Consider the following 57,671-nt stretch of genomic DNA (forward strand, 5'->3'; position numbering starts at 1 on the left):
CCCGCTGGTCGCCGAACTGCACACCGCGCTCGCCCAGTCGGGTGTGTTCCGCACGGTCGCCGTGCACCGGGCCCGGCCGGACGGCACGGTCGACGGCCACACCGCGCCCACGCCCGCCGACGGCCGTACGGTCGTCCTGCTGATCAGCGACTGCATGGGGCCGCAGTGGCGCGAGGGCCCGGCGGCCGTCCGCTGGTACGCCACCCTGCGCGGCTGGGCCCGCCGGATGCCGCTCGCCGTGGTCCAGCCCCTGCCCGAGCACCTGTGGCGGGACACCGCGCTTCCGACGGCACCGGGCCGTCTGACACCCCCGCACCCGGCGGCGCCCTCCGCCTCGCTGGTCTTCACCCCGTACGACACACCCGAGGACCCGTACGGGACGTCCGAGGACCCGTACGGGGCGCCCCGGGACCCGTACGAGGCGTCCGCTGCTCCGTACGCCTCGCCCGGAGCGGGCCTCGCGCACCACGGCATCCCGCTGCCGGTCCTGGAGCCCGAGCCGGGCTGGCTGGCGAACTGGGCGTCCCTGATCGCCTCGACGGGCGGCACCCGGTACCCGGCGGCGGTGGCCTTCCTCGGCGCCGCCCCGCCCGGTCCGGAGGGCCTCACGGACCTCGCCGGGCTGTCCCCCGAGGACCTGGTCCTGCGCTTTCGCGCGATGGCCTCCCCGGAGGCGTTCCGCCTCGCCGGCCATCTCGCGCTCGGCCGCCCCGACCTGCCGGTGATGCGCCTCGTCCACGCCGCCCTGGAGCCCGATCCGCGCCCCCAGCACCTGGCCGAGATCATCCTCAGCGGCCTGCTGACCTCCGCCGGGGACCCGGCGGGCTCGTACGCCTTCCGCCCCGGCGTCCGGGAGCTGCTGCTGCGGGCGGTGCCCCGTACGGACCGGCTGCGCACGACCGACCTCCTGGAACGCGTGGGCGCCCTGATCGACACCCGCGCGGGCCGCGCACCGGGCGAGTTCCTGGCGTCGGCCCCTGCGGAGGGCGGCACGGGGACCGCGCCGGACACGGAGGCGTTCGCTACGGTCAGCACGCAGAGCGTGCGGCAGCTGGCCGGCCGGGGACCCGTGGCGGTGCCGGCCGGACCCGGGGGCCGGTACCGGCTGCAACGGCGGCTGGCCCGGGCAGGGACGCTGTGGCAGGCCCTGGACCCGGATGGACGTCCGGTGGCGCTGCGGCTGCTCGAACCGGTCACCGACCCGGCCCGGCGGAAGGCGTTCCTGCGCGACGCGCGGCGGCTGCGGGAACTGGACCACCCGAACGTGACGGCCGTCCACGACGCGGGCTTCGACGGCGACACCCCCTACGTCGTCATGGAGCACCTGGACGGCATCCCGCTGAACAGCCTCGCCGCGCCGAACGGCTACCGGCTTCCGGCCCCGCTGCTGGTGTCGCTCGGCCCGCAGCTCGCCCGGGGGCTGCAGGCCCTGCACGAGACGGGCGTCACCCACGGCGCTCTCGGCATGGCCCGGGTGATGCTGCTGCCCGACGGCCGGGCGGTGCTCAGCCCCTTCGAGCCGGGAGGGTGGCCGGGACGGGAGCACAGGACGGAACTGCGATGGCTGGGCGAGATGCTCCAAAGCCTCGCGGCGCCGTCGGGCCTGCACACCGGCCCGGCGGGCGCCGGCCCGGCCGACGGCGACCGGGTCCCGCTTCTCCCGGACAGCGCGCGGACGGCGTACGCCCGCGCCCTGGACGCGCTGATCGCGGAGCGGCCGGAGGGCCAGGACCTCCTCACGGACCCGCTCCTGACCGCCGCCGCCCACGCGGCGTACGAGCCGCGCGCCTATCTGGCCCTCGGCCCGCTGCGGGTGGAGGGCGCCGCCGCCCGGGACCTCCCGGAGGGCGGGCCGGCCCTGCTCACCGCGCTGCTGACGCGGCACGGCCGGGTGGTCACCCACGACGAACTGCGCGCGGCGCTGTGGGACCCGGGAGAGGAACCGGGGAACGCCCTGGCCGCCCTCGGCGCGACGGCGTCGCGGCTGCGCACGTTCCTCGGCCCCGCCGCCGCCCTGGCCACCCGCCCCGACGGCTACGCCCTGCACATCAGCGCCGACCAGGTGGATGTCGTCCAGTGCGAGGCCGAGGCCCGGGACGCCGAGGAGGCGCGGCTGGCCGGCGACCTTCCGGCGGCCCGTGCGCACATCGCCCGGGCGCTGAAGGTGTGGCGGCCCGGCGAGCCGCTCGCCGACGTCCCCGGCCCCGGCGCCCGGACCGCCCGCGGCCGGCTCCTCCGGCTGCGCCTCGACCTCTGCCGCACCCGCGCCGAGCTCGACCTGGACCTGGGCGAGGTGGACCGCGCCGCCGCGGACCTCGCGGACCTGGTCGGCGCGCACCCGGCCCGGGAGGACTTCCGCCGGCTGTATCTGACCGCCCTGCGCCGCCAGGGCCGTACCGAGCGGGCGCTGGAGGTGGCCGAGGAGTACGAGCGGTCCGGCGGCCGCGACCCCGGGCTGCTGGAACTGGGCCGGGAACTGCGCGAGGGGACGGAGCACGGCACGGCGCCCCACGGCGCCGGGACTCCCGCCCTCACCTTCGTCACCGCGCCCCTCACCGGCCGCCCCGAAGCCCGGATCACCCTGGAGTACGCCGTGCACGAGACCCTCGCGCGCGGCGCGCTCTCCCCGCAGCAGTACGAGGTGGAGGTGCGTGAGGACGGGTACGCGGTGCGCATCGCGCCGGACGCCGGGCTGCTGCCCGTGCTGGTGGCCGCCCTGCGCACGCTCCCCGAGGCACTGGCCGAGCTGAGGGACGCGCCGCAGGTCCGGGTCGCCTTCCGGGACGCGCCCGTGCCGTCCGCGCGGCCGGCGCTCCTGGTCGCCGTGCCGCCCGCCCTGTACGAGGAGTTCGCCGCGAGCTCGGCCGCCCGGGGCCCGCAGCGGTTCCGGCCGCTGTACGGGGCCGTGGACTCCGGGCCGCTGTCCTGGTACTGCCCGCTGCCGGCCTCGAAGCCGCTGCCGGAGGAGGACCGGGACCTGGTGCGCGGGCCGCTCATCGCCCAGGATCCCCGTGAGACCGGCCTGCCGGACACGGGCCGCACGGCCGTCGTCCACGCGCCGCCGGACCGGCCCCTGACCCTGCTGACACCGGCCCGGCCGGACGGCGCCGGGGCACTGCGCGCGACGACGTACTACGAGGTCGACCTCACCCCGCACGAGGCGAGCCGGGAGCTGCGCCTGCCCAGTTCCGGCAAGGAGGGCTTCACGGCCGCGGTGGAGCTGTCGTGGCATGTCACCGACCCGGTCGCCTTCGTGCACGGCGGGCCGCCGCGCGTCCTCGCGGCCCTGCTGGAGCATCTGACGAAGACCGCCTCGCGCCTCACCCGCCGCCACTCCCTGCGGCACGCGGCGGGGGCCGGGCGCGCGGTCGGCGCGGCCCTGCGGGAGTGGCCGGTGCCGGGGCTCGCGGTGACCTGCGCGGTGCGGCTGGTGCCCGCGTGGGCGCCCGCCCCGCCGCGTGCCGCGGCCGCGCCGCGCGGGCTGCGCGAGCTGCTCCTCGGCGCACGGACCGTCCTCGTCGGCTTCGACGGCCCCCTGGCCCGGCTGTTCTCCGCACAGGGCGCCCGGGACGCGGCGCTGGACCTGCTGGCCCTGGTGGCCGAACACCGCGACCCTGAGGAGTCGTTGAGCGGGCGCCCGCTGCGGACCGGGGCACCGCAGGAGGCGTTCCCGCACCCCTTGGACGTGCTGCGCGCCTTCGCCCACGACCGGTACGGCCCCCTGCTCCGCTCCCGCCTGGACGTCCTCGAACTGGCCGCCGTCCCGGACGCCCCCCTCACCCACCGGTCGGCCCCGCTGGTGCGCGCGCTGCACGCGGCGGGCCGCCGGGTCGAGGTGGTCACGGACGTGTGCGAGGAGGCGGCCGAGCGTTTCCTGGAGCCCCACGCACTGCGTCTGCCCGGTGTCCACGGCCGCGCCGGTGATCTCGGCCTGCTCATGCCCGCCCCGGACTGTCTGCTGCGCGCGCTGGACGCCGCCGGCCGGCCGGCTTCCGCCGCCCTGCTGCTCACCTCCTCCCCGGCGGAGGTGACCGCCGCCCGCCGTATCGGCCTGCCGTGCGTCGGCCTCGGCCGCAGCCCCACCGTGGAGGGGCGTCTGCGTGAGGCGGGCTGCGATCTCACCGTGCCGTCGCTGGAGCCGGTCCTGGAGGCGGCCCGCGCCCTCTGACTCCCCCTCGTCCCGCTCACGCCCGGCACTCACCGGGGGCACGGCGGACGGATCAGCCGTTCGGCGGCGCCCCGCCCGGCGCATCCCGGAAGGCGCCGCACCCGCCGCCGTCGCACGATGCGAGCAGGGTCCGCCGGCCGGCGGCCCGCACAGCGAGGCCCGCCACCCGGGCGGCTTCACGCTCTGAGCTCTCGGGAGGACCTGCCGATGACCGCAAGTCTGGAGCAGCTGCGCCGCTGCCACTTCGCCGTCGACCTGGGCGCGGCGCGGACGCGGGTGTACGTCAAGGGCGCCGGGCTCGTCGTCGACCAGCCGTCCGCCGCCGCCGTCAACACCCGCACCGGCGCGCTGATCGCGGTCGGCGAGTTCGCGGAGAAGATGACCGGCCGCACCCCCAGCTACATCCGTGTCGTGCGGCCGGTCTCCGGCGGCACGGTCGTCGACATCGAGATGGCCCAGCGCATGCTCCGCCATCTGCTGGGCGACAAGGTCCGCCGCTCGCTGCGCCGCAGGCCCCGGCTGCGTGCCGCCGCCTGCACCCCGCACGACGCCGACCCGCTGGCCCGGCGCGCCACCATCGAGACCCTCGTCGGCCTCGGCGCCCGCCGCGTGGAACTCGTCGACACCCTCATCGCCACCGCCGTGGGCTGCGGCCTGCCGGTCGAGCAGCCCGAGGCGACCATGGTGCTGGACTGCGGCGCCGCGGCCACCCAGGTCGCCGTGCTCTCCCTCGGCTCGATCGTCACCGCCGAGCGCATCCCCGTCGGCGGCGAGGCCGTGGACCACGCGATCGTGCAGCATCTGCGCCACGAGCACGAGCTGATGCTGCCCAGCCAGTCGGTGCGGCCGCTGCAGATCGCCCTGTCCGGCAACGGGCTGACCTCGCAGGGCCCGGCCTCCACCGAGATCCACGGCCGGGACGTCGCCACCGGCCTCGCCCGCTCGGTGCAGGTCGACACGGCCGCCGTCCGCGACGCCGTCCAGACCCTGCTGACCGCCGTCCTCGACGGCATCGGCAAGGTGCTGCGCGGCTGCCCGCCCGATCTGGTGGCCGACCTCGCCGACCGCGGCATCATGATGGTCGGCGGCAGCGCCCTGCTCCCGGGCCTCGACCAGATGCTGCGCCAGGCCACCGGCATGCCGGTGCACATCGCCGAACAGCCCGACGTGTGCGCGGTCCAGGGCCTCGGCGCCATGCTGGAGGCCAGGATCCGGCCGCTGGAACTGGCCCCGCTGGGCAACTGAGCACCCGGTGCCGGCGGCCGAGACCTGCAACCGGCTCCGGCACCGGCACCGGCGCCGAGGGCGGCCCCGTCCCCGGCCGCACCGTCGCCGGGCCCGCCCCGGCCCGCCCGGCACCTCATCCGCATCCCTGCGGCGCACCCCGGCCCAGATCTCGCGCGAGCTGCCCGGCCGCCCCGGCCGCCGCCTCCATGTCCTCACGGTCCGCCGCGTCCCGGGCCTCCGCCAGCCCTGCGAGGACCGCCGCGTCGTCACAGCCCAGCCGCTGCCGGACCAGTTCGAGACTTGTCACGTCACCGGCGACCGCCCCCGCGTCCCCGGCCCGGGCATCGACGCCCAGCTGCCGCGCCCACATCGCCATCCGGTCCCGGTCGACGACGCGGACGTCCTCGTAGCGCAGCCGCAGATCGCTCACGTCCTGCGCCGCCCTGAGCGCGGCTCCCCGGTCGGCGGGATCGCCGGCCAGCGCGCCGAGATCCCGGCCGGTCTGCCGCTCCAGCAGCCCGGGCACGGTGTCGGAGCCCCGGTACGCCTCCCACGCTTCCCGGGCCGCGCGGGCGGAAGCCGCGCCGGGTGCGGCGTAGACCGCGTCGACGGCCCGGTCCAGCGCGGCCAGCCGCCGCGGCACGGGGCCCTGCCCGGCATCCGTCGGCACCGCCAGCGACACCGCCTCCAGATCGGCCCGGTCGCCGGTCGAGAACTCCCCGTATCCCGGCGCGAACACCTTGTCCTCGGTCGAGCCGTCCATGTGGAGCTCACGCACGGTGATCGCCCCGGTCACCTTCCCGTAGGGCCCGTCGACCGTCTGGTCCACGGCCTTCACCCGGACCTCCTCGAACACCACCCCGGGCTGGTTCTCGGGCCGGTACACATCGCCCACCCGCGGATCCGCAGGCATGATCATCGCCGCGGGCGCCCCGTCGCGGCCGGCCTGCCAGGTGCCCTCCGTGTCCTGGACGACGCCGTCCTCGTAGTTGAAGACGTCCTCCCCGAGGTACCAGACCGACCCGTCGTCGGCCTGCGCGTACCAGTCCAGCGCGACCTCGACGACCCTCCCGTCGGCGAAGGCCACGTACTGCGAGGTCAGGGCGGGGACGGTGCGCCCGTCGAAGGTGATCTCCTTCGTGCCGGGCAGCGTGGTGACCTCGGTGCGGAAGGGTCTGCCGCCGACCTGGCCGCCGAAGACCGTCTGGTCGAGCCCGGCGGTGGGGTGCAAGGGGTTGTCGATCCCGGTCGGGTGGCTGAAGCGCGGCTCGGCGAGGTCGACACGGTCGGCCTCGGGCGCGAGCGGCAGGCACTCCTTCCCCGTCTCCCCGGTGCTCTCGTCGACGATGTGCACGCACTCGCCCGCGCTCACCTGCCCCCCGGCGCTTGGGGCGTCCCCGGAGCAGCCTCCGGCCAGCAGCACGGCGGCCCCGAACGCGGGCCACAGGATCCGGTACCTCGTCATGGCCGGCTCCCCGCCTCTCCCTCTCGCCTCCCCGTGTCCGTCCCCCCGACCCTGCCGCTCCTGCGCTGAACGCCGCCTGAACGGACCTGACGGCTCGTTCAGCTCACCCCCGTTCTCCGGACGGCAGCGTCACGCAGAACCGCGCCCCGCCCAGGGCGCTCTCGCCCACCGACACCGAACCGCCGTGCGCGGCAGCCACCTCGGCCACGATGGCGAGCCCGAGACCGGCTCCGCCGGCAGTGCGGCTCCGCGCGGCGTCCAGCCGTACGAACCGCTCGAACACCCGCTCCCGGTCGGCCGGCGCGATGCCCGGCCCGTCGTCCTCGACGACCAGCCGTACCCGGCCCTCCCCGTCGTCCGCCAGCGCGAGAGCGACCCGGGTGCGGGCGTGCCGGGCTGCGTTCTCGCCGAGGTTGCACACCAGCCGGCCGAGCGCCTCCGGGTCCCCGCTCACCCGGGCGGCACCCACCCCGCCGGCGTCGACCCGCAGCCCCCCGAAGGCGGACCGCAGCCGCCGCGCCTCCTCCAGGACCAGGTCGTCGAGGTCCAGCTCCTGGGGGCCGGCCCGCAGCAGGACGCTCTCGTCGGCCCGGGAGAGCAACAGCAGGTCGTCGACGAGCCGTTGCATCCTCACGGCCTCCGCGAGGACGGTCCCGGCCAGCGCGCGGGCGTCGGCGCGCCCGGGGTGGGCGAGGGCGACCTCGGCGTGCTGGCGCACGGCCGCGACGGGTGAGCGCAGTTCGTGGGAGGCGTCGGAGACGAAGCGCCGCTGGGCCCGCTCGGCGCGCGCCACCCGGTCCACGGAGCGGCCGACGGCGGTCCAGGTCGCGGCGGCGGCCAGGAGCAGCAGCACGGGGACGCCGATCAGGAGCAGCCGGGTGGCGGTGCCGACGGCCTCGGCGACCCCGGCGGGGGTCCGCCCGTCGAGCACGACCAGTTCCCGTCCCCTGTCGCGGGCGCCGACGGCGACGACGAGGAAGGGGTCCTCGTCGAGCCGGACACGGACGGAGGCGTTCCCGCCGGGTGCGAGCGGGACGAGCGCGGGCCGTCCGGCGATGTTGGAGCTGGCGGCGACGACATCGCCGTCGGCGTCCAGCACCTGCAGGAACTCCTCGTCCGGGTCGGCCACGACCGGCCGGGGCACGCCGCGTCCCGCCTCGATCACCCGGGCCACCTCCGCAGCCCGGGCCCGCGCCGCGTCACGCACGTCGTTGCTCAGCTCGGTCCGCAGCCCGAGCACGAGGGCGGTGCCGCCGACGACGAGGGCGACCGCGACGGCCAGCACGGCGACGAGCGTGGCGCGCAACCGCACGCCCCGCAGCCGCCGTTCCCGCTCGTCACGGGTCATCGGGCACCAGCCGATACCCGTGCCCCCGGACCGTCGTCAGCGAGTTGCGGCCGAAGGGCCGGTCCACCTTGTTGCGCAGCCGCCGCACGTACACCTCGACGATGTTCGGATCACCCTCGAAGTCCCCGCCCCACACGTGATCGAGGATGGCCCGCTTCGACACGGCCTCTCCGGCCCGTCTCAGCAGGAACTCCAGCACGGCGGCCTCCCGCGGGGTCGTCCCCACGGCCCGGCCGGCCCTGGTGACGATCCTCGTGGCCATGTCCAGCCGCAGGTCTCCCGCCACCAGCTCGGCGGGCCGCGCATGGGCCTCCCGCCGCAGCAGGGCACGCAGATGGGCCAGCAGCACGGCGTAGGGGACGGGCTTGGTCAGATAGTCGTCGGCCCCGGTGTCGAGTCCCTCGACCTCGTCCCACTCGCCCTCCTTGGCGGTGAGCATGAGGATGGGCGTCCAGTCGCCGCCGGCCCGCAGTCTCCGGCAGACCCGGTACCCGTTGAGCCGCGGCAGCATGATGTCCAGCACGATCACGTCGTAGCTGTTCTCCTGGGCCAGCCACAGCCCGTCGACCCCGTCGAGTGCCACATCGACGGCGAAGCCGTCCGCCTCCAGCCCGCCCCGGAGCCCTTCCGCGAACCGCTCCTCGTCCTCGACGACCAGCACCCGCATGCCTTCACGCTACGCGCGGGCAGCCCTGGGCGCCTGGTTCATCGCAGGTCAGATCGATTCTGCACGGGCAGTGTGGTGGGGCGGGTGGGACTCGAACCCACGGCCGACGGATTATGAGTCCGCTGCTCTAACCGGCTGAGCTACCGCCCCATAGCGGCGTGTCGCGTACACGTGTGCGCGCCGTCTGCCGCAGCATAGCCGCTCATACGATCTCCTGCTCCGGCATGGTCGGCTTCGCGCGGCCTTCGTGACCTTGAGGACTCCGCCGGAGTCCCGGTGGTTCCGGACACGAGGACCGAACATGAAAAAGGACCCCTGAGGGGTCCTCGTTCACGATGCTCCCCCGACTGGACTCGAACCAGTAACCTGCCGGTTAACAGCCGGCTGCTCTGCCAATTGAGCTACGGAGGACCGAGCTCCCCCGACTGGACTCGAACCAGTAACCTGCCGGTTAACAGCCGGCTGCTCTGCCAATTGAGCTACGGAGGAATGCCTCGTTGCATCGAACGTACCTACCTGGGTATTCGCCAGGGGGCGCTCGCTCGCTGCGACACATACATTAGCGCAAGCAGGGGGGTGCTCCGCCAATCGGTACTCCACCACCACGGAAGGGTGGCTCCGCCATGCGCTACAAGCTCATGTTCGTCGCCGGACTGGCGCTGGGTTACGTGCTGGGCACGCGTGCCGGGCGCGAGCGCTACGAACAGCTGAAGAAGTCCGCACGCCAGGTCGCCCAGAACCCGGCCGTCCGCAACACCGCCGAGTCCGCCGCCCTCCAGGGCCGTGACCTCGCGGGGAAGGCGTTCCACACGGTCAGCGAGAAGGTGGGCGACCGCGTCCCCGCCTCCGTGGCCAGCCGTGTCCGCCACCTCCGCGACCGCAACGGCGCCCTCCCGGAGGAGGACGACTGGGGCACGAGCAACACCTGACCCGCGCACCGCGCGCACCCCTGTCCTCCGGTGCGGCAAAATCTCACCCATGGGGATAGTCGCCGGGTTGGACAGCTCACCCGATTTCACGCGCATCGTCGTCTGTGACACGGACACCGGATCGGTACTGAGGCAGGGGTACGCACCGCACCCTGTCGAGGGCCCTGACGACTCACGCCCCAGCGACGTGGATCCACAGGCATGGCTCCTCTCCCTCGGCGAGGCCGCCGGCGGCGGCCTCCTGGAGGGGGTCCAGGCCATCGGCGTCTCCGCCCAGTCCAACGCGGTCGTCCCGCTGGACGCCCAGGGCGCCACGGTCCGCCCGGCGATGGTCGGCGGCGACAAGCGGGCCCAGGTCGCCGCGGCCGACCTGGTCGAGGCGCTCGGCGGGCGGGAGGCATGGGCACAGGCCGTCGGCTGTGTCCCGACGGCCGCACAGCCGGTCACCAAGCTGCGCTGGCTGCAGAAGACCGAACCCGACAACGCCCGGCGCACCGCCATGCTGATGCAGGCCCACGACTGGCTCGTGTGGCAGCTGCTGGGCCGTCCGGTGCGCCGTACGACCGACCGGGGCGGGGCCTCCGGGACCGGCTACTGGTCGGCGGCGAGCGGCGCCTACCGGTCCGACCTGGTCGAGCTGGCGCTCGGTCACCAGGCGATGCTCCCCGAGGTGATCGGGCCCGCCGAGGCCGCCGGGACGACCCCGGAGGGGCTGCTGATCTCGGTGGGGACCGGCGAGACGATGGCCGCCGCGTTCGGGCTGGGGGTCGGTTTCGGCGACGCGGTGGTGTCGCTGGGCGCGTCCGGCTCGGTGATGGCCGTGCACCCCGAGCCGCTGCTCGACAGCGCCGGGATGATCACCTCGCTGGCCGACGCGACCGGTATGCACCTGCCCGTGGTGACGACGCTGAACGCCGTACGGACCCTGCGGGGCACCGCCGAACTGCTCGGGCTGCCCGATCTGGAGACCCTGTCCGACCTGGCGATGAAGTCGACCCCGGGCGCGCACGGGCTGGTCCTGCTGCCCTACCTGGAGGGCGAGCGCATCCCGAACCTGCCCCACACCGCCGGGACCCTGGCGGGCCTCAGACGCGAGGCGATGCGGCCGGAGCATCTGGCGCGGGCCGCCTTCGAGGGCATGCTGTGCGGGCTCGCCGACGCGCTCGACGTGCTGCGCGGCCGGGGCGTGGAGGTACGGCGGATCTTCCTGCTGGGTCCGGCCGCCGAGCTGCCCGCGGTGCAGGCGGCGGCGCCCTCGGTCTTCGGCGCCCGGGTCGTCGTGCCGCAGCCGGCCGACTACGCCGCGATCGGCGCGGCCCGGCAGGCCGCCTGGGCGCTGGGCGTGTCGCAGGGCACGCTCGACCCGCGCACCCCGCCCGCCTGGCAGGGCGCGGCCGCCCAGGTCCTGGACCCGGGCGAGGAGCTGGCGGTGGGACAGGCGGTGCGCCAGCAGTTCGTGTCCGTGCGGGAGCAGACGCACCCCGGGGCGTTCCGGTCCTAGGCCGGGTGTGTGTCCCGGCACACACCCGACGGGTTAATCGGTTGAGGTAACACGGGTGGAGTGTTCGACGATAGGGGCCAAGGGCAACCGACCGCCCCTCCGCCGACCGCCATCACGCAATCCGAGAGAAGCGACGTGCTCATACGACTTCTGCGGACCTATCTCAGGCCCTACCGGAAACCCATCGCCCTGCTGGTGCTGCTGCAGTTCCTGCAGACCTGCGCCACCCTCTACCTGCCCACCCTGAACGCGGACATCATCGACAACGGTGTCGTGCACGGGGACACGGGCTACATCCTCGCCTTCGGCGCTCTGATGATCGCGATCTCGCTGGTGCAGGTCGTGTGCAACGTCGGTGCCGTGTACTACGGCGCCCGCACCGCCTCGGCGCTGGGCCGGGACGTGCGGGCGGCGGTGTTCGACCGGGTCCAGTCCTTCTCCGCCCGGGAGCTGGGGCACTTCGGCGCCCCGTCGCTGATCACCCGTACGACCAACGACGTCCAGCAGGTGCAGATGCTGGCCCTGATGGCGTTCACGCTGATGGTGTCGGCGCCGATCATGTGTGTCGGCGGCATCGTGATGGCGCTCGGGCTGGACGTGCCGCTGTCCGCGGTGCTCGTCGCGGTGGTGCCGGTGCTGGGCATCTGCGTGACGCTGATCGTGCGGGCGCTGCGGCCGCTGTTCCGCGCCATGCAGGTGCGTCTGGACACCGTGAACCGGGTGCTGCGCGAGCAGATCACCGGCAACCGGGTGATCCGCGCCTTCGTCCGCGACGAGTACGAGCAGCAGCGGTTCCGGCAGGCCAACACCGAGCTGACGGAGATGTCGCTCGGCACCGGCAGGCTGCTGGCGCTGATGTTCCCGATCGTGATGACGGTGGTGAACCTGTCCTCGATCGCGGTGGTCTGGTTCGGCGCGCACCGCATCGACAGCGGCGGCATGGAGATCGGCGACCTGACGGCGTTCCTCGCCTATCTGATGCAGATCGTCATGGCCGTGATGATGGCCACCTTCATGTTCATGATGGTGCCGCGCGCCGAGGTGTGCGCCGAGCGCATCCAGGAGGTCCTGGACACCGAGAGCAGTGTGGTGCCGCCGGCGGACCCGGTGCGCGAGCTGCGCCGCCACGGGCATCTGGAGATCCGCGGCGCCGGGTTCCGCTACCCGGGTGCCGAGGAGCCGGTGCTGACGAACGTCGATCTGGTGGCCCGGCCCGGTGAGACGACCGCCGTGATCGGGTCGACCGGCAGCGGGAAGTCCACCCTGCTGGGTCTGGTGCCCCGGCTGTTCGACGCCACCGAGGGCGAGGTGCTGGTGGACGGCGAGGACGTGGCCGGTGTCGAGCCGCGGCTGCTGGCCCGCGTCGTCGGGATGGTGCCGCAGAAGCCGTACCTGTTCGCGGGCACCGTCGCGACCAATCTGCGCTACGGCAGCCCGGACGCCACCGACGAGGAGCTGTGGCACGCGCTGGAGGTGGCGCAGGCCAAGGACTTCGTGGAGGGGCTGGACGGCGGTCTTGACGCGCCGATCGCGCAGGGAGGCACCAATGTCTCCGGCGGCCAGCGTCAGCGCCTGGCCATCGCGCGCACCCTGGTGCAGCGTCCGGAGATCTATCTGTTCGACGACTCCTTCTCGGCGCTCGACTACGCCACCGACGCCGCGCTGCGGGCGGCGCTCGCCCGGGAGACGGCGGACGCGACCGTGGTGATCGTCGCCCAGCGGGTGGCGACCATCCGCGACGCGGACCGGATCGTCGTGCTGGACGAGGGCCGTGTGGTCGGCACGGGCCGGCACCACGAGCTGATGGCGGACAACGAGACCTACCGGGAGATCGTGCTCTCCCAGCTGACGGAAGCGGAGGCTGCCTGATGGCGGGGCCGATGGGGCGGATGATGGCCGGGGGCGGCCCCGATCAGCGCTCTCTGGACTTCAAGGGCTCGGGCAGGCGGCTCGTCGCCCGGTTCGCGCCGGAGCGGCTGACCATCTACGCGCTGCTGGCGTGTGTGGTGATCAGCGTGGGCCTGTCGGTGGCCGGCCCGAAGATCCTCGGCCGGGCGACCGACCTGGTGTTCGCGGGCATCGTCGGCCGGCAGATGGAGGCCGGTCCGACCAAGGAGCAGGTGCTCGACGGGATGCGGGAGCGCGGTGACGGCGATGTCGCCGACATGCTGCGCGGCACCGACTTCACCCCGGGCGAGGGCATCGACTTCACGGCGGTGGGCCATGTGCTGCTGATCGCGCTGGCGGTGTTCCTCGTCGCCGGTCTGCTGATGGCGGTGGCGACGCGGCTGGTGAACCGGGCGGTCAACCGGACCATGTTCCGGATGCGCGAGGACGTGCAGACGAAGCTGTCCCGGCTGCCGCTGTCGTACTTCGACAAGCGGCAGCGCGGTGAGGTGCTCAGCCGGGCCACCAACGACATCGACAACATCGGTCAGACCCTCCAGCAGTCGATGGGCCAGCTGATCAACTCGGTGCTGACCATCGTCGGTGTGCTGGTGATGATGTTCTGGGTGTCCTGGCTGCTGGCGCTGGTCGCGCTGGTGACGGTGCCGCTGTCGTTCGTGGTGGCGACCCGGGTCGGCAAGCGGTCGCAGCCGCACTTCGTGCAGCAGTGGCGCACCACCGGCAAGCTGAACGCGCACATCGAGGAGATGTACACCGGCCACACGCTGGTGAAGGTGTTCGGACGGCAGGACGAGTCGGCGCGGCAGTTCGCCGAGGAGAACGACGCGCTGTACGAGGCGGGGTTCAAGGCGCAGTTCAACAGCGGTGTGATGCAGCCGCTGATGATGTTCGTCTCGAACATCAACTACGTGCTGGTGGCGGTCGTCGGCGGACTGCGGGTCGCCTCCGGCTCGCTGTCGATCGGTGACGTGCAGGCGTTCATCCAGTACTCGCGGCAGTTCTCCATGCCGCTGACGCAGGTCGCGTCGATGGCCAACCTGGTGCAGTCGGGTGTCGCGTCGGCCGAGCGGGTCTTCGAACTCCTCGACGCGGACGAGCAGTCGGCGGACCCGGTGCCCGGCGTGCGGCCCGGGGAGCTGCGCGGGCGGGTGGCGCTGGAGGGCGTGTCCTTCCGCTACGACCCCGACAAGCCGCTGATCGAGGACCTGTCGCTCAAGGTCGAGCCGGGGCACACGGTCGCGATCGTCGGCCCGACCGGGGCGGGCAAGACCACGCTGGTGAATCTGCTGATGCGGTTCTACGAGGTGTCCGGCGGGCGGATCACGCTCGACGGGGCCGACATAGCGGAGATGTCCCGCGACGAGCTGCGGGCCGGGATCGGCATGGTGCTCCAGGACACCTGGCTGTTCGGCGGCACCATCGCCGAGAACATCGCCTACGGCGCCTCGCGCGAGGTGACCCGGGGCGAGATCGAGGAGGCCGCGCGGGCCGCGCACGCCGACCGGTTCGTGCGGACGCTGCCCGACGGCTACGACACCGTGATCGACGACGAGGGCACGGGGGTGAGCGCGGGCGAGAAGCAGCTGATCACCATCGCGCGGGCGTTCCTGTCCGACCCGGTGATCCTGGTGCTGGACGAGGCGACGTCGTCGGTGGACACCCGTACCGAGGTGCTGATCCAGAAGGCGATGGCCAAACTCGCGCACGGGCGCACGTCGTTCGTGATCGCGCACCGGCTCTCCACCATCCGGGACGCGGACACGATCCTCGTCATGGAGAACGGCTCGATCGTCGAACAGGGCGCGCACGAGGAGCTGCTGACGGCCGACGGGGCGTACGCGCGGCTGTACAAGGCGCAGTTCGCGCAGGCGGTGGCCGAGGTCGACTGAGTCGCGTCCGCGGGGGCCGTGGGGGCCGTGGGGCGGCTGCGGGTCCGGCGGGCCGGTCGCGCGGTTTCCCGCGCCTCTCGGGCACGTGCTGCCGACGCCTCAGGAGAGTGGGGAACCGCGCGACCGGCCCCCACCGGGCCCCGCGGACGGCGTCAGTCCAGATAGCCCCTCAGCTGGTCCGCGAACGCGTGGTCCCGGAGCTTGTTGAGGGTCTTGGACTCGATCTGCCTGATCCGCTCCCGGGTGACGCCGAAGATCCGGCCGATCTCCTCCAGGGTGCGGGGGCGGCCGTCGACGAGGCCGTAGCGCAGCTGGACCACCTTGCGCTCGCGCTCGCCGAGTGTGGACAGCACCGCCTCCAGGTGCTCCCTGAGCAGCAGGAACGCCGCCGACTCCACGGGGGAGGCGGCGTCGCCGTCCTCGATGAGGTCACCGAGGGCGACGTCGTCCTCCTCGCCGACCGGCGCGTGCAGCGAGACGGGCTCCTGGGCGAGGCGCAGCACCTCGCCGACCCGCTCGGGCGCCAGGTCGAGCTGTCCGGCGACCTCCTCGGGCGTGGGCTCGTAGCCGCGTTCCTGGAGCATGCGGCGCTGGACGCGCACCACGCGGTTGATCAGCTCGACGACATGGACGGGCACGCGGATGGTGCGGGCCTGGTCGGCGAGGGCGCGGGACATGGCCTGGCGGATCCACCAGGTGGCGTAGGTGGAGAACTTGTAGCCGCGGGCGTAGTCGAACTTCTCCACCGCCCGGATCAGCCCGAGGTTGCCCTCCTGCACCAGGTCTAGCATGGTCAGGCCGCGGCCGACGTAGCGCTTGGCGACGGACACCACGAGGCGCAGGTTCGCCTCGATCAGACGGCGTTTGGCCATCCGTCCCATGACGACGAGCCGGTCGAGGTCGAGGGTGAGCCGGGTGTCCAGGTGGGCCGTGCTGAGGAGTTTCTCCTCGGCGAACAGGCCGGCCTCGACGCGGCGGGCGAGTTCGACCTCCTCGGCGGCGGTGAGCAGCGGGATGCGGCCGATCTCCCGCAGGTACTGCCGGAACAGGTCCGAGGACGGCCCGCCGGTGTCGGCGCGGGCGGGAGCCGGTTCGGCGGGCTCGGCCGCCTCCAGGGCCTCGGCGGGCGGCTCCATGGGCTCGGCCGGGTTCTCCGGCTCGGCCTCGGGGCGGAGCGCGGGACGGCCCTGCGGCGGGACGGCGACGAGCACGCCGGGCTCGGCGTCCGGTTCGGGGCCGTCCGCGGTGGCGTCGGCGGACTGGGCGAGGGTCTGGGTCTGCACGGGGGCGACCTCCAGGGTGATCGCTGCGGAGTGGTACGGCAGCGCTGCTTCGGGGGCGGAGTCGGCGGCCTCGCCGCTGTCCGTCCCGTACGCGATGAGCGGAACCGCGGGGGTGGAGGACCCGTGGGGGACGGACCGGCCGCGCTCCGAGGACTCAGGCACCGGAACCCAGTGTGGGGTACGACACATCGCCGCCACGAGGGGCGTGCGGCGACTTTTTGCAACCGGTCCGTGACCGGCTGCTCATCACCGCGGGAGGACGGGGAGGCCCGCGCCCGCCCCGGTCCGGCACGATCCGGGGGATGTCCGGGCCCTTGTACGCAGGCCGTGCGACGGTCCGCCGCGACAGCGCCGCCGGGGCCGGGCAGGCGCTCCAGGCGCCGCCCGCGAAGCCGGCGGGTCTCGAAGTGACGCACGCGGGGCGGGAGTTCGCGCTCCACGACGACGGCCGGTCCGGGCGGGCCGCCCCGGACCCCTCAGACGGTCACAGGGCGCCGTCGCCGTGCTCCCGCAGGGCCTGGTCGTACTGCTGGAGCACCCACAGCTCGTTCTGCACGGCGGCCAGTTCCGCCGGGTCGCCGCCGGCCGCGAGGCGGGTCATCCGCGACTGGATGTCCCGGATACGGCGTTCCACGGCCCGGCGGCGGACCTGGACGAGCACCGTGCCCGCGTACACCTCGTCGACCGTGCGCCGCATGATCGCCTCGACGGCCAGCTCGGTCACCATCGCGCGGACCGTGTCGTCGGGGGCGGCCTCGCGGACGGAGACCAGGTACTGCTGGGGGTCCGGAATGCCGTACTCCGCGCCGCCCGCCTCCAGGATCGCCTGGCGCACGGCCGCGTAGGGCTGGGCGGTGAACTCGTCCACCCCGTAGGCGTCGAACGTCGGCGAGACCAGCTCGGGGCGCTGGAGGGCGAGCTTGAGCAGCTCGCGCTCGGTGGCGAAGACGGGGTTGCGCAGATTGAGCGCCGGGCCGGAGGGGACGCCCGGGGCGGCGGCCCCCACGGGGGCCTGCGGGCCGCCGCGCTGCCGCTCGGGGGCCGGTCCCCGGCCGCCTCGGTCGCGCGCCCAGCGGGCCAGCTGGGCCACCCGCTTGACGACGAACTGCGTGTCCAGGATGCCGAGCATCCCGGCGAGCTGGACGGCGACCTCGTGCTGTGCGCCGCTGTTCTTGATCCGGGCGACGACCGGCGCGGCCTCGTCCAGCGCGGCGGCGCGGCCGGCCGGGGTGTTCAGGTCGTAGCGGGCGACGATCTGGCGCAGCGCGAACTCGAACAGCGGGGTGCGCGGTTCGACGAGGTCGGCGACGGCGTCGTCGCCCTTGGCCAGACGCAGCTCACAGGGGTCCATGCCGTCGGGCGCGACGGCGATGTAGGTCTCGGCGGCGAACTTCTGGTCGTCCTCGAAGGCGCGCAGGGCCGCCTTCTGTCCGGCCGCGTCGCCGTCGAAGGTGAAGATCACCCGGGCGCTGCCGTTGTCCATCAGCAGCCGGCGCAGGATCTTGATGTGGTCGCCGCCGAAGGCGGTGCCGCAGGTGGCGATGGCGGTGGTGACACCCGCGAGATGGCAGGCCATGACGTCGGTGTAGCCCTCGACGACGACCGCGCGGGACGCCTTGGCGATGTCCTTCTTGGCCAGGTCGATGCCGTAGAGGACGTGCGACTTCTTGTAGAGCGCCGTCTCGGGGGTGTTGAGGTACTTCGGGCCGGTGTCGGCCTCGTACAGCTTGCGGGCGCCGAAACCGACGACGTCGCCGCCGATGTCGCGGATGGGCCACATCAGCCGGCCCCGGAAGCGGTCGATGGGGCCGCGGCGGCCCTCCTGCGACAGCCCCGACAGGACCAGCTCCTTGTCGCTGAAGCCCTTGCCGCGCAGGAAGCGGGTGAGGTGGTCCCAGCCCTGGGGGCTGTAGCCGACGCCGAAGTGCTGGGCGGCGGCCTGGTCGAAGCCGCGCTCGGCGAGGAAGAGCCGGCCCGCCTCGGCCTCGGGGCTGACGGCGAGCTGCTCGGCGTACCAGTCGGCGGCGGCCTTGTGCGCCTCGACCAGCCGGATCCGCTCGCCCCGCTGGTGGGCGGGGTTGTACCCGCCCTCCTCGTAGCGCAGGGTGATGCCGGCCTGGCCCGCGAGCCGTTCGACCGCCTCGGAGAAGGTGAGGTGGTCGACCTTCATCACGAACGTGATGGTGTCGCCGCCCTCCTGGCAGCCGAAGCAGTGGAAGAGTCCCTTGCTCGGGCTGACCTGGAAGGACGGCGACTTCTCGTCGTGGAACGGGCACAGCCCCTTGAGGTTGCCGCCGCCCGCGTTGCGCAGTTGGAGGTACTCGGACACCACGGCGTCGATCGGGACCGCGTCCCGTACCGCCTTCACGTCCTCGTCGTTGATCCGTCCTGCCACGAGGTGATTCTACGGGGGCGGGCCGACACTCAGGAGGCGAGGCTTTCGAGCGGAACGTGCGGATCCGCGAGGGCCTCGGTGTCCACCCGGGTCCGGGACCGGATCAGCTGCTGGATCGGGTCCGTGACGTCCCACACGTTCACGTTCATCCCGGCCAGCACCCGGCCCTCCTTCACCCAGAACGCGATGAACTCGCGCTTCCCGGCGTCGCCCCGGATCACCACCTGGTCGTACGAGCCCGGCGGCGCCCATCCGCTGTACTCCATGCCCAGGTCGTACTGGTCGGTGAAGAAGTAGGGCACCCGGTCGTACACGATCTCCCTGCCGAGCATCGCGCGTGCCGCGGCCGGTCCGCCGTTCAGCGCGTTCGCCCAGTGCTCCACCCGCAGCCGGGTGCCGAACAGGGCGAGCGGGAAGGACGCCACGTCGCCGGCCGCGTGGATGTCGGGGTCGGAGGTGCGCAGCCGCTCGTCGACGACGACGCCCCCGCCGTGCGCCCGGTCGGCGATCTCCAGCCCGGCGGCCTCCGCGAGGGCGGTCCGCGGGGCCGCGCCGATCGCGGCCAGGACGGCGTGCGCCGGGTGCTCCTCGCCGTCGTCCGTGCGGGCCGCGAGGACCATGCCGTCCTGGCCGACGATCTCGGTCAGCCGGGCGCCGAAGTGGAACCGGACCCCGTGCTCGCGGTGCAGCTCGGCGAAGACGTTGCCCAGCTCGGGGCCGAGGACGCCGTGCAGCGGCGTCGGCGACGGCTGGACGACGGTGACCTCCGCGCCGTACTGGCGGGCCGCCGCGGCGACCTCCAGGCCGATCCAGCCGGCTCCGGCGATCACCAGATGGCCGTTGTCCCGGCCGAGTGCTGCCAGGGTGCCCTTGAGGCGCTCGGCGTGCGGGAGCCGGCGCAGATGGTGGACGCCGACCAGGTCCGTGCCGGGGATGTCCAGGCGGCGCGGCTCGGCTCCGGTCGCGAGCAGCAGCTTGTCGTAGCGGACCTGGGTGCCGTCGTCGCCGAACCGGACCGTCTTGGCCGTCCGGTCGACCGCGTCGACGGTCTGGCCGAGATGCAGCTCGATGTCGTGGCGCGCGTACCACGCCGGTTCGTGCACGAAGACGCTGTCGCGCTCCTCCTTGCCGAGCAGGTACCCCTTGGACAGCGGGGGCCGCTCGTACGGGTGGTCGCGCTCGTCGCAGATCAGTATCACCCGCCCCGTGAAGCCCTCCGCCCGGAGCGTCTCGGCCGCCTTCGCTCCGGCGAGACCGCCTCCGACGATGACGAATGTCTGATCCGCGTCGACCACTTGATGCCTCCTCGTTGACGTGGCGCCACATGCGAGCGTCCCGCACGCAGCGTGATGGGGGAAGAGGGAGTGACCCGATCAGGCCACGCAGGGTTACACCCCCGGTGCCGTCCGCAGTGCCGTCCGCCGGGCGGTCCGCGAGGTCACGGGTACCCCGTCAGCCGGGCGTGCAGCGAGCGGGCCGAGGCGTCGGTGAGCGACGCGATCTGGTCGACGATCACCCGTTTGCGGGCCCGGTCGTCGCCGGCCCGGTCGAACAGGGCACGGAACTGCGGGTCGAGACCGTCCGGGGCACGCGCGGTGAGCGCCTCGGCGAGCCCGGCGACCACGATCCTCTGGTCGGCGCGGAGCCGGGTCTGCTCGTCGCGCTGCATGACGTACCGGTCGGCGACCGCCTTCAGCACCGCGCACTCCATGCGGGTGGCACGCGGCACGACCAGCTCGGCACCGTAGCGGGTGAGCCGGCCGGCTCCGTGGGCGGCGCGGGTGGCGCCCTCGGCGGCCAGGCAGAACCGGCCGATGAGCTGGCTGGTGGCGTCCTTCAGCCGGGCCTGGGCGAGGGCGGTGCCGTCGTAGCCGTGCGGCCACCACTCCTGGTCCTGGAGCCGGTCGAGGGCCTCGGCGAGTTCGGCGGGGTCGGTGTCCCGCGGCACGTACCGGCCGACGGCGACGGCGAACACCTCCTGCCGCTCGGGCTCGGCGTGCAGCACGCCGGGGTCGATGTGACCGGCGTGCAGCCCGTCCTCCACGTCGTGCACCGAGTACGCCACGTCGTCGGACCAGTCCATCACCTGGGCCTCGAAGCAGGTGCGGGTGCCGGGGGCGTCCTTGCGGAGCCAGTCGAAGACCGGGCGGTCGTCGTCGTACACGCCGAACTTCGGGGAGCCGGGGTCGGTGGGGTGGGCGCCGCGCGGCCACGGGTACTTCGTGGCGGCGTCCAGGGCGGCGCGGGTGAGGTTGAGGCCGACGGAGCCCTCGGGGGTGAACCGCTTGGGCTCGATGCGGGTGAGGAGCCTGAGGGACTGGGCGTTGCCCTCGAAGCCGCCGCAGTCCGCCGCGAACTCGTTCAGGGCCTGTTCGCCGTTGTGGCCGAACGGCGGATGGCCCAGGTCGTGCGAGAGACAGGCGGCCTCGACGAGGTCGGGGTCGCAGCCGAGGGCCGCGCCCAGCTCCCGGCCGACCTGGGCGCACTCCAGGGAGTGGGTGAGGCGGGTGCGGGGACTGGCGTCCCAGGCGGAGGCGCTGCGCTCGCCCGGGGTGACGACCTGGGTCTTGCCGGCCAGTCTTCTGAGGGCGGCGGAGTGCAGGATCCTCGCCCGGTCGCGCTGGAAGGCGGTGCGGCCCGGGCGCTTGTCGGGTTCCGGGGCCCAGCGTTCGGTCGCTGCGTCGTCGTAGTCGTCGGGAGTGCCTGGCATGGGGTCGACACTAGTGCGCCCACGCCTCTGTCAGGCAGCTGCCGTCACCTGCGTCGCCAGTGTCTGCTCGTACCGGTGCAGGATCAGGCGTGCCAGCGCCGGGTGCGCTCCCAGGGGCGCCGAGGCGATGCCCGGGGCGGCGTCCGCGCACTGGGTCGCGAAGCGGCCGGGGGCCGTGAAGCAGGAGGCCACGGCGATGTCGTGGCGGCCCCGGGCGGTGAGGGAGCGGACGGCGCCCTCCACGGTCGGTGCCGCCGCGCAGGCGTAGGCGGGGACGACGGGGACACCGAGGCGCTCGGCCAGGAGCCGGGCGATCCGGCGGGTGCCCGCGGCGGACTCGGGGTCGCGCGAGCCGGCCGAGGCCAGCACGACGGCGCTCGACCTGCGCCCGGACGCGGTGCGGGGCGGATGCCAGCCGGCCTCGGCGAGACGGTCGTGCAGGGCCTCGGCGAGGAGGGGGTGGGCGCCCAGCGGGTCGGCCGCCCGGGTGCGCACCCGGGTCGCGGCCGCCATCTCGGGGATGTCCTGCTTGATGTGGTAGCCGCGGCCGAACAGCAGCGGGACCAGCACGGCCTCGCCGGTGCCGCGGCGGGCGAGGGCGTCGAGGGTGTCGGGCAGCAGCGGGGCGTTCAGCTCGATGTGGCCGAGGTGGACGGCGAGATCCGGGCGCAGGGCGCGGACCAGGCCGGCCAGCGCGCGGACCGTGCCCAGGGCGCGCGGGTCGCGGCTGCCGTGTGCCACCAGGACCAGTGCGGGCGGCCCGTCGAGCGGGAGGCGGCCGGGGCGGCCGGCGGGCCCGCCGCTGATCCGGTTCATGCGATACGCCGTCATGCAGGGATCGTGGCCCGGCGACATTGCGCCGCCGTTGCACGGCCGTCACCGGAGTGTTTTCCAGGGTTTCACGTCGGCCGGACCGGCGGTGTGAGCGAACCGGATCGGGTCCGCGCGCGTCCTTCCTGGTCGGAGGCGACGGAAGGGCGACCGGATGAGGATCCCGCGACCGCGGCTGCGGGGACGGCTGCGGCTGCCGCGCACCCGCGCGGGGCGGCGGCGGCTCGTGCAGGCCGTGGCGGCGGTGTGCACGGTGGCACTGGTCCCGTCGGCGTGGCTGCGTGTCGCGACGGACGACCGGCTGCGCACGACGGCGGACGTGCCGCGCACCGACGTGGCCGTCGTCTTCGGCGCGGGCCTGTGGAACGGCGAGCCCTCGCCGTACCTGGCGCACCGGCTGGACGCGGCGGCCGAGCTGTACCGGGCGGGCCGGGTGAAGGTCGTCCTCGTCACCGGGGACAACAGCCGCGAGGAGTACGACGAGCCGGACGCCATGCGCGCCTATCTGGTCCGCGGCGGTGTGCCGGACCGGCGGATCGTCTCGGACTACGCGGGCTTCGACACCTGGGACTCGTGCGTGCGCGCGAAGAAGATCTTCGGGGTCGACGAGGCGGTGCTGATCAGCCAGGGCTTCCACATCCGCCGGGCGGTGGCCCTGTGCGAGGACGCGGGAATCGCCTCCTACGGTGTCGGGGTCGACGAGCCGCACGACTCGACCTGGTACTACGGCGGCGTCCGGGAGGTCCTCGCGTCCGGCAAGGCCGCGCTGGACGCGGTCCTCGAACCCGATCCGAGGTTCCTGGGGCGCAGGGAGACCGGAGTGGCGCGAGCGCTGGCGGACGCCCGCTGACCGGCCCGCCTCACGGCAGGCCCCGTCGGCCGGGGAGGTCGCCGTCTTGGCCGTTTAACAATCAGCCGCTCGGCGCGTAACACGCCCGACCCACGCTGAAGCACATGGAGACCACCCCGACGCCCACCCACTGCCCGTACTGCGCCCTGCAGTGCGGGATGAACCTGTCGCCCGCACGCGAGGGGGGCGTCGAGGTGACCGAGCGCACCGACTTCCCGGTGAACCGGGGCGCGCTGTGCGGCAAGGGGCGCACCGCGCCCGCGGTGCTCGCGCCGGGGGCGCGGCTGACCTCGCCCCTCGTGCGCGAGGGCGGCACGCTGGTGCCGGCGGGCTGGGACGAGGCGCTGGACCGGATCGCCGGGGCGCTGGCCTCCGCGCGTGCCGAGCACGGCCCGGACGCCTGCGGGATCTTCGGCGGCGGCGGGCTGACCAACGAGAAGGCGTACAGTCTCGGCAAGTTCGCCCGGGTCGCGCTGGGCACCTCGCAGATCGACTACAACGGCCGGTTCTGCATGTCCTCGGCGGCGGCCGCGGGCATCAGGGCGTTCGGGCTGGACCGCGGGCTGCCGTTCCCGCTGGAGGACATCCCGCGCACCGGGTGCGTGATCCTGGTCGGCTCCAACCTCGTCGAGACGATGCCGCCCGCGCTGCGCTACCTGTCGGAGCTGAAGGAGAACGGCGGCACGCTGATCGTCGTCGACCCGCGCCGCACCCGTACCGCCGAGCAGGCCGATCTGCATCTGGCCCCCCGCCCGGGCACCGACCTCGCGCTGGCCCTCGGTCTGCTGCACCTGGTGGTCGCCGAGGGTCTCGTCGACGAGGAGTTCGTCCGCGAGCGCACCTCCGGCTGGGAGGAGGCCCGTGCGGCGGCGATGGCGCACTGGCCCGAGTACGTCGAGCGCATCACGGGTGTGTCCGTGCCCGAACTGCGGGAGACCGTACGGCTGTTCTGCGAGCCGGAGAACGCGATGGTGCTCACCGCGCGCGGGCCCGAACAGCAGGCCAAGGGCACCGACACGGTGAGCGCGTGGATCGACCTGTGCCTGGCCACGGGCCGGGCGGGCCGCCCGCTGTCCGGGTACGGCTGTCTGACCGGGCAGGGCAACGGCCAGGGCGGCCGCGAGCACGGCCAGAAGGCCGACCAGCTGCCCGGCTACCGCAAGCTGGACGACCCCGAGGCGCGGCGGCACGTGGCCGCGGTGTGGGGTGTCGACCCCGACTCGCTGCCGGGGCCGGGGCGCAGCGCGTACGAGCTGCTGGAGGCGCTCGGCACCGACATCCGGACGCTGCTGCTGATGGGCTCCAACCCGGTCGTGTCGGCGCCGCGCGCCGCGCACGTCGAGGAGCGGCTGCGGTCGCTGGACTTCCTCGCCGTCGCCGACGTGGTCCTGTCGGAGACGGCCGAGCTGGCGGATGTGGTGCTGCCGGTGACGCAGTGGGCCGAGGAGACCGGCACCACCACCAACCTGGAGGGGCGGGTGCTGCTGCGCCGCCGGGCGATCACCCCGCCCGAGGGGGTCCGCAGCGATCTGGAGGTGCTGCACGGGCTCGCCGCCCGGCTGGGGGTGGAGAAGGGCTTCCCGACCGATCCGGAGGAGGTCTTCGAGGAACTGCGCCGCGCCAGCGCGGGCGGCCCCGCGGACTACTCCGGGATCACCTACCGCAGGCTGGCGGAGGAGAACGGCGTGTTCTGGCCGTGCCCGGGCCCGGTGGACCCGGCGGAGACCGGGGCGGAGGCCGGGGCGAACGCGGCGGGGGCCGTGCGGGCGGCGGAGGCCGTCGCGGCTGTGAACAGGGCGGAGGAGGGGAACGCCGTGCGGACGGCGGAGGCTGTGAACGCGGCGCACGCGGCGGGGGCCGTGAACGCGACGGACACGGCGGGGGTCGTGAACACAGCAGACACGGCGGAAGCCCTGAACACGGCACGGACAGGGCACGCCGTGAACCCGGCGCACGCGGCGGAGGCCGTGAACACGGCAGACACGACGGGGGTCGTGAACGCGGCGCACGCGGCGGGGGCCGTGAACGCGACGGACACGGCGGAGGCTGTGAACACGGCACGGACGGGACACGCCGTGAACCCGGCGCACGCGGCGGAGGCCGTGAACACAGCAGACACGACGGGGGTCGTGAACGCGGCGCACGCGGCGGGGGCCGTGAACACAGCAGACACGGCGGAAGCCCTGAACACGGCACGGACAGGGCACGCCGTGAACCCGGCGGACACGGCGGAAGCCGTGGACGACGGGGAGGACGCCGGGCTGGACACCGCTCCCGAGGATCCCGCCCGGGAGGCTCCCGAGGAGGAGGCGGAAGCGGAGACGGGGGCGGCGGGGGCGCACCCCGGCACGCCGCGGCTGTTCCTCGACCGGTTCGCCACTCCCGACGGGCGGGCCCGGTTCGTCGCCGTGTCCCACCGGGCGATCGCCGAGGAGCCGGACGAGGAGTACCCGGTGCTGCTGACGACCGGCCGGGTCGTGTCGCAGTACCAGTCGGGCGCGCAGACGCGCCGTGTGGCGGAGCTGAACGCCGCCGCGCCTGGCCCCTTCGTGGAGCTGCACCCGCGGCTGGCGGCCCGGCTGGGCGCGGCCGAGGGCGACCCGGTGGCGGTGGTCTCGCGGCGCGGCCGTGCGGTGGCGCCGGCGCGGATCACCACCGGCATCCGTCCGGACACCGTCTTCATGCCGTTCCACTGGCCGGGCGAGGGCCGCGCCAACAGCCTCACCAACCCGGCCCTGGACCCGACTTCGCGGATGCCGGAGTTCAAGGCGTGCGCGGTGCGGGTGGAGGCGGTCGTACCGGCCGACGAGTGACCCGTGCCCGGCCGGCGGAGGCCCCGCTGCCAGTCGGCGGACGACCTGTGACCGGCCCCGGAATTGACCCATGATTCCAGGGCCGGAATGCACCACGTGGCAGGTCTTTCCGCCTCGTAGATTCGACGCATGACGACCTACCAGGTATCCCAGCGCATGAACTTCGCCGCCGTCGCCCCCAAGGTGTTCAAGGCGGTCCTGACCCTCGACGCGGCCGCCCGGCAGGGCATCGACCCGGTCCTGCTGGAGCTGGTCCAGATCCGCGCCTCGCAGATCAACAAGTGCGCGTACTGCATCGACTACCACGCCCGTGACGCCCGCAAGGGCGGTGAGACGGAGGAGCGGATCCACCAGCTCCCGGCCTGGCAGGAGTCGAGCCTGTTCACCGGGAAGGAGCGGGCAGCGCTCGCCCTCACCGAGGCGGTCACCCTGCTGCCGCACGGCGTGCACGACGACGTGTACGAGGAGGCCGCGCGCCACTTCGGCGAGCAGGAACTGGCCCAGCTGATCGCGCTGATCTTCACGGTCAACACGTGGAACCGGATGAACGTCACGACCCGCAAGACCCCGGGGACCCTGTGACCGCCGTCGACTGCGCGGCACCCCCCGTCGGCCGGTCCCCCGTCGGGGCCGGGCGGCCGTCGGGGGCCGGGCGGCCGTCGGGAGGTCTCGCGGTGGAGGGGGTGGCGACCGGGAGCGTGCCGGGGATCGGCGCGGCCCTCACGCTCGCGGCGCTGCCGGCCGGGGCCGTGCGCGCCAGTCGCCGCCGTCGATGAGCCGGCCGCGGGCGCGCAGCTTCACGGCGACGTCGGGTGCGGCGAGATAGACCCAGGCACGGACGGCGGCCCCGTCGGTGTCCCGGGTCACCTCGCGTGCGACGCGCTCGTAGAGGCCGCGCCGCGGGTCCGCGGGGACGTACTCCTCCAACCGGTCGAGCTCGGCGAGGAGTTCGGCGTACGCCTCGGGCCGGGCGGTGACCAGTTCCCCGCTGACCGTTCCACCGGCCGACTCCACGGCGTAGGGGTAGCCCGGACCGTCGTACAGGACGGCCCCGATGAGCCGGGCGGGATCCTCGGCGCGGGTGCGGCCGCGCAGAAGGACGTCGTGGTTGCGCTCACCGGGGCGGAGGGTGCCGTAGACGAAGAAGGGGAGGCGGCGGGGGCTGTCGGGCGTCACAGGAAACGATTCTCTCCTCTCGCCCGCCCCCACGGAATCGCTACGGCCATGACAGGTCCGGGGGTCTCTCGGATCCCGGCCGTCCGCAGCGCGGAACCCGGCCCGGCCGGCGCCTCAGGACCCCGGCGGACCCGCCTACTCCCCGTACGGGTGACGCCGCTTCGCCTCGCGCAGGGCCCGGCCCCACCACGTCAGCTGGTCGAGCATCGTCCTCGCCGCGGCGTCCGGGCCCGTGGGGTCCTTGAGGGCGCCCTCGCCGTCGAAGGAGCCGGCCGCGCCGTGGAAGGAGACCGTGTCACGGACGGTGACGGCGTGGAGTTCGGCGAAGACCTGGCGCAGATGCTCCGTCGCGCGCAGACCGCCGGCCAGTCCGCCGTAGGAGACGAGGGCGACCGGCTTGGCACGCCACTCGGAGTAGTGCCAGTCGATCAGGTTCTTCAGGCCCGCCGGGAAGGAGTGGTTGTACTCGGGGGTGAGGACGACGAAGGCGTCCGCCGCCGCCAGCTTGGGCGTGACCCCGCTCAGCGCGGCGGCCGCCTCCTCGGTGCGGGCCATCGAGGTGGGCAGGTCGGCGCCGGCGACGTCCAGGACGTCGACGGTGAGGTCCTCGCGGGCGCGCACCCGGCCGAGGAGCCAGTCGGCGACGACCGGGCCGAAGCGGCCGTGGCGGTTGCTGCCGACGACGACGGTGACATGGAGAGGGCTCATGGTCTGTGCGGTCATGCGGAACAGGCTGGTACCTCAACCATTGTCGAGGTCAAGCCCCGGCGGCCGGCGGGCGCGCTCACCCGTTCACCCCGCCGCCCTGCGCCCTTCGGGTGTTCTTGTGCGACACACCGTCCCGACCGCCGTGACCTGGCGAAACAGCTCTCACGGGCGGCCCTCGGAAGCCCCGCCCACGGCGTTTCTGACGGCCTTTCAGCAAGCGGGCCGCGCGCACTGCCTTTTACCTCGGAAGAGCAAGGGATGAGCAGGGGCCACCGATGAGCTCGTGAGGAGCGACCGATGCGACGTACCGTCCGGCTGCTGACCGGCGCAGCGCTCGCCGCCGCCGTCACCGGACCGCTCGCCGGGTCCGTGTACGCCGCCGGCGGCACCCGCCTGGAGGTGCACCCGTCGTCGGTGGTGCCGGGCGGGTCGGTCACGGTGGGCACGGCCGCCTGCGGCGACGGCGGTACGGCGGACGGCGACGCCAGCGCGGTCGGCGCCGGCCACTTCACCCTGGCGCCCGGCGGCCACGAGGGCCGGGCGACCGGCCGGTTCGAGGTGCCGCCGAGCGCCCAGCCGGGGACGTACGAGATCGTCGCGCGGTGTTCCCGCGGCGGCCGGGAGGTGCACGGCGACCTCGTCGTGACCCTCACCGCCGTGCAGCCGCGCGGCAGTGTGAAGACGGGGGTCGGTGGCGCTCTGGGCCCCGATCCCGTGCAGACCGCGGCAGGCGTGGCGGCTCTCGCCGTCGCCGCCGCGGGCGGTACCTGGCTCCTGCATCGCCGGGCGAGAGGCGACGGGATCTGACGGACACCCTCCGCTGTCCGTCCGCCGGTACCGCACATCCCCTCCCCCTCCGGGTCCGACCCCCCTCGCGGCCCGGAGGGGGCACGGGGCCCGCACGAGGGGAGGTCCAGGTGCGCAGATACGGCAACGCCGCCATAGCGGCCGGCACCGCCACCGCCCTGTGCACGGGCGCCTGGCTGCTGCACAACGGCACCGCCGTGCACCCCCCGCCGCAGCCGGCCGCCGCCGAGGCCCGCCCGGCCGCCGCCCAGCCGCGCTCCGTGCCCGCTCTGCCGCCCGCCGAGCCCGACCGCATCCGCATCCCCGCGATCCATGTGGACGCGCCCCTAACGGGCCTCGGCCTCACCGCGTCCGGCAGCCTGGACGTGCCGCCCGCCGACCGGCCGGACCTGGCCGGCTGGTACGAGGCCGGCACCACTCCCGGGGAGACCGGCACCGCCGTCGTCGCCGGACACGTGGACAACGCCGACGGCCCGGCCGTCTTCTTCGCGCTGGGCGCCCTGAAGAAGGGCAGCACCATCGAGGTCGACCGGCGCGACGGCGGCACCGCCCGCTTCACCGTCTACGCCGTGGAGGTCTACCAGGCGCGCGACTTCCCCGACGGGAAGGTGTACGGGGCCGCGCCCCGGCCCGAGCTGCGGGTGATCACCTGCGGCGGCGCCTGGTCACGTGCCACCGGCTACCAGGGCAACGTGGTCGTCTTCGCCCGGCTCACCGGCAGCGGACGCTGACCCGCCCAGCAGGTGCTCCTCGCCCCATCGCCCGAGCGGCTCCAGCGCCGTGTTGAGGGTCTCGCCCCGCTCCGTCAGCGAGTACTCCACGCGCGGCGGCACCTCGTCGAACTCCTCGCGGTGCACGATGCCGTCGGCCTCCAGCTCCCGCAGCTGCGCGGCGAGCACCTTCTCCGTCACGCCCGGCAGCCCGCGGCGCAGCTCCCCGAAGCGGTGCGGGCGCACATGCAGCGCCCACAGGACCATCACCTTCCACTTGCCGCCGATCACGTCCATCGCCGCGTCCGTGCCGCAGATGTACGCCCCCGGCCGCCGGCCGACCGCCATGCCCCGTCCTCCCTGCCTGGATGCTTTCGCGGCGGTAACCACCCACTGTGAAGTACGTACTTGAGCAGGTCGTCCCCCCGGACGAGCCTAGTCGGCATGACAGCGAACACACCGACCCCGGTCACCGTCCTCGGCACCGGCGCCATGGGCAGCGCCCTCGCCCGGGCCTGGCTCGCCGCCGGGCACCCCGTCACCGTCTGGAACCGCACCCCCGCCCGCACCGAGGCGCTCGCCGCCGGGGGAGCCGCCGTCGCCGGGAGCGCGGCAGAGGCCGTCGCCGCCGGCCGGCTGGTGATCGTCTGCCTGCTCGACGACTCCTCGGTCGGTGAGGCGCTGGAGCACGCCTCGCTGTCCGGACGGGACGTCGTGAACCTCACCACCGGCACACCCGCGCAGGGCCGGGCCCGGGCGGTCTGGGCCGAGGCGCGCGGCGCCCGTTTCCTGGACGCCGGCATCATGGCCGTCCCGCCGATGATCGCCGACCCCTCCTCCGGGGCGTACGTGTTCTACAGCGGGTCGGCCGAACTGTTCCGGGAGCACCGGGACACCCTCGCCGTACCGGCCGGGGCGACCTTCGTCGGCACCGATCCGGGCTTCGCCGCGCTGCACGACGTGGCGCTGCTCAGCGCCATGAGCGGCATGTTCGCCGGGGTCTTCCACGCCTTCGCCCTGGTGCGCCGCGAGGACATCGCGCCCAGGGAGTTCGCGCCGCTGCTCCAGGGCTGGCTCACCGCGATGGCGGGCCTGGTGCACAGGACGGCGGACCAGCTGGAGAGCGGGGACTACGCCAAGGACGTCGTCTCCAACGCGGCCATGCAGGCGGCGGGCAACGCCACGCTGCTGCGCACGGCCCAGGAGCAGGGCGTCAGCCCCGAGCTGCTGACGCCGTACATGGCGCTGATGGACCGGCTGGTCGCCGAGGGGCGGGGCGCCCAGGACACGACGGGCATGATCGACCTCCTGGCCGGGCGCCCGGCTGCTTCCTGACGCCGACCACCGGCGCGTACAGGCTGCCGCCCTGCGGATCGACGACCGGCCAGGTGTCACCCGCGCGCACCGGCTGCGCGCCGGTGCCGAACGCCCGGTGTGCCTCGCGGACGAGGACGCCGTCGGTGGTGCGCCGGCCGTCGGCCGCGGTGAAGGTCCACAGCTTCTGGTTCCTGCCGAGGGCGGCGGCCTCCCCCGGGCCCGCGGCGGTCAGCGACTCGACGCCGATGCCCAGGTCCGTGTGCCGCAGCCGGCGGCCGTCGCGCAGGGCGAAGGCGGCGACGCGTCCGGCGCCGTCGGCGCCGGAAGCCTGTCCCGGACGGATCAGGCCGGCCACTGCTCGTACGCCAGCTTCGCCACCAGCGTGAACACCACCGTCAGCAGCACGATCCGCACGAAGCCGCTGCCCTTCTTCAGCGCGGTGCGCGCGCCCAGCGTGCCGCCCGCCAGATTGAACAGGGCCATCAGCGCGGCCGGCTGCCACAGCACCGCGCCCTGCCAGGCGAACATCGCGAGCGCGCCGGCGTTGGTGCAGCAGTTGACGATCTTGGCGGTGGCGGAAGCGGCCACCAGGTCCAGACGGAGCACGGCGGTCAGCGCGAGGACCAGGAACGTGCCGGTGCCGGGGCCGATCAGCCCGTCGTAGAAGCCGATGCCGAGGCCGGCCAGACCGATCGCGGCCAGCACCCTGCGGCGGGTCACCGGACCGGATGCCGGGGCGGTGCCGAAGCCCGGCCGGAAGATCACGAAGGCCGCCACGGCCAGCAGCACCACCATGATCACCGGCTTGAGCACCTCCGTGCTCATCCCGGCCGCGAAGAACGCCCCCGCCGACGACCCGGCGAGCGCCGCGAGGCCGATCCGCACGGCGGTGCGCACATCGACCGGGGCCCTGCGGGCGTAGGTCACGGCAGCGCCCGTGGTGCCGACGATCGCCACGGCCTTGTTCGTGCCCAGCGCGTGGGCGGCCGGGGTGCCGCCCGGCAGCCCCAGCAGCAGCGCGGGCAGGAGCAGCAGGCCGCCGCCGCCCACCACGGCGTCGATCCATCCGGCCGCGAGGGCGGCCAGGCACAGCAGGGCGATCATGGCGAGCGATATGTCGGGCACGACCGTGACCCTAAGGGACGGGATACATGCCCTGTCCATGCAGTTCCGTGAGTTCTGAGCGTCCTCTGAGGTTCGGCCCGGTCCCCTCACACAGGCACCGTACGGGCGCTGAGGGCAGCGTTCCTCCCGGGAAACAGACGTGATGCGGTCGGGTAACACCCGCACCGCACGCTCGACGGCATGACCTCGAAATCGCGTGTGGTGGTGATCGGCACCGGTCTGGCGGGCGTACGGCTCGCCCGGCGGCTGGCCGAGCTCGGCACGCCCGCGCTGCTCGTCGGCGAGGAGGAGCACCGGCCCTACAACCGGGTGCTGCTCGCCGAGGTGCTCGCCGGACGGTACAGCCCCGATGTGATCGCGCTGCCCGCCCCGGCGGAGCTGGTCCGCGCCCGGGTGACCGGGATCGACCGCGCGTCCCGCACCCTGGCGTGCGCGGACGGCTCCGAGATCGCATACGACACGCTGGTCCTGGCCACCGGCTCCAACCCGGTGCTGCCGCCGCTGCGGGGCCTGTTCACACCCGATCACGTGCTGCCCGAGGGAGTGCACGCCTTCCGCACCATGGACGACTGCCTGGGCCTGTCCAAGGCGGTACGCCCCGGAGTGCGGGCCGTCGTCATCGGCGGCGGGCTGCTCGGTGTGTCCGCCGCCCGCGCCCTCGCCCTGCGCGGCGCCCAGGTGGTGCTGGCCCAGCAGTCCGAGCGGCTGATGGAGAACCAGCTCGACCCGGCCGCCTCCGGGCTGGTCCACCGGCACCTGACCGGCCTCGGCGTCGAGGTGCACACCGAGTGCCGGGTGCGTGACGTGCGCTGCGTCGGCGGCGCGGTCCGCTCGGTGGAGATGGCCGACGGATACGCCCTCGACGCCGACCTCGTCGTCCTGGCCTGCGGCGTCCACCCGCGTGCCGGGCTCGCCAAGGACGCCGGGCTCTCCGTCCGCAAGGGCGTCGTGGTCGACGACGAACTGCGCACCAGCGACCCGGACATCCACGCGATCGGCGACTGCGCCCAGCACGACGGCGAGGTGTACGGCCTCGCGGCCCCCGCCCTGGAACAGGCCGAGGTGCTCGCGGAGCTGCTCGCCGGCCGGTCCGGCGCCCGCTACCGGGGCACCCGTTCCCTGACCCGGCTCACCCTCACCGGCCTCGACCTCGCCGCGTTCGGCGAGACCGTGCCGCGGCCCGGCGACGACGTCGTCCAGCTGGCCGACGCCACGCGCGGCACCTATCGCAAGGTCGTCGTCCGCGACGACCGCCTGGTCGGCGGGGTCCTCGTCGGCGAACTCGGCACCGTCGGCGCGCTGGCGCGCGCCTGGGAGGGAGCAGAGCCGCTCCCCGACGACGGCCCTCTGCTCCACCTGCTCACCAACGATGGAGGCTCCTGAATGACCGCCGCCCCGGGGGCCACCCCCACTCCCACGATCGTGCTCGTCGGCCACGGCATGGTCGGCCAGCGGTTCCTCGAATCGCTCGCCGAGCGCGGCCTGACCGCGAACCACCGTGTGGTGGTGCTGTGCGAGGAGCCGCGCCCGGCGTACGACCGCGTGCACCTCACCTCGTACTTCTCGGGCACCTCGCCCGAGGAACTCTCCATGACCGACGGGGAGTTCATCAAGGACAACGGCATCGAGCTGCACCTCGGCGACCCGGCCGAGACGATCGACCGCGAGGCCAAGCGGGTCACCGCCCGCTCGGGCCTGGTCGTCGACTACGACTACCTGGTGCTGGCCACCGGCTCCTACCCGTTCGTGCCGCCCGTGCCGAACAAGGACGCCGCCGGCTGCTTCGTGTACCGCACCATCGAGGACCTGCTGGCGATCGAGGAGTACGCGAAGAACATCACCACCGGTGCCGTGGTCGGCGGCGGTCTGCTGGGCCTGGAGGCCGCGGGCGCCCTCAAGGGCCTCGGGCTGGACAGCCACATCGTGGAGTTCGCCCCCCGTCTGATGCCGGTCCAGGTCGACGAGGGCGGCGGCGCCGCCCTGCTGCGCACCATCGAGGGCATGGGCCTGACGGTGCACACGGGCGTGGGCACGCAGGAGATCCTGGTCGGCCCCGAGGGCGCCGTCACCGGGATGAAGCTCTCCGACGGCTCCGAACTCGCCGTCGACATGGTCGTGTTCAGCGCCGGTGTCCGCCCCCGCGACCAGCTCGCCCGGGAGAGCGGTCTGGCGGTCGGCGAGCGCGGCGGCATCAGCGTCGACGAGCAGTGCCGCACGCTCACCGACCCGAGCGTGTTCGCGATCGGCGAGTGCGCGCTGGCCGCCGACGGCCGGGTGTACGGCCTGGTCGCCCCCGGCTACGAGCAGGCGAAGACCGCGGCCGCCACCATCGCCGCCGACGAGGCGTCCTTCACCGGCGCCGACCTGTCGACCAAGCTGAAGCTGCTCGGCGTGGACGTGGCGTCCTTCGGCGACGCGCACGGCGCCGCCGAGAACTCCCTGGACGTCGTCTACTCCGACTCCCGCTCCGGCCTGTACAAGAAGCTGGTCATCGCGAGCGACGGCACCCTGCTCGGCGGCATCCTGGTCGGCGACGCGGAGGCGTACGGCACGCTGCGCGCGCTGACCGGCACGATCCCGCCGATCGCGCCGGAGAGCCTGGTGCTGCCGGCCGGCGCGGGCGAGGCCGTCCAGCTCGGCCCGTCCGCCCTGCCGGACGAGGCGATCATCTGCTCCTGCCACAACGTCACCAAGGGCCAGATCCGCGGCGCGGTCACCGACCACCAGTGCACGTCCGTGCCCGAGGTGAAGAAGTGCACCAAGGCCGGCACCGGCTGCGGCAGCTGCATCAAGGTCCTCGGCCAGCTCGTGGACGCCGAGCTGGAGGCGAGCGGCGTCGAGGTCGACAAGGGCCTGTGCGGCGACTTCTCCCAGACCCGCGAGGAGCTGTACGAGATCGTCCTGGCCCTGCGGATCAACACCTACCAGGAGCTGCTCGACCGCTACGGCCGCGAGAGCGCCCGCGGCGGCGACGGCTGCGAGATCTGCAAGCCGACGGTCGGCTCGATCATCGCCTCCCTCGCCCCGACGATCGGCGCGAGCGGCTACGTCCTGGACGGCGAGCAGGCCACGCTCCAGGACAGCAACGACCACTTCCTGGCCAACCTCCAGAAGAACGGCTCGTACTCCGTCGTCCCGCGGATCGCCGGCGGTGAGATCACCCCGGAGAAGCTGATCGTGATCGGCGAGATCGCCCGGGACTTCGGCCTCTACACGAAGATCACCGGAGGTCAGCGGATCGACCTCTTCGGTGCCCGCGTCGAACAGCTGCCGCTGATCTGGACCCGGCTGGTGGACGCCGGCTTCGAGTCCGGCCACGCCTACGGCAAGGCGCTGCGCACGGTGAAGTCCTGTGTCGGCTCGACCTGGTGCCGCTACGGCCAGCAGGACTCGGTCCGCATGGCCATCGACCTGGAGCTGCGCTACCGGGGCCTGCGCTCCCCGCACAAGCTGAAGTCGGCGGTGTCGGGCTGCGCCCGCGAGTGCGCGGAGGCCCAGTCGAAGGACTTCGGCATCATCGCCACCTCCAACGGCTGGAACCTCTACGTCGGCGGCAACGGCGGCGCCACCCCCCGGCACGCGGACCTGCTCGCGCAGGACCTCTCCGACGCCGAACTGATCCGTCTGACCGACCGGTTCCTGATGTTCTACATCCGCACCGCGGACCGGCTGGAGCGCACCTCGACCTGGCTGGAGCGGATCCCGGGCGGCCTGGACCACGTCCGTGACGTGGTCGTGGAGGACTCCCTCGGCATCTGCGAGGAACTGGAGTCGCTGATGGCCGACCACGTCGCGAACTACCGCGACGAATGGGCCGAGACCATCAAGGACCCGGAGAAGCTCGCCCGGTTCGTGTCCTTCGTGAACGCGCCCGACACCCCCGACCCGGTCGTCGGCTTCGTCCCCGAGCGGGACCAGATGAAGCCGGACCTCCCGCTGCTCACCATCGGCCACCGTCCCCTGGAAGGAAGCGCCCAGCGATGACCCTGGCACCCGAGACGACCGACCTGAAGGTCCAGATCCAGCTCGCCGACAGCTGGCTGACGGTCTGCGACCTGAGCCGGCTGCTGCCGGGCCGGGGCGTGGCCGCGCTGCTCCCCGACGGCGAGCAGGCCGCCCTGTTCCGCGACCGGTCCGGACGGCTGTACGCCATCGGCAACCGTGACCCGTTCAACGGCGCGGCCGTCCTCTCCCGCGGCCTGACCGGCACGCACGAGGGCCGTGTCTATGTGGCGTCCCCGCTCCTGAAGCAGCGCTTCGACCTGGAGACGGGCGTCTGCCTGGACGACGACTCGGTCCGTGTGACGACGTACGAGGTCCGCACCGCCTGACCCGTCCGCCCCGTGACGCGAGGCGCGCACCCGATGCCGACCGGGTGCGCGCCTCGCCGTGCTCAGCCGTGCTCCGCCGTGCCTCGGCGGGGTGCCCCTCTCAGCCGACCCGGCCGTAGGTGCCGTGGGCCTCCGGGGCGGGCCGGTCGTCCAGATAGAACCACTCCGAGGTGGGCCCGGGGACCGGCGGCGCGGGCGGCGGCGGGGAGAGGGGTTCCGGGGGAAGCGGCGAGGAGGCGGGGACCGGCGCCGTTCCGGCACCCTCGGCGCCCGGTGGCTCCGTCCCGTCCCCCGGGCCGGTCCCGGCCCGCCCCGTCCCGTGCCCTGCGCCGGTCCCGGCCCGCCCCGTCCCGTGCCCCGGACGCGGCGTCCCGTACCCGGCCCGCGGCATGCCGGCCGCTGCCCCGTCCCCCGGACCCGGCGCCCCGGCCGTCTCCGCCCGCGGCGTCCCGGCCGCGCCTTGCGGGGCCTCGGCGTCCGATGCCCGCCCCTCGGACGCCGTCCGCGGCAGCTCCGCCTCCACGTGGCGTCCCGCGGAGCGCTGTTCGGCCGTGAACTCGTCGATCTGGGTGCGGCAGGCGTGGTCCAGATGGGTCACTCCGCTCAGGTCCAGGCGGATGCGGGGCCGGCCGGAGGCGGCGGCCTGCTCCAGGCCCTCGATCAGCCGGGGCAGCCGCAGGAACGTGGCGTTGCCCGCCACGACGAGCTCGGCGGTGTCGTCCCCGGTACGCAGCCGTACGACGACCTGGGACATACGCAGCGCGGCCAGCACCACGCCCGCCAGGAGCCCGACGAGCACGCCCTCCAGCAGCGCGGTGACGGTGATGACCGTGGTGGTGAGCGTCATGACCGCGAACTCGGCCCGGTCGGCCCGCCACATCTTCGGGAACTCCTGCGGCGCGAACAGCTTCCAGCCGCTGTGCACGAGCACCCCGGCGAGCACCGAGATCGGGATCAGCGCCAGGACCTGGGGCAGCAGCAGCGCGAACGCCAGCAGCCACAGCCCGTGCAGGGTGCGGGAGATCCGGGTCTTCGCCCCGGCCTGGACGTTCGCCGAGCTGCGGGCGACGACAGCCGTGACGGGCAGCGCGCCGAGCAGTCCGGCAAGCGTGTTCCCGACGCCCTGGGCGACCAGTTCGGTGTCGTACCGCGTGCGCGGTCCGCTGTGCATCCGGTCCACGGCCGCCGCGGTGAACAGGCTCTCCGCCGACGCGATCACCGTGAAGGTGAGGACGGCGGAGAGGATCCCGGCGTCCGCGAGAAGCGCGAACTGCTCCGGTCCCGGTATGTCGACCGCGTCCGCGAGGTCGCCGACCCGGAGCGTGCGCACCTCCACACCCGGCAGCGCGGCGACCCCGATGCCGAGGCCGACGGCGACGAGGGCCGCGGGGATCCTGCGGACCGGGCCCGGCACCTTGCTCCAGACGAAGCTGAGCACGATGGTGACGACACCGAGGGCCGCCGCGATCGCCGCCTGCGGATCGGACGCGACCCCGGCCGCCAGCCCGGGGACACCCGCGATGTTCTCGACCGGCGTCCCCGGGGCTTTCGCGTCGGACATCGGGTACAACTGGCCGAACATCAGGGGCAGTCCGATGCCGGCGAGCATGCCCTGCACGACGGCGAGGGAGATCGCCTGGAACATCCGGCCGAGCCGCACCACCCCGAGCACGGTCTGCAGCACGCCGGTGCCCAGGACGATCACCCCGAGCGCCGCGATCCCGTGCTCGGCCACGGTCTCCGCCACGAGCGCCGCGAGACCCGCCGCCGGCCCGCTGACCTGGAGGGTGCTGCCCCGCACCGCCCCGACGACGAGCCCGCCGACGACCCCGGAGACGATGCCGAGTTCGGCGGGCACGCCGGAGGCGACGGCCACACCGATGCACAGCGGGAGCGCGACGAGGAAGACGACCAGGGACGCGGTGATCTCGGTGCCGAGGTCGACACGCCCCTTGCCCGGCGTGCCGGTGCTCTTCACGCCGGCGCCCTTCGGGTCCGCGCCCTTCGTCCCCGCCCTCTTCGTGCCCGGGCCGGGCGGGCGTGAGCGGCGCTTCGCGTGCGCCCCGCTCATGAGCCGTGCACCCGGAACAGACCGTCCTCGTCCAGCTCGTGGACGCGACCGGTGTCCACCTCGTAGTACCAGCCGTGCAGACGCAGCCGCCCGGCCTCGGTCTGCCTCCGCACCGCCGGATGCCCGCGCAGGACGGTGAGCTGGTGGCGCACATTGCGCTGGACGACGTCCCGCAGCGCGGGGTCCGAGGGCTGGTCCGCCGCCCCCTCCGGCGCGAGCGCGGGCCGCACCAGCTCCAGCCAGGCGTCCACCCCGGGCAGCCCGGAGAGGTCCGTGCCCTGCCGCAGCGCGCCCATCGCCCCGCAGTGGGAGTGGCCGCAGACGACGACGTCCTGAACGCCCAGCACCTCCAGCGCGTACTCGATGGTGGCGGCCTCGCCGGAGGGTGCCCCCTGCGCGTCGTGGGGCGGCACGATGTTGCCCGCATTCCGCAGCTCGAATATCTCTCCCGGGCGCGCGCCGGTGATGAGCGCGGGAATCACCCGCGAGTCGGAGCAGCTTATGAAGAGAACTCCGGGGAATTGCCCGACGGACAGTTTCCGGTATTCGTCGCCTTCGAATCCCACCCGTCGCTCGAACGACCGGGCGCGGTCCAGCAATGCCTTCATCATGCCTCCAGACACAGGTCCGAACAGGTCCGACGACCGTAGGAGGGCGAAAGACAGAGGAAGGTTAGGGGAACACTAAAGAACCGGACAACAAGCGCTTTCTGAGGGTCATTTCACACTGCGCCGGATTTCCGGCAGGCCACCGGTCATTTCCTTGTAGCGTGTCGAACCCCGTCCCCCATTCATGGAGAGACACGACGCCATGTGCGTACGAGTGCTGCTCATCGAGGACGACGAGACGATCGCCGAGCCGCTCGGCGAAGGGCTGCGGGAGTACGGGCTGACCGTCCGTCATGTCGCGACCGGAGCGGAAGGGCTGCGCGGGCCGTACGGCGATGTCGTGCTGCTGGACCTGGGGCTGCCCGACATGGACGGCATCGACGTGTGCCGGGGCATCCGGCAGGTCTCCGACGTACCGGTGATCATCCTCAGCGCGCGCGGCGAGGAGGCCGACCGGGTGCTGGGCCTGGAGCTGGGCGCCGACGACTACCTGGCGAAGCCGTTCAGCCTCCGGGAGCTGGTGGCCCGCATCCGGGCGGTGCGCCGGCGCCGTCTGCCGCCCCGGGAGACGGCCTACGCGGGCGAGTCGGAGGGCGCCGCGCCCGGCGCGCTCGTCGTGGACCGCCGCACCCGGCAGGTGTGGGTGGGCGAGGAGCAGGTGGCGCTGACACCGAAGGAGTTCGAGCTGCTGGCGCTGCTCGCCGAGGACGCCGGGGCGGTGTACTCCCGTCAGACGATCCTGGACCGGGTCTGGGACGAGCACTACGACGGTCCCACCAAGACCCTGGACGTCCATGTGGCCACGCTGCGCCGCAAGCTGGGCGACCCGGCGTGGATCCGGACGCTGCGCGGGGTCGGTTTCCGCCTCGCGGTGCAGACGCCCGAGCAGGACCGGCCGCGGGGCGCCTCATGACCCGCCGGCTGCTGCTGAGCTACGTCGGCCTGGCGGCGCTCGTCCTGCTGAGCCTGGAGATCCCGCTGGGGATCGTGAACTCCCGGACGGAGCGGGCGCGGATCATCCAGGCGGCCGACGCGCAGGCCGACGCGGTGGCCGCGTACACCGAACTGTCCCTGACCGCCGGCCGGCCCGGCGCCGTGACCGAGCGCGCCGCACGCTGCGCGCGGCGCGTCGGCGGGCAGGTGGTCGTCGTCGGCGCCGGCGGCGGCGTCCTGGCCGCGGCACCCGGTCCGCCGCCCGCGCAGCCGCAGGACATGGCCGCTCTGCGCGATCTGAGGGCGGCCCTGCGCGGCCGGCCCGCCACGGACGTGCGCGTCTCCTGGCTCGGCGGGGTCTCCCATCTGTCGGTGTCCCGGCCGGTCGGCTCCGGCGCGGCCCACGGCGCCGTCCGCATCACGCTGCCGACCGAGGCGGTGAACGCGCGGATCCTGCGGGTGTGGCTGCTGCTGGCTCTGGCGGGCCCCGCCGTTCTCGCCGTGACCGTGGCGGTGGCGTTCGCCTTCGCGCGCTGGGCGGGCCGCCCCATCCGGCGGCTGGAGGAGGCCGCTCACCGGCTCGCCGACGGCGGTCCCGTCCCCGGCGTGCTGGTGCGCTCGGGCCCGCCGGAGGTGCGCAGCCTGGCGGCCGCGTTCAACACGACGGCCGCCCGCCTCCAGCATCTGCTCGCCTCGCAGCGTGCCTTCGCGGGCGAGGCGTCGCACCAGCTGCGGACCCCGCTCGCGGCCCTGCGGCTGCGCCTGGAGAACCTCGAACCGGCCGTGGCCCGCCGTGCCCGGCCCAGTCTCGCCGCCGCCGTCACCGAGACCGACCGGCTGGCCCGGATGATCGAGGACCTGCTGGCCATGGCCCGTCTGGAGGAGGACTCGGTCCTGTCCGGCCCGGTCGACATCGGCGCGGTCTGCGCGGAGCGCCACCGCACCTGGCAGCCGCTGTTCGCCCGCGAGGACGTCTCCCTCGTGCTGTTCGCCGGGAGCGTGGGGCCGGTGCTGGCGCTGCCGGGGGCGGTGGAGCAGATCCTGGACAACCTGCTCTCCAACGCCCTGCGTGCCTCGCCCGCCGGCAGCACGGTCACCATGGAGCTGCGGCTGCACACCCCCGCCCACCGCCCACCGCGGGACAGCCGCCCCTGCTGGGCCGACCTGCATGTCACCGACGAGGGCCCCGGGATGACGGCCGATCAGCGCGACCGCGCCTTCGACCGCTTCTGGCGTGCCCCCGGTGCCCCCAAGGGGGGCGCCGGCCTGGGGCTGTCCCTCGTCCAGCGACTGGCCTGCGCGAGCGGGGGCGAGGTCGCCCTGCGGGAGGCGCCCACCGGCGGCGTGGACGCGGTGGTACGGCTGCTCTCGGCCGGCCCGTCCGGTGCCGAGCCCTGCCCGGGGAAGGCCGGCCGGCCCGGACGCGGGGTGTCCGCGCTGCCCGCGTGACGCCGTCGCGGCTACTCGCAGGCGGCCCCGTCGCCGTCCCGGTCGAGGTGACGGCCGTAGCCGGGCTCACCGGCGTACAGCGGGGCGGCACCGGCGGCGCGGGCCTCGCTGCAGTTGGCGTAGTAGGCGGAGCCGCCCGGGTCGTCGGCGACGGCGGCGGGCGCCGGGTCGGCGGTGACGGTCTCGGTGACCTTGACCTTCACGGTCCGGGTGACGGTCCGCGTGACCGTCACGGCCGGCTCGGGCTCGGCGGCGGCCGGGGTCGCCGTGACCGTGGCGGTCGCGGTGGTGGTGACCGTCGGCGCCGGCGCGGCGGCCAACGGCTTCGCGTCGTCGGCCGCCGTGCCGTCGTCGTCGCCCGCGCCGATCCCGGCGCCGACGAAGAGCGCCAGCGCGAGGGCGGGCAGCACATAGCGCTTACGGGCCCACCGGGGCGGAACGGGCGCCCCGGGAGCCGGGTACGGCGGCGGAGCGGTGTAAGGGTTGGCCATGTCTGCCCCCACGAGTGACACGAGTGAATCGTCAGGCGACGACGTTAGGGCTGCGCTCGCGGACGTGAAGGACTTGTGATGGATTCGTGACGTCCGGTGAGGGATCCGCCGTACAGCGGGGCGTCACGGGTTGGCCATGGAGCGTCAACCGGGCTCCCCTAGGTTCCTCAGCGCACGAACCCGTCGTCTGCCCGACGGCGGGCGGTCACGGCACCCCTTTGGAGTGAGCGTGGAACGTCGTACTCTCCTGCGTGCGGCCGTTCTCGGCGGGTCCGCCGCCGTGTTCGGCGGGACCCTGTCGCGCGGCGCCGCCTACGCGGCCCCGGCCCAGCCCGGCACAGGCCCCTACGGCCCCCTCGGCTCTCCCGACGCCAACGGCATCCGGCTGCCCGCCGGCTTCACCAGCCGGGTCGTCGCCCGATCCGGCCAGACCGTCTCCGGCACCTCCTACACCTGGCACAACGCCCCCGACGGCGGCGCCTGCTACGCCAACGGCACCGGCTGGATCTACGTGTCCAACTCGGAGATCAACCCGAGCGGCGGCGCGAGCGCGGTGCGGTTCTCCTCGACCGGCCAGATCACCGGCGCCTACCGCATCCTCTCCGGCACCCGGCAGAACTGCGCGGGCGGCAGGACTCCGTGGAACACGTGGCTGTCCTGCGAGGAGGTGTCCCTCGGCTACGTCTACGAGACGGACCCCTTCGGGGTGAACGCCGCCGTACGGCGGGACGCGATGGGCCGCTTCAAGCACGAGGCCGCCGCCGCGGACCCGGTGCGCCGGGTGATCTACCTGACCGAGGACGAGACGAACGGCCGGTTCTACCGCTTCGTGCCGGCCACATGGGGCGACCTGTCCTCCGGCACGCTCCAGGTCATGATCGCCGGCAGCGCCACCTCCGGCTCGTTCACCTGGGCGAACGTGCCCGACCCGGACGGTTCCCCGACCACCACCCGCACCCAGGTCTCGGGGTCGAAGTCCTTCAACGGCGGCGAGGGCTGCCACTACGCCGACGACACGGTGTGGTTCACCACCAAGGGCGACAACCGCGTCTGGCAGCTCAACCTCACGTCGAACACCTACGAGCTGGCCTACGACGACTCCCTCGTCTCCGGCACGGCCCCGCTCACCGGCGTCGACAACATCACCGGCTCCGCCTCCGGCGACCTGTACGTCGCCGAGGACGGCGGCACCATGGAGATCTGCCTGATCACGCCGGACGACGTCGTCGCGGCCTTCCTGCGCGTCGACGGCCAGTCCTCCTCGGAGATCACCGGCCCGGCGTTCTCCCCCGACGGCACCCGCCTGTACTTCTCCAGCCAGCGAGGCACCACGGGCTCCTCCTCGGGCGGCATCACGTACGAGGTGACGGGCCCCTTCCGGCCGTAGCCGGGCAACCCGACGATCCCCGATCCGTTGCCCACCCGCACCGCGCCCGGCCCCATCGAGGAGCCGGGCGCGGTTGCCACGGTTCTCAGGACGGTTCACCCCGCCTGCTCAGCCGAGATGGGGCCGAGCACGGTGTTCCAGGAAGTGACGGATACGGAGCCGCTGCGTGTGGTGCATCGGCAGTCGATCGATCTCCTCCGGCTGCACGAACCGCAACTCTGTGGACTCGTCCGAGATCGCAAGGTGGCCACCGACCATGCGAGCGGTGAAACAGACGTTGAACTGTCTGCGCACCTCACCGTCCGAGTAGGCGATGACATGGCGAGGGTCGGTGTACGTGCCCACGAGTCCGGTGATCTCTACGTCCAGACCCGTTTCCTCCTTCACCTCGCGGACGGCCGTTCCCGGGAGCGAGTCGGTCATCTCCATGCCACCACCCGGTAGCGCCCAGAGGTCGTTGTCCCTGCGGCGCTGAAGGAGCACGCGCCCTTCGTCGTCGGTGACCACGGCGGACGCGGCGACCACCAAGCTGTTCGGCTCCGGCGCTGATGGGTCGTCGTAGTACTCGGTCCGTGCCATGGTCACCCTTCTGCGACCGGTGTCGCGCTCTCCCACACCGCGTCGAAGCTACTGGCGTAGGTGTCGAACATGCCGCCCTCTCTGGTGCGCCGGAGATGCCACACGGGAGCACCGTAGGCGTTCACGCCCCACACGTGGGCATTGACCATCACCTGGTCATCCGCACGATAGATCGAGTTGTAGAGCGTGGTGGCGTGGGTCCGCACCTCGATGCCGGACACCCCGGCAAGTGGGCGATAGTGCATGAGGGCGAGTCGGCACCGGGACTCGATCCCGTGGCCGAACTTCTCTTCCGTGCCGCGCTGTCGGACATTGACGCTGTCCGGATCGCCGATCGCGATGCGGACAGCGCACCCGTCGGCAGCCCGTTCTCGCAACAGGTCGTTGAGCCGCGGGTACGCCTCGTGCAGGAAGACGGCGGGGTTCATGGTCTTCGACGACCTGTGGACCGTGGACGGCACGAACCTCGCGCAGTGCGACTCCGACTGCGGCCGGCCCTACGGTCAGGACTGACCACGGCCCGCAGCGTCGCGGCCGGCCTCAACGCGAGGCCGGCCGCGTTCGCCAGGAAGGAGGAAGAGACGTTGTCCGGGTCACCCCCTGAACTGCCGTCCGCGGTGCTCGACGCCCTCATGCCCACGACTTGGCGCCTGGTCGTGAACCGCCGGGGCTCCATGGTCTGGGAGGCGCAAGGCCCCCGGGGCCACCACGCCGTGAAGGTCGGGTATCCGATCGAGGCCACGGCCGACTGGCCCGCGCAGCCCTGGACCGCGCTCGCACCGGCGCGCGAAGGGGCCGTGCTCTGTCGCCTCGGCCTCGATGATCTCGCGTACGGCGAGTGGGAGCGCGGGACGTGGAACTACCAGCCGTGGCGCGAAGGGCCCGATCTGTACCAGCTGTGGGAGCCCTGCCGCAGGCCGGACACGTCCGTCCAGCCGCGCATCAGCGTGGCGCTGGGCTGTGTCGAAGCCCTGGCCGAACTCCACGGCAACGGCTGGGCCCACGGGGATGTGCAGCCCGCCCACTTCATCATCGGGATCGAGCGAACTCACCTCATCGACGTGGCCCTTGCCCGGGGCGGGCACGTGCCCGCGAGGTACGACTTCCCGTTCCGCGGCTGCCTCGTCCACTACGAGGCCCCGGAGATCTCGCGCAGCGTGCTCGCCACGGGGCAGGCGGAACCCACGCAGGAAGCCGACATCTACGCCCTCGGCGCGTCGCTGCTGATCTCCGCCACCGGTTGGCGAGCCGTCGAGTACCCGGACGACGCCCCACGCCCCGTTCAGAGGGAGGCCGTGGCGAGTGGCCGGCGGCGGGACGTGAAGGCACCCGGTGAGCTGGGCGAACTGATCGACGCCATGCTCAGCCATGAACCCGCCGATCGACCGACCGCCCACGAGGCCGGCAAGGCACTGAGCGCCCTCTGACGCCTCACCCGGCGATGAAAACGCCCGAAGGGGCGGCGCCCCCGCACGGGTGCCGCCCCTTCTCCGTGATCCGGAGCCGCCACCGATCGGTACTGAGGGTCGGGGACCGGCGGCGGCTCCGGGGCTCTGCGAGGTCAGCGGTGGTCGCTGCCCTCCGACTGCGAGGCCGCGCGGCCGGCCTCCAGGCGGGCCACCGGGATGCGGAACGGGGAGCAGGAGACGTAGTCCAGACCCACCTCGTGGAAGAAGTGGACCGACTCCGGGTCGCCGCCGTGCTCGCCGCAGACGCCGAGCTTGATGTCGGGACGGGTCTCGCGGCCCGCCTTCGCCGCGGCGGCGACCAGCGCGCCGACGCCGTCCTTGTCGATGGTCTCGAACGGGCTGACGCCGAAGATGCCCTTCTCCAGGTACGCCGTGAAGAACGACGCCTCCACGTCGTCGCGGGAGAAGCCCCACACCGTCTGGGTCAGGTCGTTGGTGCCGAAGGAGAAGAACTCGGCGGCCTCGGCGATCTGACCCGCGGTCACCGCGGCGCGCGGCAGCTCGATCATCGTGCCGATCGACAGTTTGAGCTCGGTGCCGGTGGCGGCCTCGACCTCGGCGATGACCTGGTCGGCCTCCTCGCGGACGAACTCCAGCTCCTGGACGGTGCCGACGAGCGGGATCATGATCTCCGCGCGCGGGTCGCCCTTGGCGTTCTTGCGCTCGGCGGCCGCCTCGGCGATCGCCCGTACCTGCATGGTGAACAGACCGGGGATGACCAGACCGAGGCGTACGCCGCGCAGACCCAGCATCGGGTTCTGCTCGTGCAGCCGGTGCACGGCCTGGAGGAGGCGCAGGTCGTTCTCGTGCGGCTCCTGGCGGGACTCGGCGAGGGCGACCCGCACCGACAGCTCGGTGATGTCGGGCAGGAACTCGTGCAGCGGCGGGTCGAGCAGGCGGACGGTGACGGGCAGGCCGTCCATCGCGGAGAACAGCTCCACGAAGTCCTTCTTCTGCAGCGGCAGCAGCGCCTGGAGGGACTCCTCGCGCTCCTCCTCGGTGTCGGCGAGGATCAGCCGCTCGACCAGCTCGCGCCGGTCGCCGAGGAACATGTGCTCGGTGCGGCACAGGCCGATGCCCTGGGCGCCGAACCGGCGGGCGCGCAGCGCGTCCTCGGCGTTGTCGGCGTTGGCGCGTACGCGCAGGCTGCGCTTGCGGTCGGCGAAGGCCATGATCCGGTGGACGGCCTCGACCAGCTCGTCGGCGTCGTCGGCGCCGGCGTGCATCCGGCCCTCGAAGTACTCCACGACCGGGGACGGGACCACCGGGACCTCGCCCAGGTAGACCTTGCCGGAGGAGCCGTCGATGGAGATCAGGTCGCCCTCCTCGACGACGTGACCGCCCGGCACCGTCATCCGGCGGCGCTTGGTGTCGACCTCCAGCTCCTCGGCGCCGCAGACACAGGTCTTGCCCATGCCGCGCGCGACGACGGCCGCGTGGGAGGTCTTGCCGCCGCGGGAGGTCAGGATGCCCTCGGCCGCGATCATGCCGTCGAGGTCGTCGGGGTTGGTCTCGCGGCGGACGAGGATGACCTTCTCGCCCGAGCGGGACCACTTCACGGCGGTGTAGGAGTCGAAGACCGCCTTGCCGACCGCGGCGCCCGGGGAGGCCGCGATGCCCCGGCCGACCTGCTCGACCTTCGCCTTCTCGTCGAAGCGGGGGAACATCAGCTGGGCGAGCTGGGCGCCGTTGACGCGCTGGAGCGCCTCGGCCTCGTCGATCAGGCCCTGGTCCACCAGCTGGGTCGCGATACGGAAGGCGGCGCCCGCCGTGCGCTTGCCGACGCGGGTCTGGAGCATCCACAGCTGGCCGCGCTCGATGGTGAACTCGATGTCGCAGAGATCCTTGTAGTGGTTCTCCAGGGTCTCCATGATCTGCATCAGCTGGTCGTACGACTTCTTGTCGATCGACTCCAGCTCCGCGAGCGGGACCGTGTTGCGGATACCGGCGACGACGTCCTCGCCCTGCGCGTTCTGGAGGTAGTCGCCGTAGACGCCCTGGTGGCCGGAGGCGGGGTCGCGGGTGAAGGCGACACCGGTGCCGGAGTCGGGGCCGAGGTTGCCGAAGACCATCGAGCAGACGTTGACCGCGGTGCCCAGGTCGTGCGGGATGCGCTCCTGACGGCGGTAGAGCTTGGCGCGGTCGCCGTTCCAGGAGTCGAAGACCGCCTTGATGGCGAGGTCCATCTGCTCGCGCGGGTCCTGCGGGAAGTCCCGGTCGGTCTCCTTCTTCACGATCTTCTTGAAGGTGGTGACCAGCTTCTTGAGGTCGGCGGCCTCCAGGTCGGTGTCGACCGTGACCTTCTTGAGCTCCTTGGCCCGGTCGAGGGCGTCCTCGAAGAGCTCGCCGTCGACGCCGAGGACGGTCTTGCCGAACATCTGGATCAGACGGCGGTAGGAGTCCCAGGCGAACCGGTCGTCGCCGGCCTGCTTGGCCAGACCCTGCACGGACTTGTCCGAGAGTCCGATGTTGAGGACCGTGTCCATCATGCCGGGCATGGAGAACTTGGCACCGGAGCGGACCGACACGAGGAGAGGGTTGTCGGCCTGGCCCAGCTTCTTGCCCATGCGCTGCTCCAGCGCGTCGAGGTGCGCACTCACCTCGTCACGCAGTGCCACCGGCTCCTCGCCACTGTCGAGGTAGACCTTGCACGCCTCGGTGGTGATGGTGAAGCCCGGAGGGACGGGAAGACCCAGGTTGGTCATCTCGGCGAGGTTTGCACCCTTACCGCCGAGAAGATCCTTGAGCTCCTTGTTGCCCTCGGTGAAGTCGTAAACGAACTTTTGAATTTCCGACACGGGTCCCAACTCCTGGAGGACGCGGTGGCTGCCCTGACGGCGAGGAACATACCCAGATCGAAGGCACCTGGGTACGTCCACTCATGCGTCATGCGCCCGTAACCAGCCGTCCGCCACCGGATCGAAAGTCAAGGATTGGCAATCGGACGCGCGTTCTTGTTTTCACTTCTTGAACACACCCTCACCCGCAAGGGGGGTTTCACGCTCAGACGAGCACCCTCCGGCACGTCTGAGTTCGATCGATGAACGATCAAGGGGTGGCACTCAGTGCCACCCCTTGAGGAAGTGCAGTCGCGCTTGATCCGCTCATCTGAGCGCAACCCTTATCAAGGGTGGCGAGAATCACGCTGTCGCGGGCGCTCGGGTACCACCATGCGGACCGCCGTCCGGGACGGGAAACACGCCTGTCACCAGCGTGCCTCACACCCCGAGAGCCCGCAGCCGCTCCTCGGCGCGCTCGGGCGCGTACAGGTGCTCCACGACCAGCGCGCCGGCCCCCACCAGACCCGCCCGCTCCCCCAGCCGCGAGGTGACGATGTCCAGGTGGGCGGTGGAGCGCGACAGCGCCCGCTGGTACAGCAGCTCGCGCACCCCGGTGAGGAACGGCGTCCCCGCGAGGTCGCCGGCGATCATCAGCACGCCCGGGTTGAGCAGCGTCACCACGGTCGCCAGCACCTCCCCCACCAGCCGGCCCGCCTCCCGCGCGAGGCCCACCGCCTCGGGGTGCCCCGCCGCGATCAGGGTGCGCACGTCCGAGCCGGAGGCCGCCGGCACCCCGGCCTCGGCCAGCCGCCGGGCCACCGCGCCCCCGCTCGCCACGGCGGCCAGACAGCCGTAGGAGCCGCAGCGGCACAGCGCCTGGGCGCCCTCCGGCACCCGGATGTGCCCGATGTCCCCGGCGCCGCCGTCGATGCCCCGGTAGACCGAGCCGTCCACCACCACACCCGCGCCTATGCCCGTGGAGACCTTCACCAGCACGAACGCGGAGCAGTCCGGGTGCCCGGTGCGCTGCTCCCCGTACGCCATGAGGTTGGCGTCGTTGTCCACCAGCACCGGGACCTGACCGGAGCCCGTGTGCTCGGTGAACGCCCTGGCCAGCCGGCCTCTTATGTCGTAGCCGTCCCAGCCCGGCATGATCGGCGGCTGCACCACCCGGCCGGTCTCGCTGTCCACCGGACCGGGCACCGCGAGCCCGATGCCGCACACCTCCTCGGCCCGGTGGCCCTCCTTGGCCAGCAGCTCCGCGAACCAGCGGCCCAGCTCGCCGAGCACCGCGTCGGGGCCGTCCTCGATCACCAGCGTGCCGCCCTGCTCGGCGAGGATCTCGCCGGTCAGCGACAGCAGGGCCACACGGGCGTGCCGGGTGTCCAGGTCGGCGGCCAGCACGACCGCGTGCTCCCCGTCGAACTCCAGGGTGATGGAGGGGCGCCCGCCGAGCGGGGAGTCCACCGGACCGCCCGCCCCCTCACGCAGCCAGCCCGCACGGAACAGCCGGTCCAGCCGCTGGCCGACGGTGGCCCGGGACAGACCGGTGACCTGCTGGAGCGCCCCGCGTGTGGTGGCACGGCCGCTGCGCACCAGTTCGAGCAGATCGCCCGCGCTCGCCTGACTTCTGGCAGTCATGCGCACCCCCTTGTGTTTCTCAAGCTTGCATTACATATTGAGTTTTGCGTGTTAAATAGGCGTAACCCTGCGGTAGCCACTGCCGAACCCCTCGGCGGTGCCGCCAGTGTCATTCTTGCGGGAGCCCCGAGTGGATCGCACTGCCCAGCTCGTCGCCCACCGAGCCGAATCCGCCATTGCATACGATCCGGCCGTCCTGGCCGGCCCGCTGCACTCCGGCGCGGCCCGGGTGCTGGAGGAGAACTGGACCGGGACCTCCACGGTGCCCTCCCGCAGCCTCTACCCGCACCAGTGGTCCTGGGACTCGGCGTTCGTCGCGATCGGTCTGCGGCACATCTCCGCGTTACGTGCACAGACCGAGCTGGAGACGCTTCTGGCCGCCCAGTGGGCCGACGGGCGGATCCCGCACATCGTCTTCAACCCCGCCGTGCCGCTCGACGCCTACTTCCCGAGCCCCGACTTCTGGCGCTCCTCCACCGCGGGCCGCGCCGCCGGCGCCCCGCGCGGCGTGGAGACCTCCGGGATCGTGCAGCCGCCGGTGCACGCCCTCGCCGCCTGGCTGGTCCACCTCGCCGACCCCGGGCTCTCCCGCGCCCGCGGGTTCCTCGCCGGGCTCTATCCCCGGCTGGCCGCCTGGCACCGCTACCTCCTGCACCGGCGCGACCTCGGCGGGGGCGGCCTCGCCTGCGTGGTGCACCCGTGGGAGCAGGGCATGGACAACGCCCCCAGCTGGGACGCGCCCCTCGCCCGCATCACCCCGGCCCCCTCCCGCTCCTTCCGCCGCGCCGACCTCGACCACGGGGCGGCGGAGGACCGGCCGACGGACCTGGACTACGGACGGTACGTGCGCCTGGCGGCGGACTACCGCGACCGGGGATACCGGGACGGGCCGGACGAGGCGCACGGGGACGGACCCGCCGGCCCGGGGCACGGGGGCGGACCCACCGGGTTCGCCGTCGAGGACCCCGCCTTCAACGCGCTCCTCATCGCCTCCGAGCACGCCCTCGCGAGGATCGCCCACGAACTGGGAGCGACCGGAACCGCCCGGCACGCCCGCGCCGAGCGGCTCACGGCCGCGCTGATCGACCGGCTGTGGGATCCGGCGGCGGGCATGTTCCTGTGCCGGGACCTGCGCGCCGCCCCGGCGCCGGCCGGCCGGGGCGGCCCCGGCCGCTCCCGCCTGCCCGGCCCGGCGCACGACGGCGGCCCCGGACACGACGGCGGACAAGGGCACGACGGCGGGCCCGGCCACGACGGCGGGCCCGCGTACGGCGGCCCCCGCCGCACGGACCTCCCCGGCCCCGGCCACGAGCCCGAGCCCGGTCACGGACCCGAGCCCGGACACGGCCGGATCCGCCCGCACGGCGCCGGCGCCGACCGGTCCGGTCCGGGCGGCGCCCGGCACGGCGAGGGACCCGCCCGGGCGACCGGCCGTCCCGTCCCGCGCGGCGGGCTCCTGCCCGAGCGCGGGGTCTCCGGGCTGATCCCGTTGATCCTGCCGACGCTGCCGCGGGAGACCGCCGCGACGCTGGTGCGCACGCTGACCGGGCCGCACTTCGGTCTCGGCGCCGCGACCCGCCTCGCCCCGAGCTACGACCTGCTCGGCGACGCCTTCGACCCGCACCGCTACTGGCGCGGACCGGCCTGGTTCAACACCAACTGGCTGCTGGAGCGCGGTCTGCGCACCCATGGCGAGCGCGAGCGGGCCGACGCCCTGCGCGAGGCCCTTCTGCGCACGGCCGGGACGAGCGGCTTCGCCGAGTACGTCGATCCGCGTACCGGCGAGGCGTGCGGAGCCGCCGGCTTCGGCTGGACCGCCGCGCTCACGCTCGACCTGCTGCACACGGCGACGACCGGCGCGGGGAACAAGTGGGGACGGAAACACAAGGGAGGGGACCGGACATGACCGATCGGCAGCATCTGCTCGTGTACGGCGGGACGTTCGCCGCCGTGGGTGACGGCGGCGACATCAGCGGCGTCCGCGGCGGCAGTTTTCCCGACGGGCTGTTCGTACGCGACGCCCGGCATCTGAGCCGCTGGCAGCTCACGGTCGACGGGGCCGTGCCCGAGACGCTCACCCCCGTCGCCGACGGGGACACCGCCCGCTGTGTGCTGGTCCCGCGGGGCGGCCGGCTGGAGCCCGCCGCGTACACGCTGTTCCGGGAACAGGCCGTCTCCGACAGCTCGTTCGTGGAGACCGTGCGCGTCACCAGCAACCGCCCGGTGCCGACCACCCTGCGCCTGGCGATCACCGCCGACGCCGACTTCGCCGACCAGTTCGAGCTGCGTTCCGACCACCGCACCTACTCCAAGCCCGGCGCGGTCCGCCACCGCCAGGCCCTCGACCACGGCGTGGAGTTCACCTACCAGCGGGGGGCCTGGCTCTCCCGTACGACGGTGAGCGCCGAGCCCGCCCCGGACGGCGTGGAGGAGACCGGCACCGGCGCCCGCCGTCTGGTGTGGACCCTGGACCTGGAGCCGTACGGCACCGCGGAGCTCACCCTGCGCGTGATGGCCCGCCCGCACGGCGAGAAACGGGCACTGCGGGTGCCCGCGTCCCCGGAGGCGGTGAACCGGCAGGTCCTCGCGCTGGAGGGCGGCTTCATGGAGGGCGTGGCCTTCCCGACCGGCTGGCCGGAGCTGGCCGCGGCCTGCGCGCGGGGCCTCGGCGACCTCGCCGCGCTCCAGATCCCGGCCACCGGACCGGACGGCGAGGAGCTGAGAGTGCCGGCGGCGGGCGCCCCCTGGTTCCTCACCCTGCTGGCCCGCGACGCGCTGCTGACCTCGCTGTTCGCCCTGCCCTACCGGCCCGGTCTGGCCGCCGCGACCCTGCCCGCGCTCGCCGCCACGCAGGCCGGCGAGAACAGCGGCCCGGCGTCCGTCGCCCAGCCCGGGAAGATCGTGCACGAGGTGCGCCACGGCGAGCTGGCCTACTTCGGGCAGGTGCCCTTCGGCCGCTACTACGGCTCGGTGGACGCCACTCCGCTCTTCCTCGTCCTGCTCGGCGCGCACACCGAGCACACCGGGGACACCGCGCTCGCCCGCCGTCTGGAGCCCCACGCGCGCGCCGCGATCGGCTGGATGCTCGACCACGGCGGTCTGACCTCGCGCGGCTATCTGGTCTACCGCGCCGACGAGGGCGGCCTCGCCAACCAGAACTGGAAGGACTCCCCCGGCGCGATCTGCTGGGCGGACGGCAGCCGCCCCTCCGGCCCGGTCATGGCGGCCGGCGCCCAGGGCTACGCCTACGACGCCCTGCGCCGCACCGCCTGGCTGGCCCGCACGGCGTGGCAGGACCCGACCTACGCGGCCCTGCTGGAGCAGGCCGCCGCCGATCTGCGCGACCGTTTCCAGCGCGACTTCTGGATGCACGAGCACTCCTTCCCCGCGCTCGCGCTGGACGGCGAGGGCCGCCAGGTCGACGCCCTCGCCTCGGACGCGGGCCATCTGCTGTGGTCCGGACTGCTCGACAAGGAGTACGGCAAGCTGGTGGGCCGGCGCCTGCTGGAGCCGGACTTCTTCTCCGGCTGGGGCGTACGGACGCTGGCGGCGGGGCAGCCGGCCTACCACCCGCTCTCCTACCACCGGGGCTCGGTGTGGCCGCACGACAACGCCCTCATCGCCCTCGGCCTCGCCCGCTACGGCCTCCACGACGAGGCGCGTACCGTCGCGCACGCCCTGGTCGAAGCGGCCTCCGCGACCGGTCACCGGCTGCCGGAGGTCCTCGCCGGCTACGCCCGCGGCACACACTCCGAGCCCGTTCCCTTCCCGCACGCCTGTGTCCGCGAGTCCCGCGCGGCGGCGACCCCGCTGGCCCTGCTGACCGCCGTGGGAGGGGCATAGGGAAGTGTTTGCCCGCTGTTTGCCGGGGACGTGAACGTCCCTCCGTGACAGCCCGTACGAGAAGACGGCGGGCCCGGCTCCCCGTGCCGGCCCCGCCGTCCCCGTACGGAAGGACCCCGGGTTGTCAGCCTCCACCCCTCTGCGTCACCTGCCCGACTCGCCGGACGATCCGAAGGACTCGACGGACCCGGCGGCCGATCCGGCGGACCCGGCAGCAGATCCGACAGCCGATTCGACGGACGACCCGGCGGTCGATTCGACGGACGACCCGGCAGCCGAATCGGCGGACGACCCGGCAGACCCGACGGACGACCCGGCAGACCCGGCAGACCCGACGGACGACCCAGCGGACCCGGCAGACCCGACGGACGACCCAGCGGACCCGGCAGACCCGACGGACGACCCAGCGGACCCGGCAGACCCGACGGACGACCCGGCGGACCCGGCAGACCCGACGGACGATCCGGCGGACCCGGCGGACGATCCGGCGGCCGGCCCGGCAGCGGATCCGGCCGTCGGCCCGGCGGCCGACCCGGTGGCTTCCGACGGCGACGGCACCTCACCGGTCTCCGCCCCGGAGGGCGGGCACGACGTCCGGCACATCGCGGTCACGGTCCTGTGCGCCGGGCTGGTGCTGGGCGCCTTCCTCCTCCCCAACGCCCTCAACGCGCTGCGCCCCGTGCGCTTCGTGCGGCTGCCCGGCGAGGCGATCATCGGCGCGATGCTGCTGCTGGTGCTGCCCCGCCGGGCCCGCACACCGCTGGCGGTGCTCATGGGCCTCGCCCTGGCCGCGCTGACGGTCCTGAACGTCCTCGACATCGGCTTCCGCCAGTATCTGGGGCGCGGTTTCAATCCCGTGCTCGACTGGGAGCTGCTGGACGACTCCTACGGGTATCTGGAGGACACCCTCGGCGGCGCGGCCACGCTCGGCGCGACGGCCGGCATCCTGGCGGGGGTCGTGGCCCTGTTCGCCGTGATGGCGCTGGCCATGGTCCGGTCGGCCGGGCTGCTGGACCGGCACCGGTCGCCCGCGGCCCTCGGCACGCTGGTCGCCGGGACGGTGTGGATCACCTGCGCCTCGCTCGGCCTCCAGATCGGCGGAGTGCCGTTCGCCTCGGACCGGGCGGCGCAGGCGGCGCTGAGCCAGGCACGGCGGGTGCAGCTGACCCTGGAGGACGAGGCGCGGTTCGAGGAGGAGACGAAGGCCGACACGTTCGGCGCGACCCCCGCCGCCGAGCTGGTGCCGGACCTGCGGGGCAAGGACATGGTCTTCGCGTTCATCGAGAGCTACGGCCGCAGCGCCATCGAGGACCCGGCGATCGCGCCCGGGGTGAACCGTACGCTCGACGCGCGCACCGAGGTTCTGGAGAAGGCCGGCTTCGGGGCGCGCAGCGGCTGGCTGACGTCGGCGACGTACGGCGGCAGCAGCTGGCTCGGGCACTCCACCTTCCTGTCGGGCCTGTGGGTCGCCAACCAGCAGCGCTATCGCACCGTCACCTCCAGCGACCATCTGACCCTCACCAAGGCGTTCCAGAAGACCGGCGCGTGGCGCACGGTCGGCATCATGCCCGGGATACGCAAGGGCTGGCCGGAGGCGGAGTTCTACGGCCTGGACCATGTCTACGACTCCACCCGGCTCGGCTACGAGGGGCCGAAGTTCAGCTGGTCGACGATGCCGGACCAGTACGCGCTGGAGGCGTTCCAGCGTCTGGAGCACGGCCGGAAGCACGACAAGCCCCTCATGGCGGAGGTGATCCTGACGTCCAGCCACCAGCCGTGGGCGCCGGTCCCCCGCATGGTCGGCTGGGACGAGCTGGGCGACGGCCGGATCTTCGAGGGCATCGAGAAGGCGGGCCTCGACCCGGAGGACGTGATCGCGGACTCGGACGCCTCGAAGCGGGAGTACGGACGGTCCGTGCAGTACTCGGTGACCAGCCTGACCGAGTGGCTCCAGCGGTACGGCACCGACGACACGGTGCTGGTCTTCCTCGGCGACCACCAGCCGATCGCCCGGGTCAGCGGCGACCGTGCCAGCCGTGACGTGCCGGTGACGGTCGTCGCCAAGGACCCGAAGGTGCTGGAGGCGATCGACGACTGGGGCTGGACGCAGGGCCTGCGGCCCTCGGGGACCGCGCCGGTGTGGAAGATGAGCGCGTTCCGCGACCGGTTCCTGAAGGCGTACGGGTCCACCCCGCGGGCGACCCGCTGATCAGCCGCCGGAGGTGTCGAGCTCGGCGTCCTCGCCGACGCCGGCGCAGTCGTAGGGGTCCTTCAGCCAGCCGTCCGGCAGCACCACACGGTTGTTGCCGGAGGTACGGCCGCGGGGGCCGTCGGCGCCGGCGGGCCATGCCTGGTCCAGGTCCAGCTCGTCGAGCCCGGCCCGCAGCTCCTCCAGCGAGGAGGTCACGGCGAGCCGCCTGCGCATCTCGGAGCCGACGGCGAAGCCCTTGAGGTACCAGGCGACGTGCTTGCGGAAGTCGATGACCCCGCGCGACTCGTCGCCGATCCACTCGCCGAGCAGGCTGGCGTGCCGGACCATCACCTCGGCGACCTCGCGCAGGGACGGCCGGGCGAGGGCGTCGGCGCGTCCCTCGAAGGCGGCGACGAGGTCGGCGAACAGCCAGGGCCGGCCGAGGCAGCCGCGGCCGACGACGACGCCGTCGCAGCCGGTCTCGCGCACCATCCGCAGCGCGTCCTCGGCGCACCAGATGTCGCCGTTGCCGAGCACCGGGATCTCCGGCACGTGCTCCTTGAGCCGTGCGACGGCGTCCCAGTCGGCGGTGCCGCCGTAGTGCTGGGCGGTGGTGCGGCCGTGCAGGGCGATGGCCGTGACGCCCTCCTCGACGGCGATACGGCCGGCGTCGAGGTAGGTGAGGTGGTCGTCGTCGATGCCCTTGCGCATCTTCATGGTGACCGGCAGGTCGCCCGCGCCGCTGACGGCCTCGCGCAGGATGGCCCGCAGCAGGTTGCGCTTGTAGGGCAGGGCGGAGCCGCCGCCCTTGCGGGTCACCTTGGGGACCGGGCAGCCGAAGTTCAGGTCGATGTGGTCGGCGAGGTCCTCCTCCACGATCATGCGGACGGCCTTGCCGACGGTGACCGGGTCGACGCCGTACAGCTGGATGGAGCGCGGGGTCTCGCTCGCGTCGAAGTGGATCAGCTGCATGGTCTTGTCGTTGCGCTCGACCAGCGCCCGGGTGGTGATCATCTCGCTGACGAACAGCCCCTTGCCTCCGCTGAACTCCCTGCACAGGGTGCGGAAGGGTGCGTTCGTGATCCCGGCCATGGGGGCCAGGACGACGGGCGGCTGGACGGCGTGGGGGCCGATCTGCAGGGTCTGGGCCGGGGCGGGCGCGGTCGTGGGCATGGCTCCATTGTGCCGTGCAATGAGTTCGCAAAATTCGTTAGTTAGTCGCACTATCGAAATCGGCGTAGGCTGGGCCGCATGCCCGAGCTCAGCCACCGCCGACGCCTGCTCGTCCTCGCGATCTGCTGCATGAGCCTGCTGATCGTGAGCCTGGACAACACCGTGCTCAATGTCGCCCTGCCGTCGCTGCAGGACGATCTGCACGCGAGCACCTCGGGCCTGCAGTGGACGATCGACGCGTACACGCTGGTGCTGGCCTCGCTGCTGATGCTCGCCGGCTCCACCGCCGACCGCATCGGCCGCAGACGGGTCTTCATGGCGGGCCTGGTCGTCTTCACGGCCGGCTCGGCCCTGTGCTCGGCCGCGCCGAGCCTGGAGGCGCTCGTCGTGTTCCGGATGGTGCAGGCCGTCGGCGGGTCGATGCTCAACCCCGTCGCCATGTCGATCATCACCAACACCTTCACCGACCCCCGCGAACGCGCCCGGGCGATCGGCGCGTGGGGCGCGGTGGTCGGCATCTCCATGGCGGCCGGCCCGCTGATCGGCGGACTGCTCGTGGAGTCGGTGGGCTGGCGGTCGATCTTCTGGGTCAATCTGCCGGTGGGCCTGGCGGCCCTGCTGCTCACGCTGCGGTACGTCCCCGAGTCCCGCGCGCCCCGTGCCCGCCGCGCCGACCCGGTCGGCCAGCTGCTGGTCGTCGCCCTGTTCGGATCGCTGACGTACGCCATCATCGAGGCCCCGGACGCCGGCGCCGCCACCACGCTGCCCTTCACGGCGATCGCCCTGGCCGCCCTGCTCGGCCTGCTGTGGTACGAGCCCCGCCGGGACGAACCCCTCATCGACCTGCGGTTCTTCCGGTCGGCGCCATTCAGCGGGGCCACGGTGATCGCGATCAGCG

The 57,671-nt window shown here is 73.5% G+C and carries 42 protein-coding genes, 3 tRNA genes and 1 pseudogene (2 of these 46 only partly in view); 23 read left to right on the forward strand and 23 right to left on the reverse strand.

Annotated features, from left to right (window positions below):
- Both ACIQGV_RS03385 and ACIQGV_RS03390 read left to right on the forward strand, forming a co-directional pair.
- A protein-coding gene (locus tag ACIQGV_RS03385) for an SAV_2336 N-terminal domain-related protein (RefSeq protein ID WP_402489785.1) crosses the window boundary here: on the forward strand, window positions 1–4,168 show its 3' portion. The gene continues 614 nt to the left of window position 1, outside the view; the window shows 4,168 of its 4,782 coding nt (coding positions 615–4,782); the start codon falls outside the window, past its left edge; it ends in the stop codon at window positions 4,166–4,168.
- A 207-nt stretch (window positions 4,169–4,375) separates the two neighbouring features.
- A complete protein-coding gene (locus ACIQGV_RS03390) occupies window positions 4,376–5,413 on the forward strand; it encodes a rod shape-determining protein (RefSeq protein ID WP_402489787.1) in 1,038 nt (345 codons plus the stop codon).
- A 115-nt stretch (window positions 5,414–5,528) separates the two neighbouring features.
- On the opposite strand, the gene ACIQGV_RS03395 is transcribed toward ACIQGV_RS03390, so the two are convergent.
- The 6 genes from ACIQGV_RS03395 to ACIQGV_RS03420 form a co-directional block, all read right to left on the reverse strand.
- Entirely contained in the window at window positions 5,529–6,860 is a 1,332-nt protein-coding gene (locus tag ACIQGV_RS03395; RefSeq protein WP_402489790.1) for a hypothetical protein, read from the reverse strand.
- Window positions 6,861–6,963: 103 nt separating this feature from the next.
- Window positions 6,964–8,208, reverse strand: coding sequence for a sensor histidine kinase (locus ACIQGV_RS03400; protein WP_402489793.1), 1,245 nt, complete (start codon window positions 8,206–8,208; stop codon window positions 6,964–6,966).
- Entirely contained in the window at window positions 8,198–8,875 is a 678-nt protein-coding gene (locus tag ACIQGV_RS03405) for a response regulator transcription factor (protein WP_402489796.1), read from the reverse strand. Before ACIQGV_RS03405 ends, ACIQGV_RS03400 begins: the two co-directional genes overlap by 11 nt.
- A 73-nt stretch (window positions 8,876–8,948) precedes the next feature.
- Window positions 8,949–9,025, reverse strand: a tRNA-Ile gene (locus tag ACIQGV_RS03410).
- A 188-nt stretch (window positions 9,026–9,213) separates the two neighbouring features.
- Window positions 9,214–9,286 (reverse strand) — tRNA-Asn (locus ACIQGV_RS03415).
- Between the two features lie 5 nt (window positions 9,287–9,291).
- A tRNA-Asn gene (locus ACIQGV_RS03420) sits at window positions 9,292–9,364 on the reverse strand.
- 134 nt (window positions 9,365–9,498) lie between these two features.
- Between ACIQGV_RS03420 and ACIQGV_RS03425 the strand changes: the two genes are divergently transcribed.
- The 4 genes from ACIQGV_RS03425 (at window position 9,499) to ACIQGV_RS03440 (ending at window position 15,102) form a co-directional block, all read left to right on the forward strand.
- Window positions 9,499–9,804 carry a YtxH domain-containing protein gene (locus ACIQGV_RS03425; RefSeq protein WP_402489798.1) on the forward strand — a complete coding sequence of 102 codons (306 nt, stop codon included), beginning with the start codon at window positions 9,499–9,501 and terminating at the stop codon, window positions 9,802–9,804.
- Between the two features lie 49 nt (window positions 9,805–9,853).
- Window positions 9,854–11,305: an FGGY-family carbohydrate kinase gene (locus ACIQGV_RS03430; RefSeq protein ID WP_402489801.1), complete on the forward strand. Its 1,452-nt coding sequence runs from the start codon at window positions 9,854–9,856 to the stop codon at window positions 11,303–11,305.
- 135 nt (window positions 11,306–11,440) lie between these two features.
- A complete protein-coding gene (locus tag ACIQGV_RS03435; protein ID WP_402489804.1) occupies window positions 11,441–13,174 on the forward strand; it encodes an ABC transporter ATP-binding protein in 1,734 nt (577 codons plus the stop codon).
- Window positions 13,174–15,102, forward strand: a complete 1,929-nt coding sequence (locus tag ACIQGV_RS03440; protein ID WP_402489807.1) for an ABC transporter ATP-binding protein — start codon at window positions 13,174–13,176, stop codon at window positions 15,100–15,102. Before ACIQGV_RS03435 ends, ACIQGV_RS03440 begins: the two co-directional genes overlap by 1 nt.
- 152 nt (window positions 15,103–15,254) lie before the next feature.
- Here ACIQGV_RS03440 and ACIQGV_RS03445 read toward each other — a convergent pair whose 3' ends face one another.
- The 5 genes from ACIQGV_RS03445 to ACIQGV_RS03465 all read right to left on the reverse strand — a co-directional run bounded on the left by ACIQGV_RS03445 (window position 15,255) and on the right by ACIQGV_RS03465 (window position 22,321).
- Window positions 15,255–16,547 carry an RNA polymerase sigma factor gene (locus ACIQGV_RS03445; protein ID WP_402489810.1) on the reverse strand — a complete coding sequence of 431 codons (1,293 nt, stop codon included), beginning with the start codon at window positions 16,545–16,547 and terminating at the stop codon, window positions 15,255–15,257.
- Between the two features lie 322 nt (window positions 16,548–16,869).
- Window positions 16,870–18,780: a DNA primase gene (dnaG, locus tag ACIQGV_RS03450; RefSeq protein WP_402489813.1), complete on the reverse strand. Its 1,911-nt coding sequence runs from the start codon at window positions 18,778–18,780 to the stop codon at window positions 16,870–16,872.
- Window positions 18,781–18,809: 29 nt separating this feature from the next.
- The gene (locus tag ACIQGV_RS03455) at window positions 18,810–20,075 is read right to left on the reverse strand and encodes an NAD(P)/FAD-dependent oxidoreductase (protein WP_402489816.1); all 1,266 of its coding nucleotides are present in this window, start codon (window positions 20,073–20,075) and stop codon (window positions 18,810–18,812) included.
- Window positions 20,076–20,218: 143 nt separating this feature from the next.
- Window positions 20,219–21,490 carry a deoxyguanosinetriphosphate triphosphohydrolase gene (locus ACIQGV_RS03460; RefSeq protein WP_402489819.1) on the reverse strand — a complete coding sequence of 424 codons (1,272 nt, stop codon included), beginning with the start codon at window positions 21,488–21,490 and terminating at the stop codon, window positions 20,219–20,221.
- A 30-nt stretch (window positions 21,491–21,520) separates the two neighbouring features.
- Complete coding sequence (locus ACIQGV_RS03465) at window positions 21,521–22,321, reverse strand: sirohydrochlorin chelatase (RefSeq protein ID WP_402489821.1); 801 nt, start codon at window positions 22,319–22,321, stop codon at window positions 21,521–21,523.
- A gap of 154 nt (window positions 22,322–22,475) precedes the next feature.
- On the opposite strand from ACIQGV_RS03465, the gene ACIQGV_RS03470 reads away from it, so the two are divergent.
- The 3 genes from ACIQGV_RS03470 (at window position 22,476) to ACIQGV_RS03480 (ending at window position 26,566) form a co-directional block, all read left to right on the forward strand.
- Entirely contained in the window at window positions 22,476–23,171 is a 696-nt protein-coding gene (locus tag ACIQGV_RS03470; RefSeq protein ID WP_402489824.1) for a vancomycin high temperature exclusion protein, read from the forward strand.
- A gap of 104 nt (window positions 23,172–23,275) precedes the next feature.
- Window positions 23,276–25,984 (forward strand): molybdopterin oxidoreductase family protein, encoded by a 2,709-nt coding sequence (locus tag ACIQGV_RS03475; RefSeq protein ID WP_402489826.1) that lies wholly within the window; start codon window positions 23,276–23,278, stop codon window positions 25,982–25,984.
- A 129-nt stretch (window positions 25,985–26,113) separates the two neighbouring features.
- Window positions 26,114–26,566, forward strand: coding sequence for a carboxymuconolactone decarboxylase family protein (locus ACIQGV_RS03480; protein ID WP_402489829.1), 453 nt, complete (start codon window positions 26,114–26,116; stop codon window positions 26,564–26,566).
- 138 nt (window positions 26,567–26,704) lie between these two features.
- Here the strand turns inward: ACIQGV_RS03480 and ACIQGV_RS03485 are convergent, their stop codons facing one another.
- The gene (locus ACIQGV_RS03485) at window positions 26,705–27,160 is read right to left on the reverse strand and encodes a gamma-glutamylcyclotransferase family protein (protein ID WP_402489831.1); all 456 of its coding nucleotides are present in this window, start codon (window positions 27,158–27,160) and stop codon (window positions 26,705–26,707) included.
- A 135-nt stretch (window positions 27,161–27,295) separates the two neighbouring features.
- A complete protein-coding gene (locus tag ACIQGV_RS03490) occupies window positions 27,296–27,883 on the reverse strand; it encodes an NADPH-dependent FMN reductase (RefSeq protein WP_402489834.1) in 588 nt (195 codons plus the stop codon).
- 282 nt (window positions 27,884–28,165) lie between these two features.
- Between ACIQGV_RS03490 and ACIQGV_RS03495 the strand changes: the two genes are divergently transcribed.
- Window positions 28,166–28,675 carry a hypothetical protein gene (locus ACIQGV_RS03495; protein ID WP_402489837.1) on the forward strand — a complete coding sequence of 170 codons (510 nt, stop codon included), beginning with the start codon at window positions 28,166–28,168 and terminating at the stop codon, window positions 28,673–28,675.
- A 110-nt stretch (window positions 28,676–28,785) separates the two neighbouring features.
- The gene (locus ACIQGV_RS03500; protein WP_402489840.1) at window positions 28,786–29,406 is read left to right on the forward strand and encodes a class F sortase; all 621 of its coding nucleotides are present in this window, start codon (window positions 28,786–28,788) and stop codon (window positions 29,404–29,406) included.
- Here ACIQGV_RS03500 and ACIQGV_RS03505 read toward each other — a convergent pair.
- Window positions 29,341–29,733 carry a winged helix-turn-helix transcriptional regulator gene (locus tag ACIQGV_RS03505; protein WP_402489842.1) on the reverse strand — a complete coding sequence of 131 codons (393 nt, stop codon included), beginning with the start codon at window positions 29,731–29,733 and terminating at the stop codon, window positions 29,341–29,343. The two genes, ACIQGV_RS03500 and ACIQGV_RS03505, sit on opposite strands and share 66 nt — an antisense overlap.
- A 96-nt stretch (window positions 29,734–29,829) precedes the next feature.
- On the opposite strand from ACIQGV_RS03505, the gene ACIQGV_RS03510 reads away from it, so the two are divergent.
- A complete protein-coding gene (locus ACIQGV_RS03510) occupies window positions 29,830–30,720 on the forward strand; it encodes an NAD(P)-dependent oxidoreductase (RefSeq protein WP_402489845.1) in 891 nt (296 codons plus the stop codon).
- 324 nt (window positions 30,721–31,044) lie between these two features.
- On the opposite strand, the gene ACIQGV_RS03515 is transcribed toward ACIQGV_RS03510, so the two are convergent.
- On the reverse strand, window positions 31,045–31,827 hold the full coding sequence (locus ACIQGV_RS03515; RefSeq protein WP_402489848.1) for a sulfite exporter TauE/SafE family protein: 783 nt from the start codon (window positions 31,825–31,827) through the stop codon (window positions 31,045–31,047).
- Window positions 31,828–32,007: 180 nt separating this feature from the next.
- Here ACIQGV_RS03515 and ACIQGV_RS03520 point away from each other — a divergent pair, with 180 nt between their 5' ends.
- From ACIQGV_RS03520 to nirD, 3 genes are read left to right on the forward strand one after another with little or no spacing between them, the layout of a single operon-like run.
- Entirely contained in the window at window positions 32,008–33,210 is a 1,203-nt protein-coding gene (locus tag ACIQGV_RS03520; RefSeq protein ID WP_402489851.1) for an NAD(P)/FAD-dependent oxidoreductase, read from the forward strand.
- The gene (gene nirB / locus ACIQGV_RS03525; RefSeq protein WP_402489854.1) at window positions 33,211–35,811 is read left to right on the forward strand and encodes a nitrite reductase large subunit NirB; all 2,601 of its coding nucleotides are present in this window, start codon (window positions 33,211–33,213) and stop codon (window positions 35,809–35,811) included.
- Complete coding sequence (nirD, locus tag ACIQGV_RS03530; protein ID WP_402489857.1) at window positions 35,808–36,158, forward strand: nitrite reductase small subunit NirD; 351 nt, start codon at window positions 35,808–35,810, stop codon at window positions 36,156–36,158. Before nirB ends, nirD begins: the two co-directional genes overlap by 4 nt.
- A 100-nt stretch (window positions 36,159–36,258) precedes the next feature.
- Here nirD and ACIQGV_RS03535 read toward each other — a convergent pair whose 3' ends face one another.
- Both ACIQGV_RS03535 and ACIQGV_RS03540 read right to left on the reverse strand, forming a co-directional pair.
- On the reverse strand, window positions 36,259–38,229 hold the full coding sequence (locus ACIQGV_RS03535; protein ID WP_402489860.1) for a SulP family inorganic anion transporter: 1,971 nt from the start codon (window positions 38,227–38,229) through the stop codon (window positions 36,259–36,261).
- A complete protein-coding gene (locus ACIQGV_RS03540) occupies window positions 38,226–38,837 on the reverse strand; it encodes a carbonic anhydrase (protein ID WP_402491021.1) in 612 nt (203 codons plus the stop codon). Before ACIQGV_RS03540 ends, ACIQGV_RS03535 begins: the two co-directional genes overlap by 4 nt.
- 202 nt (window positions 38,838–39,039) lie before the next feature.
- Between ACIQGV_RS03540 and ACIQGV_RS03545 the strand changes: the two genes are divergently transcribed.
- Both ACIQGV_RS03545 and ACIQGV_RS03550 read left to right on the forward strand, forming a co-directional pair.
- Window positions 39,040–39,750, forward strand: coding sequence for a response regulator transcription factor (locus ACIQGV_RS03545; protein ID WP_402489863.1), 711 nt, complete (start codon window positions 39,040–39,042; stop codon window positions 39,748–39,750).
- Window positions 39,747–41,219, forward strand: a complete 1,473-nt coding sequence (locus tag ACIQGV_RS03550) for a sensor histidine kinase (protein WP_402489866.1) — start codon at window positions 39,747–39,749, stop codon at window positions 41,217–41,219. Before ACIQGV_RS03545 ends, ACIQGV_RS03550 begins: the two co-directional genes overlap by 4 nt.
- 11 nt (window positions 41,220–41,230) lie before the next feature.
- Here the strand turns inward: ACIQGV_RS03550 and ACIQGV_RS03555 are convergent, their stop codons facing one another.
- Window positions 41,231–41,710, reverse strand: a complete 480-nt coding sequence (locus ACIQGV_RS03555; protein WP_402489868.1) for an excalibur calcium-binding domain-containing protein — start codon at window positions 41,708–41,710, stop codon at window positions 41,231–41,233.
- Window positions 41,711–41,939: 229 nt separating this feature from the next.
- Here ACIQGV_RS03555 and ACIQGV_RS03560 point away from each other — a divergent pair, with 229 nt between their 5' ends.
- Complete coding sequence (locus tag ACIQGV_RS03560; protein ID WP_402489871.1) at window positions 41,940–43,097, forward strand: alkaline phosphatase PhoX; 1,158 nt, start codon at window positions 41,940–41,942, stop codon at window positions 43,095–43,097.
- A 108-nt stretch (window positions 43,098–43,205) separates the two neighbouring features.
- Here the strand turns inward: ACIQGV_RS03560 and ACIQGV_RS03565 are convergent, their stop codons facing one another.
- Both ACIQGV_RS03565 and ACIQGV_RS03570 read right to left on the reverse strand, forming a co-directional pair.
- Window positions 43,206–43,676 carry an NUDIX domain-containing protein gene (locus tag ACIQGV_RS03565; RefSeq protein ID WP_402489874.1) on the reverse strand — a complete coding sequence of 157 codons (471 nt, stop codon included), beginning with the start codon at window positions 43,674–43,676 and terminating at the stop codon, window positions 43,206–43,208.
- Window positions 43,677–43,678: 2 nt separating this feature from the next.
- Window positions 43,679–44,095, reverse strand: a pseudogene (locus ACIQGV_RS03570) (XRE family transcriptional regulator); the annotation flags it as partial.
- Between the two features lie 165 nt (window positions 44,096–44,260).
- Between ACIQGV_RS03570 and ACIQGV_RS03575 the strand changes: the two are divergent.
- Window positions 44,261–45,103 (forward strand): protein kinase, encoded by an 843-nt coding sequence (locus ACIQGV_RS03575; protein WP_402489877.1) that lies wholly within the window; start codon window positions 44,261–44,263, stop codon window positions 45,101–45,103.
- A 134-nt stretch (window positions 45,104–45,237) separates the two neighbouring features.
- On the opposite strand, the gene ppdK is transcribed toward ACIQGV_RS03575, so the two are convergent.
- Entirely contained in the window at window positions 45,238–47,943 is a 2,706-nt protein-coding gene (gene ppdK, locus ACIQGV_RS03580; RefSeq protein WP_402489879.1) for a pyruvate, phosphate dikinase, read from the reverse strand.
- A 420-nt stretch (window positions 47,944–48,363) separates the two neighbouring features.
- Window positions 48,364–49,566 carry an ROK family protein gene (locus ACIQGV_RS03585; protein WP_402489882.1) on the reverse strand — a complete coding sequence of 401 codons (1,203 nt, stop codon included), beginning with the start codon at window positions 49,564–49,566 and terminating at the stop codon, window positions 48,364–48,366.
- Between the two features lie 130 nt (window positions 49,567–49,696).
- Between ACIQGV_RS03585 and ACIQGV_RS03590 the strand changes: the two genes are divergently transcribed.
- From ACIQGV_RS03590 to ACIQGV_RS03600, 3 genes are all read left to right on the forward strand, one after another.
- Window positions 49,697–51,472: an MGH1-like glycoside hydrolase domain-containing protein gene (locus ACIQGV_RS03590; protein WP_402489886.1), complete on the forward strand. Its 1,776-nt coding sequence runs from the start codon at window positions 49,697–49,699 to the stop codon at window positions 51,470–51,472.
- Window positions 51,469–53,409: a glycogen debranching N-terminal domain-containing protein gene (locus ACIQGV_RS03595; protein WP_402489888.1), complete on the forward strand. Its 1,941-nt coding sequence runs from the start codon at window positions 51,469–51,471 to the stop codon at window positions 53,407–53,409. Before ACIQGV_RS03590 ends, ACIQGV_RS03595 begins: the two co-directional genes overlap by 4 nt.
- A 535-nt stretch (window positions 53,410–53,944) precedes the next feature.
- Entirely contained in the window at window positions 53,945–55,618 is a 1,674-nt protein-coding gene (locus ACIQGV_RS03600; RefSeq protein ID WP_402489891.1) for a CDP-alcohol phosphatidyltransferase, read from the forward strand.
- Here ACIQGV_RS03600 and dusB read toward each other — a convergent pair whose 3' ends face one another.
- On the reverse strand, window positions 55,619–56,773 hold the full coding sequence (dusB, locus tag ACIQGV_RS03605; RefSeq protein WP_402489893.1) for a tRNA dihydrouridine synthase DusB: 1,155 nt from the start codon (window positions 56,771–56,773) through the stop codon (window positions 55,619–55,621).
- A gap of 78 nt (window positions 56,774–56,851) precedes the next feature.
- Between dusB and ACIQGV_RS03610 the strand changes: the two genes are divergently transcribed.
- A protein-coding gene (locus tag ACIQGV_RS03610) for an MFS transporter (RefSeq protein ID WP_402489896.1) crosses the window boundary here: on the forward strand, window positions 56,852–57,671 show its 5' portion. Its footprint extends 611 nt past the window's final position; the window shows 820 of its 1,431 coding nt (coding positions 1–820); it begins with the start codon at window positions 56,852–56,854; the stop codon falls past the right edge of the window.

The sequence above is a fragment of the Streptomyces sp. NPDC093094 genome, assembly GCF_044754345.1.
GTDB lineage: Bacteria > Actinomycetota > Actinomycetes > Streptomycetales > Streptomycetaceae > Streptomyces.

What these genes read in the sequence shown, in the direction of transcription:
- ACIQGV_RS03390 (WP_402489787.1), top strand. Translation starts at nt 4,376, where the DNA reads ATGACCGCAAGTCTGGAGCAGCTGCGCCGCTGCCACTTCGCCGTCGAC.
- ACIQGV_RS03395 (WP_402489790.1), bottom strand. Translation starts at nt 6,860, where the DNA reads ATGACGAGGTACCGGATCCTGTGGCCCGCGTTCGGGGCCGCCGTGCTG.
- ACIQGV_RS03400 (WP_402489793.1), bottom strand. Translation starts at nt 8,208, where the DNA reads ATGACCCGTGACGAGCGGGAACGGCGGCTGCGGGGCGTGCGGTTGCGC.
- ACIQGV_RS03405 (WP_402489796.1), bottom strand. Translation starts at nt 8,875, where the DNA reads ATGCGGGTGCTGGTCGTCGAGGACGAGGAGCGGTTCGCGGAAGGGCTC.
- ACIQGV_RS03425 (WP_402489798.1), top strand. Translation starts at nt 9,499, where the DNA reads ATGCGCTACAAGCTCATGTTCGTCGCCGGACTGGCGCTGGGTTACGTG.
- ACIQGV_RS03430 (WP_402489801.1), top strand. Translation starts at nt 9,854, where the DNA reads ATGGGGATAGTCGCCGGGTTGGACAGCTCACCCGATTTCACGCGCATC.
- ACIQGV_RS03440 (WP_402489807.1), top strand. Translation starts at nt 13,174, where the DNA reads ATGGCGGGGCCGATGGGGCGGATGATGGCCGGGGGCGGCCCCGATCAG.
- ACIQGV_RS03460 (WP_402489819.1), bottom strand. Translation starts at nt 21,490, where the DNA reads ATGCCAGGCACTCCCGACGACTACGACGACGCAGCGACCGAACGCTGG.
- ACIQGV_RS03465 (WP_402489821.1), bottom strand. Translation starts at nt 22,321, where the DNA reads ATGACGGCGTATCGCATGAACCGGATCAGCGGCGGGCCCGCCGGCCGC.
- ACIQGV_RS03470 (WP_402489824.1), top strand. Translation starts at nt 22,476, where the DNA reads ATGAGGATCCCGCGACCGCGGCTGCGGGGACGGCTGCGGCTGCCGCGC.
- ACIQGV_RS03475 (WP_402489826.1), top strand. Translation starts at nt 23,276, where the DNA reads ATGGAGACCACCCCGACGCCCACCCACTGCCCGTACTGCGCCCTGCAG.
- ACIQGV_RS03480 (WP_402489829.1), top strand. Translation starts at nt 26,114, where the DNA reads ATGACGACCTACCAGGTATCCCAGCGCATGAACTTCGCCGCCGTCGCC.
- ACIQGV_RS03490 (WP_402489834.1), bottom strand. Translation starts at nt 27,883, where the DNA reads ATGACCGCACAGACCATGAGCCCTCTCCATGTCACCGTCGTCGTCGGC.
- ACIQGV_RS03495 (WP_402489837.1), top strand. Translation starts at nt 28,166, where the DNA reads ATGCGACGTACCGTCCGGCTGCTGACCGGCGCAGCGCTCGCCGCCGCC.
- ACIQGV_RS03505 (WP_402489842.1), bottom strand. Translation starts at nt 29,733, where the DNA reads ATGGCGGTCGGCCGGCGGCCGGGGGCGTACATCTGCGGCACGGACGCG.
- ACIQGV_RS03510 (WP_402489845.1), top strand. Translation starts at nt 29,830, where the DNA reads ATGACAGCGAACACACCGACCCCGGTCACCGTCCTCGGCACCGGCGCC.
- ACIQGV_RS03520 (WP_402489851.1), top strand. Translation starts at nt 32,008, where the DNA reads ATGACCTCGAAATCGCGTGTGGTGGTGATCGGCACCGGTCTGGCGGGC.
- nirB (WP_402489854.1), top strand. Translation starts at nt 33,211, where the DNA reads ATGACCGCCGCCCCGGGGGCCACCCCCACTCCCACGATCGTGCTCGTC.
- nirD (WP_402489857.1), top strand. Translation starts at nt 35,808, where the DNA reads ATGACCCTGGCACCCGAGACGACCGACCTGAAGGTCCAGATCCAGCTC.
- ACIQGV_RS03535 (WP_402489860.1), bottom strand. Translation starts at nt 38,229, where the DNA reads ATGAGCGGGGCGCACGCGAAGCGCCGCTCACGCCCGCCCGGCCCGGGC.
- ACIQGV_RS03540 (WP_402491021.1), bottom strand. Translation starts at nt 38,837, where the DNA reads ATGAAGGCATTGCTGGACCGCGCCCGGTCGTTCGAGCGACGGGTGGGA.
- ACIQGV_RS03545 (WP_402489863.1), top strand. Translation starts at nt 39,040, where the DNA reads ATGTGCGTACGAGTGCTGCTCATCGAGGACGACGAGACGATCGCCGAG.
- ACIQGV_RS03550 (WP_402489866.1), top strand. Translation starts at nt 39,747, where the DNA reads ATGACCCGCCGGCTGCTGCTGAGCTACGTCGGCCTGGCGGCGCTCGTC.
- ACIQGV_RS03555 (WP_402489868.1), bottom strand. Translation starts at nt 41,710, where the DNA reads ATGGCCAACCCTTACACCGCTCCGCCGCCGTACCCGGCTCCCGGGGCG.
- ACIQGV_RS03565 (WP_402489874.1), bottom strand. Translation starts at nt 43,676, where the DNA reads ATGGCACGGACCGAGTACTACGACGACCCATCAGCGCCGGAGCCGAAC.
- ACIQGV_RS03585 (WP_402489882.1), bottom strand. Translation starts at nt 49,566, where the DNA reads ATGACTGCCAGAAGTCAGGCGAGCGCGGGCGATCTGCTCGAACTGGTG.
- ACIQGV_RS03595 (WP_402489888.1), top strand. Translation starts at nt 51,469, where the DNA reads ATGACCGATCGGCAGCATCTGCTCGTGTACGGCGGGACGTTCGCCGCC.
- dusB (WP_402489893.1), bottom strand. Translation starts at nt 56,773, where the DNA reads ATGCCCACGACCGCGCCCGCCCCGGCCCAGACCCTGCAGATCGGCCCC.